The organism is Blastocatellia bacterium (assembly GCA_035275065.1).
In the GTDB taxonomy this organism is placed as follows: domain Bacteria; phylum Acidobacteriota; class Blastocatellia; order UBA7656; family UBA7656; genus DATENM01.
The window spans coordinates 57,242-114,912 of the sequence record DATENM010000061.1 but is presented as its reverse complement, the minus strand read 5'-3'; the positions used below and the strand labels follow the sequence as shown (position 1 = coordinate 114,912).

Below are 57,671 nucleotides of genomic sequence, written 5' to 3'. Positions count from 1 at the left end.
TTGTCCAGGCGCAGAAGGATTGGTCGCGCGGGGTCGGCGGTATCTCCAGCCCGACGGTCGAGACGTACTGCACGCGCTCGGCTTCGACCAGGCTGAGACAGGCCATAGGCGCATCGCATAGCTCTGCCGCCAGTTGCACGAGGTCTTTGAACTCGTCGGCAATGCGCAGCTTTCTGAGCAGGGCAAGGCGGCTCGCCTCACCCTTTGGCAGCGGCGCGCCCGGCAGGCCGTCTGATTGGTTCTTGCGTGCTTGCAAGGTTTTTGTCCGAACCCCCTCTCGACTTACGCTCTGCCATCGCCTCTCTACCCATCGCGAAAACCGCAAAATCGCCGATGCTGCGTGGAGGTCAAAAGGCGATGCAGAGATGTCTCGATGCCGTGCAAGAGCAAGGGGGGTGCCAGCCAACGGGACGTGCGAAATTTGTTTAGCGCGGCAGTTGTCTTACCCGAAGCGGGGAGGCTATTGGCAGCACCCCTGGCCGAATGACCGAATGGTGTGACGGCGAACTGTCAAATTACTGCACAAGCTAGGAAGGACGCGTGCCGTAGTTGATCGCCATGATGCCGCCGCCGAATTCGCGGAAGCCTGCGTCAACAAAGCCGGTCTCTTGCATCATCCGGCAGACGCCGCGCTGACCGGGGTAGAGCTTCAAGGTTTCGGGGATATAGCGATAGGTGTCGGCATCGCCATGCATGGCTAAGCCGACCAGCGAGCCGACAACCGAGAGATAGCGCAGGTAGGCGCGGCGATAAAGCCGGTTCGACGGGTGGCCGAAATCGAGCGACAGCAAACGCCCGCCCGGTTTCAACACCCGCTTGATCTCTAGGAGCGCGCCCGCCACGTCCGGCACGTTGCGCAGCGCGTAGCCGCCGGTCACGCAATCAAACGTTTGATCGGCAAACGGCAGGTGCATGATGTCGCCGCGATGAAAGCAGAGGTTGGCGACCTGCCGCTCGCGGCGCTTGCGCTCGGCAATCCGCAGCATCGCCTGGGTGATGTCGAGCCCGACTGCCCGGCCCGTGCTCAACTGCGCGGCGGTCATAAAGGTAATGTCGCCGGTGCCGCAGGCGATGTCGAGCGTCGCCTCGCCGCCTTTAAGCTTGAGCATGCGGATCATCTCGCGCTTCCAGCCGCGATCCATGCCATAAGACATGAAGGCGGTGAAGAAGTCATAGCGCGCGGCAATCGTTTCAAACAGGCGATTGACGTAGCGCTGCTTCTTCTCCTTCGAGGCGATATGCTCTTTTAGATCGAGTTTCTCTGTCGGCTTCATCGTTAACGGATGAACTCTAACGCAAAACCCAGGGCTTGGGTAGCCGGCTGCGGTGAACTGAATCTAGCCGTCCAGGTCAACCTGAGCGCCTAAGATGGGCCGTCGCGCCTGAGGCTCAGCGCCGGCTTATTGACTTAGTAGTATATTTTACTTTACACGTCGTAGTTGGGCTATAAAGCGCCTACCCGCGAAGCTGTCGGAGACATAACCCCAATTAAAATAAGGGCCAGCCGTTTCGCTGAGACCCGGTCAGGCTGCCGGTCAATTTGACTAACGCGATCTGTCAACTTGCCGACTAACAGGTGTCATCAGGGAATCCCCTGCGGATGATCTAAACAAGCGATAAGCGGCCTGTTTTCAAGGCGATGTGGGTTTACGCCGACAGTCGTCGAGAAACCCGAGCCTCTGGCACCAGGCTTGCTCATAGGCCAACCGGTTAGCCCCGGTTTTTAGGCTCAGTTTCAGGTAGTCGTGAGGAAGAGGACGCTTGTGATGATAAAGACATTAGCCCTTGCTGTCAGCTCAAATCTGCGCCGCGCCCGCTCGGTGGTAGCGCTGGGAATGATCCTGGCGTTATTGAGTCTGACGCTGCCACTGCCGCGCTCGCATGCGCAATCCCCATCCCCTATCTATAAGCTGTCAGTCGCCTTGCAACAGGCGCTCACCAGCAACGACTCGCTGGTCTGGTCAAACTCGTTGCGGCAGACGGTGCGCGCCCTGGTTCAGAGCAACGGCGCGGTGACCTCGGCGCTGCGTTCGGCCATCACCGCAGCCGGCGGCACGGTGGTGCGCCAGTTCACCTCGATTGATGGGCTGCTGGCCGAATTGCCGAAGAGCCAGTTGCTGAACATCGCGGGGCGCGCAGATGTCGAGCGCATCACGGCGGATCATCTGGCACAGCAGAGCGCCAGCCATCTGGAAGTCGCCACCGGCGCCGACCTCTTGCGCACCTACAAGCCTTTGACCGCCAGCTTCAGCGGCCTCGATGGCAGCGGCGTCGGCATCGCCATTCTCGATTCCGGCATCATGTCCAGCCACAATGAGTTTGGCGGCCTGCTGGGACTCTCGCGGGTGACGGCGACGACCGACATCGTTTCCAGCAACACCAATCTGGCGGTTTTTGAAGGTCTGCTGGGCATCCTCGGCGGCTTGCTGCCGATTCTCAGCCCGAACAAAGACGGCTATGGCCACGGCTCGCACGTCGCCGCCGCCGCCGCCGGGCGCAACCCCGGCAGCGGCAGCGCCCGCGGCTATGAAGGCATCGCGCCCGGCGCCAACCTGATCGATGTGCGCGTGCTGGACGGGCGCGGCCTGGGGCAGGCGAGCGACGTCATCGCCGGCATTGACTGGGTCATCGCCAACCGCGCGTCGAAGAACATCAAGGTGATGAACCTGAGCCTCGGCGCGTCGTCCACGGAATCTTATGTGACCGACCCGCTGTGCCGCGCCGTGCGGCGGGCGGTCGCCGCAGGCATCACCGTCGTTGCCGCCGCCGGCAATTATGGCCAGATCAACGGCATGGAAGCCTACGGCACGATTGCCGCGCCGGGCAATGACCCGACGGTCATCACCGTCGGCGCCGCCAACACGCATCAGACGGACGGGCGCGGCGACGAATCGGTCACCTATTTCAGCTCGCGCGGGCCGACGCGCAGCCACACCACGGACGCCGCGGGCGTCAATCATTACGACCACCTGCTCAAGCCCGACCTGCTCGCGCCCGGCAACCGCATCGTCGCGGCGGAGTCGAAAGGCTCGTGGCTGGTGAGCAACTATCCGCAGCTACACATCAGCGGGACGGGCACCGCGGCCTTCATGCAGTTGAGCGGTACTTCAATCGCCTCGCCGGTGGTCGCGGGAGCCGTTGCGTTGCTGCTGCAAAAGAACCCCGGCCTGACGCCGCCGCTCGTCAAGGCGATCCTGCAATACACCGCACAGCAGGTGGCCGATGCCAACCTCGTGCAGCAGGGCGCGGGCCTGTTGAACATCGAAGGCGCGACACGTCTGGCGGGCGTCTTACGCCAAGACATCGCGCAGGCAGTCGCTCAGGGGACAATCCATGTCGGCGACACGCTGCTGGCGCGCAATGCCGTTATGCCGACGCCGGTTTCCAGCATCGCCGGCCAGAGCGTTGCGTGGGGCAGGTACATCTTCGCCGGCGGCTCGCACCTGCTTGCCGGCCAGGAGTTGTTCAAACGCTATCAGGCTTTCTATAACCCGGCGCTTGTCTGGGTGCGCAGCAGTGTCACGGTCAACGAAGACCCGATTCTGAACGTCCAGTTGACCACCTCTGGAATAATTGACGCGGACCTCATCGCCGGCACGAGCGGCATCTTCATCACCGGCACCGCCATTGCCGCCGGCCTGACTGCCGGCCAGGGGATGACGCTGGCCGAAGGCATGACGCTGGCCGAGGGCTTCTTGCTGGCAAACGGCATGACACTGGCCGAAGGCTTCCTGCTGGCAAACGGCATGACACTGGCCGAAGGCTTTCTGCTGGCCAATGGCATGACGCTGGCCGAAGGCTTCTTGCTGGCAAACGGCATGACGTTAGCAGAGTCGAGCAATATCGGTGAGCCATAATTAAAGAAAGGGTGAGCGCAGGCAGATGCGAATGATCTGAGGCTCCCGACCTCTGCTGAAGCCTCATAGAAGTTTGAGGATATGCGATGGATTGATATGTCGGACTACAACCGCGGCGCGCGCGCTTACTGGTGGCTGACCACCTTAGGCGGCGCCGTTGCGGTGTCAGGCGCGGTCGTCAGCCTCGCGCGCATGGATCAAGTCAGAGGACTTGAAGTAGCCGCCTTGATGGTTGTGGTATATCTCGCTGGCCTGCGGCCGGTGCGCGTTCCTAGCACACAGGTCATCATCACGCCCGGCGACATCTTTATGTATCTCAGCGCGCTTTTCCTGGGCGCGCCCGCCGCCACACTGGTCGGCGTCACCGACGCTTTCAGCGCTTCCTACAGACTATCGCAGCGCTGGACGAGCCGCCTGGGCGGCCCGGCGTTGATGGCCATTGCGGTTTTTCTCTCCGCCAATTTTTTCGAGCGCGAGCTGGAGTGGCTGCGCCGCAACGATCTGTTCAGCCAGGCAGCGCTGCTCGGCGCGCTGCTGCTGTTTGCCCTGCTGCATTTCTTGTTGAACACCGCGCTGCTGGCGCTTCACCAATCGTTCAAGCGGCGCACCTCTCTGGTCAAGCTGTGGTGGGCGAACTATTCGTGGGCGATTGTCACCTACACCGCCAGCGCCTCGGCTGCCGGGATCATTTACCTGGGCATCAAGAATTATGGCATCACGTCGCTGCTCGCCGCCGGGCCGTTTGTGGCGGTGATCTTTGCCACCTGCCACTTCTACTTCAAGCAGGCCGACGAACGCGCCCGCGCCAGCGAGCGCATCAGCCGCATGCACCTGGCGACGGTCGAAGCCTTAGCGACAGCCATTGATGCGAAAGATCAGGTGACGCACGACCACGTCTATCGCGTGCAGGTCTACGCTACGGGCCTGGCGCGCCATTTCGGCCTGAGCGAGCTGGATATCGAGGCGCTCAAGGCAGGCGCGCTGCTGCACGATGTCGGCAAGATCGCCGTGCCCGATTACATCCTCAACAAGCCGGGCAAGCTGACCGCCGCCGAGTTCGAGAAGATGAAGATTCACACCGTCGTCGGCGCGCAGATTCTTGAGCGCGTCGGCTTCCCTTATCCGGTGGTGCCCATCGTCCGCCATCACCACGAGCGATGGGACGGCAAGGGCTATCCCGATGGCCTGAAGGACAAGCAGATTCCGATGACGGCGCGCATCCTCACGGTCGTAGATTGCTTCGACGCGGTGCGCGAAGACCGCCAGTATCGCAAGGCGATGACGCGCGACGAAGCCTGCGCTTTCCTGCGCCAGTACGCCGGCTCGCAATTCGATCCGCAGATGGTTGAAGCCTTCCTGAGCAATCTGCCGCAGTACGAGCAGGAGATTGCGGCGCACAAAGCGAGCCTCGCGCCGTTGCTGTCGCCGACGACGCAAGCGGGGCTGTCGGAAAGCGCGCTGCAAGCCGTACCGGCGGCGGGATTGGCGCAGGCCGTCAGCGAGCCGCCCGATTACGTCAAACAGATTCACGCCTCGCATGCGGAAGTCGCGGCGCTTTACGAGATGGCGCAGACCTTCAGCGCCAGCCTCGACGTGCGCGACGTGGTGACGCTCACGGTCAACCGCATCGAGCGCATCGTTCCGTTTACGACCTGCGCGATCTATCTGCGCGAGCCGGATGATTCGTGCGTGGCGGCTTATGTGTTTGGCCAGCACGCCGAGCGGATACGCGGCAGCCGTCTGGCCGCCGGCCACGGCATTGCCGGCTGGGTAGTAATCAATGGGCGAGCCATGAGCAACACCGATCCAATGCTCGACCTGCAAGAAACGCTGGGCGTCAGCGAAGCGGGCTATCGCACGGCAGCAGTCTATCCGCTGATGAGCGGCGACGAGGCCATCGGCGCGCTCGCCCTCTACAGCAGCACCCTGGATGGTTATAACGGCGACCACTTGCACTTGCTGGAATCGGTGGCGCGGCTGGCTTCGACGGCGTTGCAGCATGCGCAGCTCTACGAACAGACCAGGGTGAGCGCGCAGACCGACGCGCTGACGGGATTGCCGAACGGGCGGGCGTTGTATGCGCGCTTCGCGCAAGACCTGGCCGAAGCACAAGCGCAGGGCGGATTGCTAACCGTGCTTTCGTTCAATCTCGCGGGCATGCGCGCCGTCAATGACACGTTTGGTTATCAGGTCGGCGACCAGATGCTCGCCGAAGCGGCGCGGCGCTTGCGGCGGGTGATCGGCAAGTCGGGGATGCTGAGCCGCATCGCCGGCGACGAGTTTATCTGCTTGCTCAACGGCCACAACAGCGACGAGGCCGGCGAGCTCGGTTTGCGGGCGCGCGCCGAGATCGAGGCGCTCAAGCTCGAAGCGCGGCCCGGTTTGTTGGCGCAGGTCGGCTTGAATTTCGGCGTCGCCGAATGTGCCGCCGATGGCCGGACGATGGATGAATTGCTGCTCGCCGCCGCACTGGCCATGCGGCAAAACAAGATTGCCCGCCAGCCGCTCCCCGCGGAATCGCCCCTGCCCACGCCGGCAAGCGATTCGCCCGTCGGCTTCGTCAACGTGATTACTTCGTGAAAGGGGCTAGCCCCTTCCTCAAGCCAGCCGGTAGCCGCCCGAAACATTGAAAGTCTCGCCGGTGATGTTGCGGCCTTCGTTCGCGGCCAGAAACAGAGCGAGGGCCGCGATGTCGTCTTCTTCGACCATGCGTTTGAGCGCCGTCGGCTCGACGTACTGGCGCGTCATCTCTTCGACCGTGACATTCATTTGCGCGGCGCGATTGCGAATGACCGCTTCGATGCGCGGGCCATTGACCGGGCCGGGAGCGATGGCGTTGGCCGTGATGTTGTGCCGTCCCGCTTCTTCGGCGAGCGTCTGAGTCAGCCCGATCATTGCCCACTTCGAGGCGCAGTAAGGGCTGCGCAGCGCGTACGCCTGCAACCCGGCAATCGAAGTAATGTTGATGATGCGCCCGTCCTGCCGCGCAATCATGTGCGGCAGCGCGTGCTTGGCGCAGAGGAACGCGCCCGTCAGGTTGACGGCCAGCGTGCGCTCCCAGTCTTCGCGGCGGACCTCTGTGATAGGCGCGGTCGGCCCGGCGATGCCGGCGTTGTTGACCAGTATGTCTATGCGCCCGAATTCGGCGAGCGTCTGCGCCACGAGTTGCTCGACCGCCGCTTCGTCGGCAACGTCGGCGATTACGCTGATGGCGCGCGCGCCGCTCGCTTCGAGATCGCGCGCCGTCTTTTCGAGCGCTTCAGCCGACGTGCCGCTGACGACGACTCCGGCGCCCGCCGCCGCGAAACGTAAAGCGATGGCGCGCCCAATGCCATGCCCGCCGCCCGTGATGATTGCCACTTTGCCGTCAAGCTTCATGTTTGCCTCCTGTAGACGAGCTATTGCCTCGCAACGCCTCCCCTATGGCAATTTGGAACCGGCTAATCATAGCCCATTGCGTGCCGCCAGGTAAGCGCGCCACACGCGAGCCGCACACGGCCTGACGGCGGTCCGCGCCTGGCAAACGCTTTTAACTTGCTGCTTGAATGAATGGCGCGGCAAAGCGTCAACCGGCTACCCCAAAAAGGTAACGCGATTTGTCATCTCACCAGCGATTTTGTGTTACTCGCTCGGCACCGCTCACCGAGCCTGACCCGAAGATCATTAATAAGCGGTGTCGTAGACAGCTTTAACTCGTCTCTGTCGGCTGCCTACAGTCAACAAAACCCTCGGGAAACCAGCGAAAGCGAACGGGCATCAAAGTTGCCAGAGTGTATAGAGTCAGCGCAGCCGGTGCCGTTAGGCAACGCGGTGCAGCTGAAACGGAATGGACGGGAGCCGGGTTGGGTAGGCATCAGCGACAGACCAACACGGGGCAGTCGGAAGTACGGGGGCGCTGAAAGAGGGGTGTCAAATGACGAGCAGTATTCAGGCAAGAAAGTTGGTCGCGCTCAATCCAGAGATCAAGAGTGCGCGCGCTATGGAATTTGAAGCAGGCTTGCGCGCTCGGGTCATCGGCCAGGATCGCAGCATTCGCAGCATCACTTCGCTGTATCAGGTTTTCCACGCCGGGATGACCAACCCGACGCGCCCGCTCGGCTCAATGTTGTTTCTCGGGCCGACGGGTTCGGGCAAGACCCATGTCGTCGAAGCGGCGGCGGAAATCCTCTTCGGCACGCGCAACGCTGTGGTGAAGATCGATTGCGCGGAGTTTCAGCACTCGCATGAGATCGCCAAGCTGATCGGCTCGCCGCCGGGCTACCTCGGTCACCGCGAGACCGCGCCGATGCTGACGCAGGAGAACCTCGATAAGTATCACACCGAGGCCAACCCGTTCACTCTCGTTCTGTTCGACGAGATCGAGAAGGCGAGCGACGCGCTCTGGCAGTTGCTGCTGGGCGTGCTCGACAAAGCGACGTTGACCCTGGGCGACAACCGCAAGGTGGACTTCTCGCAGACGATGATCTTTCTGACGTCGAACCTCGGCGCTCAGGAGATGAGCGAGTTGATCACCGGCTCAATCGGCTTCGCGCCGGCGCGCGGCAAAGAGCTGGTCGAAAACGACCTCGACCAGAAGATCTACCGCACGGCGTCGGAAGCGGCGCGGCGCAAGTTTTCGCCGGAGTTCATGAACCGCATAGACAAGACGGTGGTCTTCCGCAGCCTCAAGCACGAAGAGCTGCGCAAGATTCTAGACCTTGAGCTGCACGCCGTACAGCAGCGCATCAACGAAGGCACCGGCGAGCGCTTCTACATCACGGCGACCGAGACGGCGAAAGAGTTCCTGTTGAGCGAAGGCATCGAGCTGCGCTACGGTGCGCGTCACCTGAAGCGCGCCGTCGAGCGCTTCATCGTCAACCCGCTGGCGAATTTGTCGGCCACCGGGCAGGTGCGGCTCGGCGACGTGGTGGTGGTCGATTTGAACGACGAGAGCGGCAAGCTGACCTTCTACCGCGACGAGGCGGAAACCTCGCGCGCCGCCGCGGCGGCAGAAAAGCTGCGCGCAGACATGGAGCAAACGCCCATCGCTGCGTGACGAACAGAAGCAAAGTGATGGTTCGGGCAAGGCCGGCATAGTGGACTGCCGGCCTTTTGCTTTGTCTCAACAGATTGCTTTATCTCACCCCACGGCGGCCAATCCGAACTTCGGCTGCCGGCGCACCAGTTCGACCAGTTGCGCCGTCTCGCGCGTGTTGCGTCGCGTCGTCAGCATGTAGTCGGCCTCGCGCCGCGCCAGCTCCAGAATCTTATAATCGCGCACCAGATTGCCGACGCGAAAAGCCGGCACCCCCGATTGCCGTGTGCCCATCACTTCGCCCGGCCCGCGCAGCTCCAAGTCTTTCTCGGCAACCTTAAAGCCGTCGCTGGTCTCTTCCATAATCTGCAAACGCTCGCGCGCTTCGGCGGTGCGCTTGTCGCCTGCGAGCAGGATGCAGTACGCCTGTTCGTCGCCGCGGCCGACGCGCCCGCGCAACTGATGGAGCTGTGACAGGCCAAAGCGCTCGGCATGCTCGATGATCATCACCGACGCGTTCGGCACATCCACGCCGACTTCGATCACCGTTGTCGCGACCAGGAGGTGAATCGCGCCGCGGCGGAAGTCATTCATCACCGCGTCCTTCTCTTCCTGCTTCATGCGCCCGTGGATCAGGCCGACGCGGAAGTTGGGGAAGACCGCCGTCTGTAGATGCTCGGCCATCTGCGAGGCGTTCAGCAGGTCGAGCTTCTCACTCTCTTCGACCAGCGGATAAACGATGTAGACCTGCTGGCCCTGGCGGATGATGGTGTCGAGGAAGTGATAAATTTTTGTGCGCGCCGATTCGCCGCGAACCTTGGTGATGATCGATTTTCTGCCCGGCGGCATCTCGTCAATGATCGATAGGTCGAGGTCGCCATAGACCGTCATCGCTAGCGACCTTGGGATCGGCGTTGCCGTCATCACCAGCACGTCGGGATTGTAGCCGCGATTGATCAGCTCGGCGCGTTGCAGCACGCCGAAGCGGTGCTGCTCGTCAATGACCACCAGTCCGAGCTTATGAAAGTTGACGCCTTCCTGAATCAGAGCGTGGGTGCCGATGACCAGATCGACTTCGCCGGCTTCGATGGCGGTGTGGAGCTCGCGCTTTCTCGCCGTCGCGAGCGAGCCGGTCAACAGCTCGACGCGATACGGCACACTGGCGAGTATGCGCCTGGCATTGCGCGCGTGTTGCTCGGCAAGGATTTCCGTCGGCACCATCAGCGCCGATTGATAGCCGTTCTCGATGGCGACGATGGCCGCTTGAATCGCGACGATGGTCTTGCCCGAGCCGACATCGCCCTGCACCAGCCGGTTCATCGGTTTCTGGCTCGCCATGTCGTCAACGATCTCGCGCAGCACACGCTTCTGCGCGCCGGTTGGCTTGAACGGCAGAATGGCGCGCACGGCGTCGCGCACGCGGTCGTTGACTTCGATGACGGTGCCCTTGGGCGAGGCTTCGCGGCCCTGTCGGCGGAGGCCCATTGCCAGGCCGAGCCAGAAGAACTCTTCAAAGATCAAGCGCTCATGCGCCGGCGACGCGAAGCGGTTATATAGATCGAGCGGCGCGTCGTCGGCGGGGAAGTGTATCTGGCGAATGGCATCGGCGCGCGGAATCAAATGGTCGCGGCTGATGATCTCCTGCGGCAGCGTCTCTTCGATCTCCGAGAAATCCAGCCGCTCGATGACGTGATAGAGGATCGAGCGCAGTTGCTTGGCGCGGATGTCGCCGAGCTTGCGATAGACCGGCACGCGGCGACCCGTGTGAATCGTCTCCGCGTCGTCGTCTTCGCTGACGAATTCGTAATCGGGATTCTCGACTTCAAAGAAGCCGCGGCGGCTGCGCTTCCACTGGCCGTAGAGCAGGACGCGGCGGCCTTTCGGAAACGAGTTTTGCAGGTAAGCCTGATTCCACCAGTAAGCCCGCACCTGCCCGGTCTCGTCTACCGCGGAGAACTCGAAGATGCGCAGCTTACCGCCTTTCACCGGGTAGGTGCCGGCGACCCGCACTTCGACTTCGATGGTCGCGTACATGCCGTGTTCAAGGTCGCGCACATGCTTGAGGTCCGAGCGGTCTTCGTAGCGCATCGGCAGGTAATGCAGCAAGTCTTCGATGGTCACGTGCAGCGGGTTGCCGGTATCGCTCGCCGCGGCGATGCCGACAGCAATCTTCTGCGCCGTCTTGATCGCCAGGCGCGGAATCTCGTGTAGATGAAGTTCGTAGAGCGGCGTTCGCAGCTTGAGCAAAGGGTGATCCTCACGCAACCATCGGGGCTCGTAAAAATACTAGGGTAGCCATTCCGCAGCGGTCAATCCATTCGAGCAAGGTGGATTGTATTCAGCCACCATCATACAGCCTAACTTTTGTAGCGCGCGGGCTCGGCGTATGAAAGACAAACGATCAAGCGGCGCTCTGACTGGCATCGGGATTGCAGACTCATTGTTCGTAGGGACGCCGCAAGTGAGCGGGCGATAGCAAGGCGATCAACTACTTCAACGAGGTGAACGGCGATGTTGATATGGTTATTGGTTATTCTGGCAGTGATCTGGTTATTCAGTTGGAGCGGGCCGCGTTACTATCCGGCGTACACGACGCGCTATAACCGCTATCCGCTGTGGGGCGGCGGCTCGCATATCTTGCTGGTGGTTCTGGGGATTCTCTTACTGCTTTATCTGCTCGGCGTCGTCAGGTTCTAAGCCCGACGCCGCGCGTAGAGTTCATGGATGTGCTTTGTCGCATGAATCACATAGCCGGTTAGCGGACTATGGCGACATGCGATGTCACAGGTGAGATGGTTCGAACATCAAGCTGGCGCAGCGGCAGGTCGATTCCAAATGGGTGCCCTCGAATTTGGAATCAGACAAGCCACTGCGCCAGCTCACCGCTGATTTCGTTAGCGGCGAAATCACTACCCGCCTGCCTGATATGTCCAGACACGCTCGCTCGCCGTACCGTGATCGTTATAGCCGCCGGTGATGAGCACTCGCCCATCTTGTAGCAAGGTCGCCGCGGCAAAGAAGTGTGCCGTATCGAACTGGCCGCCGACAGCGCGAAACGTCCGGGCCGCCGGATCATACACTTCCGCATGCTCGGCGCCGCCGGCAATCAAGACTCTGCCATCTTTCAGCGTGGCAATGGCGCTGACGATCTTGTAGCGCGGCTCCTGCATGTGGCCCGCGGCTTTGAATGTGCCGCTCTCCGCGTCGTACAACTCGGCGCTGTCATACTGGCCGCGCCGATCACGCTGATCCGAGCCGCCGACGATCAGCACACGACCGTCCGACAATAACGCCGCGGCGTGTTTATGTCGGGGGATCGTCAGGTTGCCGGTCGCTGTAAAAACACCACGCGCCGGGTCGTAGACTTCGGCGCTCGCATAAACCGTCATCGCCTCGCGGCGGTCTTTATGGCCGCCGGTGACGAGTACTTTGCCATCCTTGAGCAAGGTGGCAGTGTGGCCTTCGCGCGCCGTCGTCAGATGGCCGGTGGGTGTGAAGCGGCCGGTCGCCGGGTCATAAATCTCGGCGCTGGCTAGGAAGGAATACCCCGTGCTGACGCCGCCGATGAGCAGCACCTTGCCATTGTTGAGGCGCACGGCCACTTGCTCGCTGCGCGGCATGGTCAGTCGCCCGGTCGGCGTGAACTGGCGCGTCTGCGGGTCGTAAAGTTCGGCGCTCTGAAGGTAGTCGCCATTGTAGCCGCCGGCAATCAAGACTTTGCCGTTTGCGAGCAGCGTCGCCGTGTGGCCGACGCGCGTCGTGCTCATGCTCGGGGCGGCAGTGAAGCGGCTGGCTGCCGGCGAATAGATTTCACAATTGGCGAAGTATTTATCGTTGCCGTTCATGCCGCCGGCGATCAGCACATCACCGCTCGGCAACAGCGTTGCGGTGTGGCCTGAGCGCGCCTCGCTCATGCCGGCGGCGAGCGTGATCGCTCCGTCAGCCATGGCAGGATTGTGCAAATGACCGGCGCTCGTGCAAGCGAGCAAGCCAATCAGCAAAGGAAGCAATAGACTGCGTTTTACCCTGTTCGTCATGTGGCTCGTCTCCTCTTAAAGTTATTCATCTCTTAGACGCCGCTCGTCTGATTTTTCTTCCCTCAACCCGTTTGTGCGGCGATGGGCGAATCGGCTCTGTGCTGATAAAATCGTCGCCATGATAAAGACGGCTTTCATTGCGCTCGCCCTCCTGTTGGTCGTGTCACACTTCAGCGTCAACGCGGCGGCCCAGACGCCGCGCACCATGCGTGTGGATTACTATCACACCGGCAATGCGACGCAGGAACTCTTCAGCCTTGATCGCGTCGTCGTCGAGCCGCTCGCCTGGCCCGGCGACCCGCAGAAGACGATTGATGAGACCAACCTCGGCAGGTACATCTTTGAAGTCCGCGACCGCGCGACCAACCGTTTGCTCTACTCGCGCGGCTTCGCCTCGGTCTACGGCGAGTGGGAGACGACCGACGAAGCCAAGGCGATGAATCGCACCTTTCACGAATCGCTGCGCTTCCCGTCGCCTGCGTCATCGGTGCAGGTGGTATTGAAGAAGCGTGACGCCGCGAACGCCTTCCGCGAAGTCTGGTCGCTGGTCGTTGACCCGAAAGACATGTTCATTGACCCGGCAACGGCGCCGGCGCCGGCGCCGCTGATCGAGATTGAAAAGAACGGCGACCCGGCGACTAAAGTTGATTTCTTGATTCTAGGCGACGGTTACACGGCGGCGGAGCGCGGCAAGTTCGAGAAGGATGTGCGGCGATTGCTTGCCATTCTGTTTGCGACTTCACCGTACAAAGAGCATCGCAAAGATTTCAACGTCTGGGCGCTCTGCCCGCCGGCTCCGGAGTCGGGCATCTCGCGGCCCTCGACCGGCATTCATCGCGCCTCGCCGCTGGGCACGAGCTATGACGCGTTCGGCTCCGAGCGCTACGTGTTGACCTTTGACAACCGCGAACTGCGCACCGTGGCGCAGTTCGCGCCTTACGAGTTCATCGAGATCATCACCAACACGCGGACCTATGGCGGCGGTGGCATCTTTAACCTCTATAGCACGGTGGCCGCCGACAGCGAGCAAGCGCCCTACATCTTCGTTCACGAGTTCGGCCATCACTTCGCAGGGTTGGCCGACGAGTATTACACCTCGCCCGTGGCTTACACGACGCCCGACGTGAAAGTCGAGCCGTGGGAGCCGAACGTCACGGCGCTGCTCGACCCGGCGAGCCTGAAATGGAAAGACCTGGTCGAGCCGGGGACGCCGATCCCAACGCCGTGGAAGAAAGAAGAGTACGAGCAGCATTCGCGCGAATACGGCAAGCGGCGGGCACAGATTCGCGCCGAGAATCGCCCGGAAGCCGAGATGGAAGCCCTCTTCCGCGAGAACCGCGTCTTTGAAGTGAAGCTCTTCGGGTCGGAAAAATATGCCGGCAAGGTCGGCGCTTTCGAGGGCGCGATGTACGAGGCGAAAGGCTATTATCGGCCCGAAGTCGATTGCATCATGTTCACGCGCAGCCAGGCGTTCTGCGCCGTCTGCCGCCGCGCCATCGAGCGCGTCATCAGTCTGTACGCGCGCTAGCGGCGCATGGAAGGCCCGCGACCCGGACTCACTCTTTATTCTCACGGATCGCTTATTGTGGTGACTGTCACCTTGCTTTGAGGTGTCGAATGGTATATGCATATCCGGGTTTGGCGTTGAACTATGCCATCTGATTTAGAATCCTTCATCGAAAGGTAGATTCCTATGACACAGACTCCCGCCCGCCTCTATTCGCTGCCGCAAGCCCCGGAAAGCACGAAGCATTTCGACACCAAGCCGACACCGCTCAACACCGGCGCGCCGCCCTTTCCGGTAAACGAGAAGGTGCGCCAGGCAATTATCAAAGCGGTCGAAGCAAGCAAAGAACAACTCTCTTACCCGCCGACGCGCGGCATCGAAGACCTGCGAAAGAAGGTCGCCAGGGAGTATGGCTACTCGGAAGAAGGCATCATTATTACTTACGGCGCTTCGCAGGCGTTATACAACATCCTTGATACCATCATCGGCGACGAGGAGGTATTGATCCCCGCGCCGTTCTGGTTCGCCTTCCCCAACATCGTCGCGCAGGGTCGAGGCCGCCTCAAGATCATCGAGACAAGTGCCGAAGACGATTTTAAGCTGACGCCGCGACGGCTGGCGCAAAGCATTAGCTGGAAGAGCCGTGTGCTGATCCTGACCAACCCGAATAATCCGACCGGGACGGTCTACACGCGCGAAGAGATGGACGCGCTGGTCAAAGTGCTGATGGACCATCCGCGTCTGCTGGTCGTCTCTGACGAAGTTTACAACCTCGTTTTGATGGATGAGAAAACCTGTCCGAGCATTAGCAGTTGGCCCAAAATGCGCGACCGGGTGTTGTTGGTCAACAGCCTGTCGAAGAACTACGCGATGTCGGGCTTGCGGGTCGGGTTCGTCGCGGCGCATCCCATGTGGGCCGACATTTATCTCCAGAAGCAGAACTATGCCACGTCGGGCGTCAACGAGTTTTTGCAACGCGGGGCGTTAGCCGCGCTCGAAGCCAAGGACGAGATCATCTCGCCAATCGTCGAGGCCCTGAAGGCGCGGCGGGCGAAGGCGATTGAGCTATTGGACACGGTCCCGCACACCTCGTACATCACGCCGCAGGCGGCCTATTTCTTCTTCTGGAACATCGAGCATTACATCGGCTGCCGAACCGAGGGCGGCAGATTGATCCGCAGCGATGTGGACCTGGTGGATTACCTGTTGCAGGACGCCAACGTCCTCGTCGTCGCCGGCAGCCTGTGCGGCACGCCCGGGCACCTGCGCATCACCTACGCCATCGCGGAAAAGCAGTTCGAGGATGCGATTCACCAGATCAAGGAGAGCCTGCAAAAACTCAGTTGCTGATGAGGGTCGAGATCAGGGCGAGCCCATACGCCTTGAGCAGAAAGCTCACGATGTTTTCGCGCCTCGCGATGTCGCTCTGCACCCGCCTTCGTTGCGCCGGCCAACCTGTTGAAAGGTGACGGCGGGCGGCTGGCAAAACTGAAATCCAGGGAATAAGCTATTCCGGCAACCTCAGGGCGGTGCCTTTGCCTTGTAGCGCAATCGGTGAGATTGCGAGGACTCGCGCAAGCTAACAGCTTGCGCTACCTGGCAACCCAATCGAAAACGGCTCTAGGAGGAGCAAGCATGCGGGCCGCAAAGTTCATTCTGTGCATCATTGGTCTTCTTAGCATCAGCGCCAGAGCGCAGACCGTCTCTTCACAGACGCCGGCATCGGGCAAGCGTATCGTCATTGCCGCAAGCACGGTGCTTGATGGCCGGGGCGGCGTGCTGCGCGACACGCGCATTGTCATCGAAGGCGCGAAGATCGTCGCCATTGACCCGAAGGCCGGCCCCGTAGATTACGACTTGCGTGGCCTGACGGTGTTGCCCGGCTGGATTGACGCGCACGCGCATATCACCTGGAGCTTCGGCAAAGACGGCAAGAATGTCGGCATGGCCGAAACCACTCAAGAGGCGGCGTATCGCTCGGCGTCGAACGCCTGGCTGACGCTGATGGCAGGCTTCACGACCATACAAAGTCCCGGCTCGCCCACAGACCTGCCGCTGCGCGAAGCCATCGCCAGGGGAATGCTGCCCGGCCCGCGCCTGCTCACGGCTGTCGAACCGCTCATCGGGCGCGGCGAGCAGACAGGGACGCCGGATGAAATCCGCGCCTACGTCCGCAAACAGAAAGAAGCCGGCGCCGACTTGATTAAAATTTTTGCCGCCGGCGGCATGCTCCAGGGCTCTATGACCATGTCGCAGGAGCAACTGAATGCCGCCTGCGACGAAGCCCGCAAGCAGGGCCTGCGCACGCTCGTGCATGCTTACAGAGATGCCGTGCGCGGCGCGACGCTTGCCGGCTGCACGCAGGTCGAGCATGGGTTGGGGGCGACCGACGACGATTTGAAATTGATGGCCGCGCGGGGAACCTATTTCGACCCGCAGGCCGGGCTGCTGCTTGAAAACTATATTCTGAACAAGGAAAAATATGTCGGCAGCCCCTACTACCCCAAAACTCTGGAAGGCTTTGATGTCTTCGAGAAGATTCTGCCGATGAATCACGAGCTGATGCGGCGCGCGGCCAGAGTGCCGGGGCTGAAGATGGTCTTCGGCACAGACGCGGTGGCCGGCGCGCATGGGCGCAACGCCGAAGAGTTTATTGATCGCGTTCGTGACGGCGGCGTCGCTCCCATGGCGGCAATGGTCTCGGCCAACGCGCTCGCCGCCGAAGCGCTCGGCCTGAGCGATCAGATCGGCGCGATTGCCCCCGGCTTGCAGGCCGACATCATCGCGCTCGACGGCGACCCGTTGAAAGAGATCACGGCGGTGCGCCGCGTCGTCTTTGTCATGAAGGGCGGCGTGGTTTACAAGCACGTCGCGCGCGGCGCCATTCCGGCTTACGCCGGCGTGCAGCCTTGATCGATGATTGAGGGATTGCGATGACCAAGAAAGACATTCAATTGCTGCTCGCTTATAACCGCTGGGCCAACGCCCGGATGCTGGACGTCGCCTCGCGCCTGACGCTGCGGCAACTGGCGGAAGATTTATCGACCAGCCACCATTCGGTGCAAGCAACGCTGACCCACACACTGGCGGCGGAATGGGTATGGCTGATGCGCTGCCGGGGCGTCTCTCCGAAAGCTATGTTTGATCCGAACGATTTCGCCGAGCTTGCCGCGCTGCGAAGCCGTTGGGCCGAGGTCGAGCAGGATCAGCAGAACTTGATTGACGAGCAGACCGACGAGAGCTTGCAGCGCGTCATCGCCTATACCAACACCCGTGGCGAGCAATGGGCGTACCCGCTGGGGCAGATCATGCAGCACGTCGTCAATCACTCGTCGTATCATCGCGGCCAGGTCACGGCGATGGTCAGACAGCTCGGAGCCGAAGCGGTGACGACCGACTATCTGGTTTACATCGATAAGCTCGCTAAAGAGGCTTGAGGGCCACCGCTTTGCGCACACAAGGAGAGGACGCCATGAAAAAGCTTCTCGCCCGCCCAAGTTATTTGCTGTTGATCACTTTCCTCTGCGTCATCACGGCGCGCGCCCAGGAGCAAGCGTCGGCGCTTTCGCTCTACTCCCCGGTCGAGCGCCAACTGACGGGGGCACAGCGCCAGCTTTACACGCTCGGCCTGAAGCACGGCCAGATCGCCGAGGTCGTCGTCGAACAGCGCGGCCTTGACGTGGTGGTGGCGGTCAGCGCGCCGGATGGCCACCGGCTCTTCGAGGTGGACACGCCGACCGGGGCGCAAGGCGACGAGAAGGTCGTGATCGCCGCCGAGCAGGCGGGCAACTATCGCATCGAAGTTCGCGCGCTCGATCCGCAGTCCCTGCCGGGCAAGTATCGCATCAACTTCGCCCGCTACTTGAGCGACGCGGAGTACCAGACCGAGCGGCTGGCGGCGCTGGGCCGGCTGTGGGGCGTGGTCAAATACTTTCACCCCTTCCTGGCCTACAAGGAGGTTGACTGGGACGCCGCGCTAATCAAGGCCATCCCGCGGGTCAAAGCCGCGCGCTCGCCGAACGACTATCGCCAGGCCATCGGCGATTTGCTTCAGGTCTTGAATGACCCCGCTACTGTGGTCGAACCGCCGGCGGTCGAACAAGCCGTCGCCGCGCCTGTCGGCGAGAAGAAAGCGCCGACCTACTTCCGCGTGGTTGACGGGTTCGTCATCATTCGGGCCACCGACTGGGCCGCCGCCTTCGTCAGCGGCAATCGCGCGGCGTTTGCCAATCAGCCGCAGATGATGCAAGAGGTCGCCAAAGCAAAAGGCGTCCTGCTCGACTGCCGGTACAGCGGCATCTCAGAATCCGAGCTGCCGCCATTTTATCTCGGCTTCTATCTCGACAGTACGATCCCTGCACTCGTCCAGGGCACGGTCACGCTCGGCACGAATCGTTATCGAATGCACAGCGGCTACCCACCGCAACGCGGCAACACTTCGGGCGGCTATACTTCGTCGCTGATCACGGCGGTGCCGGGTGCGATCAGCGGCCAGGCGCAAAGCAAGAAACCGCTGGCCGTCATCATTGACGAAAAGACGCCCGACCTGATCTCGCTCTTGAGCGGCCTGCAAGCCGCCGGTGCCCGCATCGTCCAGGTCGGCAAGGCCAATGGCTCGCCCGGCGTCGGTGTTTATCCGATGATGCTGCCTGACGGCGTCCGCGTGAAAGTCCGCACCACCGAATTTGTGCATCCGGGCGGCGGCGCGACTTTTCAGGCCGACGCGCAAGTCCCGAATGACGCCGGTGATGAGAAGGTGATCGCCGCGGCGATGGCGGCGCTCGACACGTCGGGCGGCGAGCAGCCGGCAGCCGCAGCCGTGTCCGCCCCTCTCGTCGTGCGCAGCGTCAAGGACGCGCCGTACGCCGATATGAGCTTCCCCGCCGAAGAATATCGCCTGCTCGCGCTCTTCCGCTTCTGGAACGTGATTAATTACTTTGCCCCGTACAAGAACCTGACCGACAAGCCGTGGGCCACGGTGTTGACTGACTTCATCCCGCGCTTTCTCGAAAACAAATCGGCGCTCGAATATCAAACGACGGTCGCCGAGATGGTGGCGCGGCTTCAGGACACGCATGGGTTCGTGCAAGGGCTGACGGCGCTCAACCAGCAACTGGGACTGTTCGCGCCGCCGCTCGGCTTGAGCGCGGTCGGCGGCAGATTGGCCGTCACAGAACTGCTTGATGAAGGCGCGGCGCAGGCCGCTGGACTCAAGGTCGGCGATGTCATCCTCGCCATTGACGGTGAGCCGACCGAGCAGCGCATCGCTTACCTGACAAAGCTCAAGTCTCTATCGACGCCGCAGGCGGCTTACACTTACATTTACCCGTTGGCGCTGCGCGGGGCCAAAGACAGCAAGGCTCGCTTGCGCGTCGAGGGCGCCGATGGCCAGGCTCGCGAAGTCGAGCTGACCCGTACGCTGCCGATGGAAAGAGTCGCCTTTTCCCAGCGCAAGACGCCGATCTACCAAATGCTGCCGAGCGGCTACGGTTACATCGATCTGGCGCGGCTGCCGCTTGTCGAGGCGCACAAAGCGATGGACGCGATGATGAGCGCGCCGGCCATCATCTTTGATATGCGCGGCTACCCGAATGGCACGGCCTGGGAGATCGCGCCGCGTTTGACTGAAAAGCAAGGGGTCACCGCCGCCATCTTCCGCCGCCCGTTGCAGTCGGCGACGAACTTCGGAGACGAAGACCTTCAGGGGAGCACGCCGGATTACGCCTTCGAGCAGAAGTTGCCGCCGGCCAAGGGCGCGATCTACAAAGGCAAGGTCGTGATGCTGATTAACCACGACGCCATCAGCCAGGCCGAGCATACCTGTCTCTTCTTCGAGTCGGCGACCAGCGTCACCTTCATCGGCAGCCCGACCGTCGGCGCGAACGGCGACGTGACCAACCTGGTGCTGCCGGGCGGGATTTACGTCAGCTTTTCAGGCCACAGCGTCAGCCATGCCGACGGGCGGCAGTTGCAGCGCGTCGGCGTGCAGCCGCACATCAAGGCCGAGCCGACGCTCAAGGGAATCCGCGAAGGCCGGGACGATGTGCTTGAAGCCGCGGTGAAATTCCTGGATGCTTCGGCGAAGCACTAGTTGGGCTGTGAGCTGTGTGGGCCGCGAGACTTAATAGAGCATCTCGCAAATCTCGTCCAGCGACATGGTGACCGTCTGATTAGCTTGCCCCGCAAAAGTCACCGTCTGAGCATTCTCATCCGTGGTGATCTGGTAGATATAGCGCGCGCCGGGTTTTTCCACCTGATTGACCACTTCCCATTGCACGTTGTACATGACCATGCCAAAGCTAACGCGATTATCGATATAGCTCATCGGCCAAAGCGTGAAGCCGCCGATGGCCAGCACAGGGCAGGCGGGCGCGGGTTGCAGGACGTCTGGGCCGGCAAGCGATGCGACCTTCATGCCGTCGGGGACCGGCCCCGACGGGCCGGGCAGAGCGATAACGTCGAGCATATCCATTGAGCAAGCCATTTTCTTTCTCCTTTTATTGTTTCCTATCGTCCGAAGGGGTTGATATCACGCCGCGCATCATAGCATAACTTTTTGGAATCGCTATTTTTTTTCGCCGGGCGCGGCTGAAATGGCGCGCGGGCCGCTTCCTTAGCTTGTCGGCCGGCTCTCCGTGCATTGTATTGCAACTGGCGCGCGGAACTTTCCTTGCAACTTTTCGACATTGCGCCTTTCTGCTTTTCGCTCGTCGGTCCGCCATTGTATATTCAGAGTCGCCCGAAAGGACCTTGCATCGCGCCGCCTTCAGGCCATTGCCACTCGTATGCTAAGATTTGAAACGTAAGGAGTAGACGCAGTTGATGAGAATTCGTCACCTCCCCTTCTTCATGCTGATCTTCACGCTCGTGGTGTCGTCCGTGCCTGTGAGGGCCGACGGGCCGCACGACATCATCACCATGACGACCGACCCCAAAGAGATTCGCCAGTGGGAAGTCACTGGCCCGTGGGGCGGCGACGTGCGCACGCTGGTGGCTGCGCCCGATGACAGCAACCTGTTATATCTGGGCACCAGCGACGGGCAAATCTTTCGCTCGACCGATGGCGCGCGCACCTGGCGGCGGTTGAAGCCCGGCGTCGGCGAGCGCGGCCTGTCGGTTGACAGCATCGCCATCGATCCGCGCGACAACCGCATTATCTATGTCGGCGCATGGGCGGTGGCGCGCGATGTTGATGGCGGCGTCTTTAAGAGCGAAGACGGCGGCGAGCACTGGAAGCTGCTCGACGGCACCAAGCGGATGTCTGTGCGCTCGCTGGCCATTGCGCCATCGGATTCGAATATCGTCATGGCCGGCAGCGCCAACGACGACCCCAAGCTCAACGGCACCTGGCGCTCGACCGACGCCGGCCACACCTGGCAGCGCATCTCGCCCGAAGGCGACAAAGAGATTCACAACATCGAATCGATTGCCATCCACCCGCGCAACCCGAACGAAATTTATGTCGGCACCTGGCACCTGCCCTGGAAGACGACCGACGGCGGCGTGACCTGGAAGCAGACCGGTTACAAGGGCAACGGCGTCATTGACGATTCGGACATCTTCGGCATCTCGGTTGACCCGACGCACCCCGAGCTGGTTTATCTGAATGCGTGCAGCGGCATCTACCGCTCGAACTCGGCGGGCGCGCACTGGGTTAAGATTCCCGGCATCCCGTTCACCGCGCGCCGCACCTATTACCTGCTGCCGCACCCGACCAATCCGAACATCGTCTTCGCCGGCACCAGCGAAGGGTTGTGGCGCACCAAAGACGGCGGCAAGCGCTGGATGCTGGTGACCTCGAAGAGCCATGTCATTCGCTCGGTCATCGTCACCCCGGACAAGCCGCAGCGCGTCTTGATCGCCACAGACGATTACGGCGTGCTGACGTCAGACAATCTGGGCGACGATTTCGCGCAAGCCAACACAGGCTTCATCCACCGCCACATCCTGGCCATACAGCCTGACGCGCAGGAACGCGGGCGGTTGCTGGCGAGCGTCTTTCACGATGGCTCTGCCGGCAGCGTTTTTGTTTCCGGCGACGGCGGCGAATCGTGGCAGTCGTCATCACGCGGACTGGGCACACGCGACGTCTTCGCCTTTTATCAAATGCCTGACGATCCGAGCGTGATCTACGCCGGCACCAACACCGGCGTCTTTCGCTCCAATGACCGCGGCGCGAGCTGGGCCTTCGTCGGCAAAGCCCAGGTGAAGGTCGAAAAGCCCGTGAAGAAGCCTGTGCGCGGCAAGCGCGGCCGCCGCGCCGGCGTCGTTGATCCGCAACCGCTGCCGGCTTCGCGCGGCCTCGGCCAGTACCAGGCGGTGCCTGTCGCGATGGTCGTTGCGCAGAAGTCGCGCGGCGCGAAAAAATCGTCACAGCGCCGCGCCCCGAAGAAAGAGAAAAAGCCGGTCGAGCCGGTCGAGCCTCTCGGCCCGTCGATGTTCGAGCTGACGCGCGAAGTTGACGACCTGACGAGCTTCGTTGACGGCGAAGGCCGGCGCGGCTTGCTGGCGGCGACGATGGATGGGCTCTATCGCACCTTCGACGAATCGAAGGGCTGGGAGAAAGTCTACCTCGGCAGCTATGACCCGAACGGGCGCGTCTACTCTGTGTCGACGCATAAAGATACGCCGCGGCGCATCCTGGTCGGCACGAAAGAGGGGCTCTACATTTCTGAAGACGGCGGCGGATCGTGGACGCACACCGACCGCGGCCCGAACGACATGTCTGTGAAAGCCATCGCCCAGGCGCCCAACGATCCGCAGACGATCCTGCTCGGCACCAATCAGAACCTCTTCCGCTCGACCAATGGCGGGCGCACCTGGGTGCGGCGCGGCGGCGGACTGCCGGCAGGCGATTTCACTTCGGTGGTCTTCAACCCGGCGAATCCCGACGAGGTGATGGTTGCCGAATACTCAAAGGGCGGCGTCTATCGCTCGACCGATAAGGGCTACTCGTGGGAGCGCCTCGATGCCGCTGCCGGCGCCGAGCTGCCGACGACGCGCATCTGGACATTATCGTTCGACCCGTTCGACCGTGATCGCATCTACGCCGGCAGTTTTTCGAGCGGCGTCTACGTGCTGACATTTCAAAGAGGAGCCGCAAGCAGTAGTCGGTAGGCAGGAGGCAGGAGGCAGGAGGCAGTCGAATCGGATACGTCACGCTGAAGGTTGAATCCGAATTGACTGCCTCCTGCTTCCTGCCTCCTGCTTCCTGCCTCCTGCCTACTGAAAATGAAGATACACGAATATCAGGGCAAGCAACTGTTGGCGAAGTATGGCGTGACGGTGCCGCGCGGCGAAGTGGTTGACGCCGCCGAGCAGGCGCGCGCCGTCGTCGAGCGTCTCGGATTGCCGGTCGTCGTCAAGGCGCAGATTCATGCCGGCGGACGCGGCAAGGGCGGCGGTGTGAAACTGGCGCGCACCGCTGAAGAGGCCGAGGCGTTGACCCGCCAGATACTCGGCATGAACCTGGTGACGCACCAGACCGGCCCCGAAGGCCGCACCGTGCGCCGCGTCTTGATCGAAGAGGGATTGAAGATCAAGCAGGAGTTTTATCTCGGCATCGTTCTGGACCGCGCCATTTCGCGGCTGGTTTTTATGGCGTCGTCGGCAGGCGGCATGGAGATCGAAGAGGTCGCCGCACGCGAGCCGGAGAAGATTTTGAAGGAAGCCATTGATCCGGCGGTCGGCTTGCAGGCGTTTCAGGCGCGCAAGCTCGCCTTTGGCATCGGCATCCCGAAAGAGTCGGTCAATAAGGCTGTGAAGTTCATGGTGGCGCTCTACCGCGCCGTCGTTGATCTCGACTGCTCGCTCGCCGAAATCAATCCCTTCTTGCTGACCGAAGACGGCGAGCTGTACGCGCTCGACGCCAAGCTCAACTTTGACGACAACGCTTTGTATCGCCACAAAGAGTACGCCGAGCTGCGCGATCTCAGCGAAGAAGAGCCGCTGGAAATCGAAGCGTCGAAGCATGATTTGAACTACATCAAGCTCGACGGCAACATCGGCTGTATGGTGAACGGCGCGGGCCTGGCCATGGCGACGATGGACATTATTAAACTGGCGGGCGGCGAGCCGGCGAACTTCCTTGACGTCGGCGGCGGCGCGTCGCAGGCGCGAGTCGAAAACGCCTTCCGAATCTTGTTGAGCGACGAGAACGTCAAGGCGGTGTTGATCAACATCTTTGGCGGCATCGTGCGCACAGACATGGTGGCGAGCGGCGTCATCGCCGCGGCCCGCAACATCGGCATCACCGTGCCGGTGGTCGTTCGCCTTGAAGGCACAAACGTCGAAGAGGGCCGCCGGCTGATCGATGAATCGGGCCTCGGATTTGTGACCGCTTCGGGGATGAAAGACGCGGCGGAAAAAGCCGTCGGGCTGGCGGCGCAGGCCGGATAGAATTAGAGCATATCCATGTGGCGCAAGCTGTTAGCTTGCGCTCGGACTTGCGCAAGCTAACAGCTTGCGCCACATCAAACCAATCAGCGGCGCTTCGGACCCGTCCGAAGCGCCGCTGGTTTTTTGCGCCGTCGCCGCTCGGTTAAGCGCCTCGGCGGTTGTGCTATGACGCGGGGGTCAGCCGGGCTTGAATCTCGATGTTGATGGGCCGCCCGCCGAGGCCGCTCGCCGGCACACGCACGCTCAACTGATAGCCGCCGCGCAGGCTGTATTCGCCCGGCTTGGTGATGTTGAGCGTCTGGTCGGCGTCGTCGAAGATGCGCACAGGCTTGTCGAACGACGGGCCTTGAAACGAGACTTCGGCGATGTCGAGGTCGGCGATGACCGAGGCCACGAGCTGCACCTTGCCAGTCTGCTCGATGCGGATGTTCATCCAGATCGATTCCTGGATGATGGCCTGACCGGTGGCCGCGGGGTCTTGCGGCAACGTGAGGGTGCCCTTGCTCGAAAACGTCAGCCCCAGGCATTCATAGTTATCTTTGTTGAAGCCGATATATTCCGAGGAAGTCTCCAGCCGCGCCGCGATTGTCGCGGCGCCCGTGCCGGCGCGTTGCTCCAGCACGCGGTTGAACTTTTTGTATTGGTTCTCGCTGGTGACGTTGTAATTCTCATCGCGCGAATCTCCCCGGGTGCCGCTCTTGACCGAGATCGAACCATTGCGGTTGTCGCCGCCGACACGGAATTTCATCGCCTTCTCCTCCTACTTGCGGCGCACCTGAGCGCCGCCTGTGAAGCTCATCGTGAAAGTGCCGTAAGGAACGGTGGCCTGTTTTTTCTCGTCTATCGCAACAGGAATCAACAGCGCCCTGGTCTGCGCCAGCAGCTCGCCGTTCTGATCTTCGAGGCGCACGTCGAGCGGGCCGGCGACATCCGCCGGCATCACCTCTTCGGGAACGAACTGCGCCACTACCATCTTGTCCATGTCGCGTGGCGTGTTCGACACGTAAAACTCATAGCCTTGATGTAGCTTCTTGCCGCTCGCTCCCTCGTATGGCGTGAAGCTCACGGCGCGCACTTCGAGCCGTCCCTTGCAGGTGAACGAGCGGCCGTCCTGCGCGGTGATCGTCGCGCGCGCCGGTTCTTTCGCGCCCGGCGCGCGGCGTATCCAGCGCGTGCCCGGCACGATCACGCGGCCCCAGCAACTCGCCAGCGCCGGCAGTTCTTCGAGCTTGCGCCCGCTGACCTGCGGCGGGTCCGCCTTCAGCTTGCCGCTCAGGGCGCGGGCGACGTAGAGGTCAACTGCCGCCAGCAGCACGCCGATTTCGTCGGGGATTTTCATCGAAGCCATCGGCGCATCGGGCAGCGGCAACAGGTTGATGGCCAGCGATTCGATGATGTCGCGGAAGCCCTGCACTTCCGTCTTGAGCATCGGGTAGAACGTATCGGCGAAGTAATCCGCCGCGCTCTTATGCGAAGCGTCGTCCAGGTGCAACGCCTGGTGGGCTTCCATCAACAGCCGGGCGCACTTCACTTGAATGATCAGGGCGCGGGTGAACTTCGCTTCGAGCAGACCGTAAATCTCAAACAGCCGCTCGCCGCTCCAGCCGAGGTCGGCTTCACGCAACGCCTGCTGCTTCCAAATCTCCAGGAAGCCACGCACGCGCTCGCGGCCCCCGCCGCCGACGTCATCGCCGAGCAAGGCGAGCCGGGCGTTGGCGATGTTGGCGACCACGGGGCTGGCGAGGATGGTGTTGGCCAGTTCCAGCGCGCGTTCCTTGCGCTTGTCCAGCGATGCTTTTGACGTGCCCAGCGTGTGCAGCAGCGCGTAGTAGGTGTCTGCCGAGTTCTCAATCTGTAACATCGTCTGCCAGAGCTCTTCTTCGCGGGCTTCATAGAACAGGGTCTGCACATGCCATTTGAATTCAGTCATCTCATTTTTCAGCTCGGTCAGGTCTTTGCGCAGGTCAGCGATCTTGTTATCCAGCTCCTTGAAGCGCATCTCGGCCCGATGCTCAAAATCCGGCTCGGGTCGCATGCCTTGCATGAGAAAGATCCCCAGCACCGCCTGCTTGGCATAGGCTTCCACGGTGATGCCCTGGATTTCGACGCCCAGCGCCTGTTCAATTCCGACTTCAAGCAGTTTGAAGGCGGCCTCCTTGCCGAGATAGACAACAATCGCCATTGGGTCCATAACCGTTGCTCCTTTCGCGCCACCTGCCACCCACCGCCGACGCTGCGGCGACAGTCCCGCGGCAGGTCCCGCACCGAGCGGGCCGTTGTTTTCGCTCTGTCTCGTTCGAACTGAAACTGAAGAGTGGGTTTGACCGCAACCCCGCGGCGCGAAGGTTATAGCATTTCGGCAAAGAGAAGTCTAGCAGGCGGTCGCCGGACGCTCAGGTTGCCGGATTGCGCCGGAGGCTCAAGCCAGTTTCATCGCATCGAGCTTCAGTAAGCTATGCAACAAAACATTAGCGCCGTTGGCGATGTCGTCGGGGCGTGAGAACTCGCGCGGCGAATGCGAGATGCCGCCGACGCTCGGAATGAAGATCATGCCGACGGGGCCGAGGTTGGCCATCTCTTGCGCGTCGTGGCCGGCGCCGCTCGGCAATTGCTTCGTCGTTAGGCCCAGCCCCTTCGCGGTGTCGTCAATCAGCTTGCGCAGGCGCGTGTCGGTGAGCGCCGGGATGATGGCATTGACTTCGTTGAAGCCGAACGTCGTGCCGGTGGCTTTAGCGATCTGCTCGGCTTCAGCGTGAATGCGGTCGAAGAGGGTTTGAATCTTGGCGGCGTCGAGGTCGCGCAGTTCCAGCCCGAGCGTCACCCGCCCCGGAATCACATTGTAAGCACCGGGTTGAGCTTGAATGCGGCCAACGGTGCCGACCTGGCGACCGGGCGTGCTGGTGACGATGCGATTGACCGCGTCAATGAACCGCGCGCCGGCCAGCAGGGCATCGCGCCGCTGGTTCATCGGCGTCGTGCCAGCGTGATTGGCGAAGCCTTCAACGGTCACGTCCCACTGGCGGATGCCGACGATGCCTTCGACGACGCCGATGTTAATCTTCTCGGCTTCGAGCAGGCCGCCTTGCTCGATATGCAATTCCAGGTAGGCCGCAATGTCGCCGCGCTTGCGCCGCGCCGCACTCAAGCGGTCGGGGTCGCCGCCGATGAATTTGAGCCCTTCGCGAATCGTCTTGCCGCTGCGGGTCGGAAGATTCAACTGCTTCTCTGTCAGCCCGCAACAGAGCGCGTGGCTGCCGATAGTGCCGCCTTCTTCGTTTTGGAAGATGATGACTTCGAGCGGGTGGCGCGTCGTGATGTTATTTTCGGCGAGCGTCTGCGCCACTTCAATCGCCGATAGCGAGCCGACATCGCCGTCATAGTTGCCGCCTTCGGGGACGGAATCGATGTGCGAGCCGATGACCAGCGGCTCGCCTTGCGCTTCGCTGCCCTTGCGCTGCCCGACGAGGTTGCCCGCCGCATCAATCGTCACGTCGAGCCGCGCCTCGCGCATGAGCCGCATCGCATAGTCGCGCCCCTGGCGGTCGGCGTCACTGTAGGCGACGCGGCTGACGCCGCCCTGCGGGTTCTTGCCGAACTCGGCGAGCGCCGCGAGGTGAGCGTTCAAGCGCGCCGCGTTGACGCGCAGCGCGGTCTGCGCGCTGACGCGCATCGTCGCCATCGCGGCGACTGCGCCGAGCATTGCGATATTGAATTCGCGCCGATTCATTTCCATTCTTGAGCACTCGACTATCTATTTTTCAAAGCGGGCGGACGCGGATGTGGCGGAAGCGTGCGCGGCTCGTCGCGCCCCAGGCGCCTTCGCCGCCATGAACCTGCAAGCCGACGTAGCCGCTCGCCGGATAACGCTCGCGCGTATCGGTGAAATCAAGCGTCTGCACATCGTTGAGCCAGGCGGTGATGTGCGCCGGCTGGCCCTGGATGCGGGCGCGCAAACGGTTCCAGCCTTCTTTGCGGTAAGCCTTCTGCCAATCTTTGTACTGCGACAGAAAGCCGCCTTCCGCCGGCGCGTAGAGGCTGCCGACGAAGCCGCCGTCGCGGTAATCGATGGTGACCTGATAACCCATGCCGTCCTCACGCGTGCGCAGGAAGAGGCCCGTATCCACAGGGTAATCGGCCTTGAATTCCAGCTCGATTTCAAAATCAGAGAACGCCGCCGTCGTGCCCAGCAGGCCGCCGCTGTGATCTGTGTCCTGGTTGGCGACCAGCGCGCCGTCTTCGACCGCCCAGACGCCGCCGCGCCCGCCATGCACGGCTTTCAATTGCCAGCCGCGCATGCTCTTGCCGTCAAATAAGCGTTGCCAGCCGGCAGCACTGGCCAGCGAAACAGAAACCGCGAGCGCGATGAGGATGAGCAGGGCTTTGATTCTCATGAGTCATCTCCGACCGGACAGAGTTCGCGAGCAGCGATTCTCGCATGCTTGCGCCGGCTACGGGAAGCGCGAAACGGCCTCGGCCCATGCTTGGCATCCCAGGCGGTTCTGTGTTTTGATTAGTGCGCAGCGCGGATCGGCCATCGCATCAACTAATTCAACTGGAGGGAACAAGCGTGATTGATCGCAGAGCATTCATCACACACATGGCGGGCGGCTTGCTGAGCGGCATGGTCGTTGCGCAGAACGGGATGGGTGGTTTTCTTAAGGGCGGGCTGGATAAGATCGGCTTGCAACTCTACACCGTGCGCCGCGAGTTGCAGAAAGACTTCGAGGGCACGCTCGGGCGCGTCGCCGGCATCGGGTATCGTGAGGTCGAGTTCGCCGGCTACTACGAGCGCACGCCGCAACAGGTCAAAGCGATCCTTGATAAGCTCAACCTGACGGCGCCGTCGGCGCACACACAGCTACAGGGGCTGCGCCAGAATCTCGACAAGCTGATCGAGGCGGCGCACGTCATCGGCCACCGCTACCTGGTGCTCGCCTATTTGTCCGCGGACGAACGCAAGACGCTCGACGATTATAAGGGCGTCATCGAAACCTTGAATAAGGCCGGCGAAACCTGTCGCCGCGCCGGCATCCAGCTGGCCTATCACAACCATGACTTCGAGTTCCCGCCCATCGGCGGCGTCGTGCCGTATGACCTGATGCTCAAAGAGACCAGCGCCGACCTCGTCAAGATGGAGCTTGATCTTTACTGGATCACCAAGGCCGGGCAGTCGGCGACCAAATACTTCGCGGCGCACAAGGGGCGCTTCGCGCTGGTGCATGTCAAAGACATGGACAACACGCCGAAGCGATTCTTTACCGAAGTCGGGCGCGGCGTCATCGATTTTAAACAGTTGTTGCCGCAGGCCAGGAAGGCCGGCGTCAAACACTTCTTCGTCGAGCAAGACGAAACCCCCGGCCCGCCTTTAGACAGCATCAAGATCAGCTACGATTACCTGCACGGCCTTTCTTTGTGAGCCGGCCAGTCTTTAGAAGTTGAGAGCTAAACGCCAGAGGCCAGTGACCGAGGTTTTCTCTTATAACCTCGGTCACTGGCCTCTTTGCTTACGCGATGCCGCGAGCCGGCTTAACGCGATGCCCGGCGGACAGGGGCACTGACGCGGATGGTGATCTCTGTGCCCGGCGTCAATTGCAGGTCGTTGCGACCCTGAACGAAGACCGAGCCAGCACCAGCGCCGCCGCCAACGACTGCGCCGACCACCGCGCCTTTGCCGCCACCGGCAACTGCGCCAATCAGCGCGCCGACGGCTGAGCCAATCGCCGACCGCGTCACCGTGCGGTTGGTCTGGCTGCTGTCGTCTTTGACCACGCCTTCGGTATCAACCCGCAGGGTGTCGCCGTTGACGGCGCGCACGCTGTCGAGCGTGCCATCAAAGCGGGCGCTGCGGCCATTGCGCATGCGGATCGAGTCGAAAGCCAGAGCCAGTTCGGCACGGCCCGTCACCCGTCCGCTGCGATTGACATCGCCGAGGTGGCCTTCGATGATGGCGTCGCGGTACTCCGGCGGCGAAACCACCGTCATCGTGAAGCGGTCGCCGGAGCGCGCCCGCGTGGTGTCGAGCGTTTCATTGAGCCGGGCGACGATCATCTGGTTGTCCGGCACAATATAGTCATTGGTTGAATTGTAGTTTCCGCCACGATCACGGTCATAGCGGTTGTCGCCATAGGCCGGCGAGCCGTTGTAGATGTCCCAACGCGCCGTCGGCGATTCCTGGTCATAGATGCTCTGCACGACGATGGGCTGGTTCAGCCGCTCGCTGTAGAGCCGGCGGGTGACGCGCATCTGCCGCCCGTTGTTGATCGGGTCAAAGGTGACGCTGAAATCGCTGGCGCGGTCACCCGTCGAGTTGATCGTCAAGGTGTCGCCGGTCAGCGACGCCGTGACGCGCGAGGTGCGGTTGCTGTTCGGATAAGTTTCGACATGCTCCTGACCATCGGCTTCAAACGTCAGTTGCGGAACCTTCGACGAAGCCAGCATGATCGTCCGCCCCTGCTTGTCTATGGCTAAGACATCGGGGCTATCAACCCGTCGCAGCAGCGCCTCGGACACGCGCTGGCGGTCACTGTACGGAAGATCGCGTACGGCGCGTTCGACTATCACACGCGCGTCGTCACTCTGAGTCGTATTTAATCGGAACGTTCCCGACAAGCGCGCGCTCACCACTGAATCGCGCGGATACCCGCTGCCGCGGGTGTCGTCACGGCTCCAATCCCAGGCGATGTTATAAGCCGTCGCCAGGCTATCGAGATCGGTGCGCAGCAGTTGCCAGTCGTTCTCGGCGGTCGAGCTTAACTGACGCCGCTGCATGAAGCGGTCTATGCGAGCGGCGCGATCTAGCACCGCCTGTACATCGGTATTGCTCGCCTGATTGCGGTTATAGCGGCTACGCAGCTCAAGGACAGCCTGTTGGAAATCGCTGACCATGCGGTCGAGCCTATCCTCTCTTTGCGTGTTCTCCACTTCACGCTGGTTCATCGCCTGTTGGGCGGTGTTCTTAAACCTTACAGTGCGCTGTTCAATGCGCGCCAGAATCTGTGAGGTCTGGCGGTCATCGCGGCGTGCCCAGCGCCCCCACTGCTGCGCCTGCGCTACGGTGGTCATGCCAAGCAGCGCCAGGACTATGGTCAAAACCATAGATTCTCTTATTCTGTGCATATCCGTTGCCCTCCTTGTTTATTGCCGTGTGCTGATTTCTTCGCCCTATTGTTCACTTCGTTATATGCACTAGCTATGCCAGTGCGGGCAGTCGGGATTTGCAAAGCCGGCGGCTTCTGCTATGAATAGATTTCGCAACCGAAAGCCGATTGAAGGAGCGATCATGGAAGAACCGAAAGCCACCTGGCACCGCTGGGACGACATGCCGAAAGAGCAGGTCAATGATTTGCTGGCGCGGCGTTTAATCACCGGCGAACGGATGATGCTGGCCCATGTTTATCTCGACAAAGGCAGCATCGTTCCGCGGCACGCGCATGAAAACGAGCAGATCACTTACATTCTCGAAGGCGCGCTGCGTTTCCATCTCGGCGCCGACGGCCAGGAAGAGGTCATCGTTCGCGCCGGCGAAGTCCTGGTCATTCCGGCCAATCTGCCGCACCAGGCCGAGGCGCTCGAAGACACGCTCGACGTTGACATCTTCAGCCCGCCGCGACAGGACTGGCTCGATAAGACGGATGATTACCTGAGGCGCACCTAAAGATGGAGCTTGGGCTGAAGGAAAAAGTCGCGCTGGTGGCGGCGGCGAGCCGCGGACTCGGTCGCGCCGTCGCAGAGGAGTTGGCCGCCGAAGGCGCCTCGCTCATCCTCTGCGCGCGCGGCGCTGAACAGCTCGATGAAGTATGCGCGGCGCTCCGGCCCGCCACCGCGGGCCGCGTCATCGGCGTGGCGGCTGACCTGTCGGTGACCGCAGACATTGAGCGCGTCGTCAGTCGCGGGCTTGAGCGCTTCGGACGCATAGACATTCTGGTGACGAATACCGGCGGGCCGCCCGCCGGGCCGTTTGAAAGCCTGAGCCGCGAGTCCTGGGAGGTGGCATTCCAGCTCTTGCTTGCGAGCGTGCTTGAGCTGACCCGGCTGGTGTTGCCGGGGATGAAGGCGCGGCGTTGGGGGCGTATCTTGAACGTCACATCGATTGCGGTCAAGCAGCCGGTCGCCAATCTCATGTTGTCGAACAGCTTGCGCGCCGCCGTAACGGGATTTGCGCGGACGCTTGCGAACGAAGTCGCGGCGGATGGGATCACGGTCAACAACATCCTGCCGGGATATACGCGCACCGAGCGTGTTGAGCAACTGGCCGAAGCGATGGCAGCCAGGGAAGGAATCGCGGCTGAAGTGATTAAAGCGCGCTGGGAGGCCGAGATTCCCCTCAGGCGATTGGGCGAGCCGCGCGAGTTTGCGGCGCTCGCGGCCTTCCTGGTTTCCGAGCGCGCCAGTTATATCACCGGCAGCTCGATTGCCGTAGACGGCGGCTGGATTCGCTCACTGCTCTGAAGCATGCTCGACATCGCTGTGTTTGACCTGTGGACGCGATGACAGGGAGGCACATGCGAAGACTCGGATTCAGCAAAGAAGTCCTCAAGCGTGTGGCGCGGCGCGTCTGGCGCGAAAGCGGCGAAGACGACGTGCTCGGCGCGTCGGCAGAGCTGGGCTACTACTTCCTGCTGGCGCTCTTTCCGATGCTGATCTTTCTGACCAGCCTGATCGGCTTCATTCCCGACCTGCAAGCAAGCATCTTTCATGAGCTGCGCCGCATAGCGCCGAGCGATGCCATGCGTGTCGTCAACGAAACGATGGAAGATGTGGTGAGCAAGCGCGGCGGCGGCTGGCTATCGTTCGGCGTACTCGGAACCTTGTGGGCGGCCTCGACCGGCACGGCGGCGCTGATCGACACGCTCAACCGCGCCTATGAAGTGAAAGAAACGCGCAGTTACTGGAAGGTGCGGCTGATTGCGCTGGGGCTGACCATCGGATTATCGCTAGTCATCATTGCCAGTTCGACGATCATCATGTTGAGCGACCGGCTGCCGGTGTGGATCAGCCAGCGGCTGGGAATTAGCGCTGGTTGGCTCGGTTGGTGGACGGCGATAGATTACCTGCTTGGCCTGTTTTTGTTAGCCCTGGCGGCGGGAACGATCTATCGCTTCGGGCCTGACCTGAAAGGCAAGTGCCGATGGATCACGCCCGGCTCGATCTTTGCGGCCCTTGCCGCGGCCCTCGCGTCGTGGCTGTTTTCGCTCTACCTGCGCTTTGCGCCGAGCTACAGCGCGACCTATGGGTCGCTCGGCGCGGTCGTGGTGCTGATGCTCTGGCTCTACCTGATCGGCCTGGTCATATTGATCGGCGGCGAGATCAACAACGAAATCGAAAAGCTTACCTGCGAGCCGAAACTGAATCAACGATGACGCCGCTCAAGCGGGGCTGCGCTGTGGCGCGGGCAGACGCGCGGGAGTTTCCGGGCGCGGCGCCTCCGCGGTTTCGACGACACCCGGCAAGGTGATTTCGACGACGAGGCCGCCGCCCTCAGCGTTCGCCGCGCGGATCGTGCCGCCGTGGATTTCGACGGCGCGCTGGCTGATCGACAGCCCAAGGCCAACGCCGCCCGATTGCCGGTCACGTGCGTCGCCGACGCGGTAGAAAGGCCGGAAGATTTTCGCCAGTGCCTCCGGCGGCACGCCCTGCCCGTAATCGCGGACGCGAATCAGCGCGCCTGCCGCGCCCTGGTTGTGCAGGCCGATCTCGACTTCCGTTCCTTCAGGCGTGTAGAGCACGGCATTGCGCACGACGTTCTCGATGGCGCTGCGCAGCAACTGTTCATCGCCCTGTAGAAAGCCGCTCTCTTCGCTCACGACGCGCACCGTCTTGCCTTGGGTCTTGGCCTCGAAGTCGGCGTCTGCCGCCACCTCTTCGACCAGCTCTTGCAGGTTGACCAGCGTCCGCGCCTGCGCCGTCGCCGCGCTCTCCATGCGGGCGAGCGCCAGCAGTTGATTGATCAGCGCGTTCAGACGCTGCGATTCGCGGTCCATGCGCTCCATCGCCCAGCTCGCCTCGCTGGGGTCGCCCTGGCGCGCCAGCTCAAGGGCGATGTTCAGGCGCGTCAGCGGCGAGCGCAGCTCATGCGAGATGTCATGCAGCAAGCGCTGCTGCGAAGTCATCAGGCTCTCGATGCGCTCGGCCATCACGTCGAAGTCGCGGCCCAGGTCAGTCAATTCGTCGCGCCGCCGCGTGCGGAGCCCGACGCGCGCCGTCAGGTCGCCGGCGGCGAGCTTGCGCGTCGCCTCGCGCAGCTTGACGATGGGCGAGCTGAGATAGCGCGCCAGCAGATAACAGACGAGCCCCGCGGTGAAGATATAGGTCAGCAATTGCGCCCACCAGACGCGTGGCAAGAAAGGGAAATGCGGCGGCCCTGGCGGGCGGTGGCCTTCGGCGACCACGACATACGGATTGCCGCTTCTTCCGTAAGCCGGGCGCACCATCCAATCACCGCCGCCGCGCCGCGGCGGGCGCGAGCGGCGGCTGTGCCGCAAGGCAAAAGTAAAAAGTACAAAGGTAAAAGGTCGGCAGGGGATTGAATAAATAGCTTGAGGCTACCTCTTAATCCGGCTCCGCCACTTTTACCTTTTGCCTTTTACCTTTTGCCTTTTATCTAAAGGGGGTGATGTGCAGACCGCGGACGAGTTGGCTGATAACGTAAGGTTGTACCTTCTCTATTCGTTTACCGCGACGTGGGCCAGTGGCCATGGTTGTGCAGGAAAGGGAGAGCCTGCGCGGCACCGCTGCGGCCCACGTTGCCATCTCTCGCAACTTTCGCGCTGATCACTGAAGTTTGTACTAGCGCCGCTTTTGCCACCATTGCTAAAATGAAGTTGCCGGTTGCAGCGTCCGAGAGCGTCTGCGCGGGCACTTGGCCAATCAGTGGTAAAATAAGCGAAAGTTTAGACTCAAGAAAGTCAGCAGCGGTTACGGCTTCCGTGTAGCGCACGCTGTTAGCTTGCGCGAGTCTCGGCGCAAGCTAACAGCGTGCGCTACACCCGAATGAAATCCGCTGGTCGCGGCCTGCCCGGCGGCAGGTCGCAAAAGAATCGCTATCCGAAGTTCAGGAGGTAGAGTGTTCATGTTGCGTTTCGTGCGTTGCAAATCGAAAGCGTTGCCCATGCTTCTGTCTGTCGCCTTGTTAACCTTCAGCCTGACTGGCGGGCCTGTGACGCGGGCCGCGGGCACCGGCTCGCCAGCCGCCGCGCCATCCATTCATCCGACTGAATTCAGCGGCGCCGGCAGCTTCTCGCTCACCGTTGCCGATGGCCGGCTCGCCTGTAGCAAAGCGACGCTCGCCGCCGCTCAACAGATGCGGCAGCGCGACCTGACGCAGCCCTTGCACGTCATCACGCCGCCGCGAAGCGCGCAGATTCATACCGAAGCAGTCACGGCGGAGGCCGCGAGCGGCTTGCGGATCACCTTGCGCGCCACCCAGCAGCTTGAGAATTATCCCGCCGCCAAAGCGGCCTTCATCGAGGCCGCCGCCGCCTGGGAAGCGGTCATCGATGCGCCGATCAGCGTCGTGATTGACGTAGACTTCGGCCCCACCTGGTTCGGCGAAAAGTACGACTCGGACACGCTTGGCGAAACCGACTCGCAGGTGCTGGGTGATTCGGCGATCTACTCAGACGTGCGCGCGGCGCTGCTTGCGAATACCTCTTCGAGCCTGCAAAGCTCGACCTACGACCTGTTGCCGCAAGCGAGCGTGCCGACAGACATCGGTAACACGACTTACATTCTGGCGACGTCGGCCAACTGGCGAGCGCTCGGCCTGATTGCGTCGGACGCCGACCCGGATGGCGAGAAGGCGACGCTCGGCAGCCCGCCGGCCATCGGCTTTAATTCCAAGTGGAGGTTTGATTTCGACCCGAGCAATGGCATCAATGGCAACCAGCTCGATTTCAACGCCGTCGCCACGCATGAGATTGGCCATGCGCTCGGGTTCATTTCAAATGTTGGAGACCGCGAGCTGGATCGCACGGACCCTGTGGCGGTTTCAATCTTCGACATCTTCCGCTTTCGTCCGGGCATGACCTTGAGCGCGTTTACGACGACGCCGCGGATTCTTTCTTCGGGCGGCAGTCAGAATTTCTACTTCGACGGTCAGGAGCTGGCGTTATCTACGGGGCGGCCCGACGGCACGGGCGGCGACGGCGAGCAGGCTTCGCACTGGAAGGACGATTCGCGGCTCGGCCTGCACATCGGCATCATGGACCCGACGCTCGGCGACGGCGAGCAGGAGAGCATCACCGACAACGACCTGATGGCGCTCAGTGCGATGGGCTACAGGATCAAGAGCGCACAGTCCAACCCGAGCGGCCCGACGATCAATGCGGTCAGCTTCACCGGCGCGAAATTGAAGATCAAAGGCAAAGGCTTCACCGGCGCGCTCCAGGTCGAGATCAATGGCGTAGTCATCGCGCCGCCGCTGGCGATCAGTAATTCGGGCAAGAAGCTGCAAATCAAAGGTGATGCCGTGACCCTGAACCTGCGCAGCGGCACGAACCAGATTCGCGTCCTCAACGACGGCATCGAATCCAACACCCTGGCCTTCTCGCTATAAATCAAAGCGGAAGGAGAGACACGGGGACGCGGGGACGCGGCGAGGGAGAAAGACGACGCGGGGACACGGGGACGCGGCGACGCGGTGAGGGAAAGACACAGAGGCTAACAGTTCGTCTTCCTTTCCCCGCGTCTCCGCGTCTCCGCGTCTCCGCGTCTCTCTTCGCCGCGTCGCGCACTCATTGCGCGGGTGGCGATGGCGGCAGCTTACGGCGGTGCGGCAGACGCTCGACGTGGCTGGCAGCGACCCAGGCGGTCAAGGTCTCGACATCGTTGCGCGAAACGGTGCGCAGAAGAATGTCGCGCTGTTTTAAGGCTTGCAGGCCGCGCGAAAGCGCCTCGTCCTGAGCGGCACGGCTCGCCACCTGTCGTTCCAGGCTATGATTGCGCGCCGCCGTCGCCTCTTCAAAAGCGGCGATGTCAGCATTCAGATCGTCGATGAAATCCGCCGGCAGGCCATAGCGCATAAAGTCGCTTTTCAGCGGCAGCGCGTCCGCCGCAAAGGCCCGCGCCGCCGTCAGCCAATCGTGATCGCCGCCGCGCGGCATGCGAAATTTGTCACCGAGGCCGGTGATCTCCAGGGCCAGGCCGTTGGCGATGCGGTTGATGACTTCGAGGTCTTCGCGCAAGGCAGCGCGGGCGGCGGCTTTGCTGCCGGTGCTCTGCCGCGCCTGGCCGGCGCTGGTCGCGTGCGTCGTCACATGGGCCGTCAATTCATCAACCGCCGTATTGATCTGCGCCAGCAGTTGCGCGGCAAACTGTCCGGCGGCAAAGAGCGCCGGGTGTCGCGCGCCAAAGTCGCGGACGCGCGTGAGCGTCGCCAGCTGGTTCCTTTCAATATCTTTCATCTGCAAATCCTCCTGAAATGAGAGTGAAATCGTGAGCGCCGCGCGCCGGCAACCATGCTGGCGCGGCGGTTGGTGGTGCGAGCCCGGCGGCTGGTGACGCAATCGCCGCTGGCCGCCTTGCGAAAGCCGCTTTCCCCGCCCGGCGCTGTCGCTTCCCCCGTGCCAGAGTCGCGTTCCCCCGTGCGAGCAAAGAGTTCCCCCGTGCCAGAGTCGGCTTGCCGGGTGTTGACGGCAGTTTCCCCTGTGCGGAAGAGGGGGTGGCGCGTGCCGGGCGCGGGTGAGGCATGGTGATGACCTCTGTAGAGGCGGCGAGCCGCCGCGTTGACGATGTCGTAGCGGGCGCGTCGCCCGCCGGCAATGATTTTGCGAATGGCCTGGCGGTGACCGCCGCGCTGAGCGTCGGTGGCGCCGGGGCCGTAGCGTGGATTCCCGATTGCTCGTTCGCTCTCCTATAAGGTAAAGACGAAAAAGTTAAGCAAATCTGGCAAATATTTTCAGCGGCAAGATGGATGACGGCAGGCAGGCGATTGACAAAGGCGGGATTGGGGAATAAAGTAGGCGCACCTGGAAGCGATATGGGCTAACCCCATGAAAGCGAAAAAAGGGGGGAGGTTAGCCGGAACAGGCTAACTGTTGAGATATTTGAAAATAGAATAATAAACCCACTTAAAAACAATTCGAGAGCCGGTAGAATTTGCGGCAAAAAATCGGGGTTAGCCGGAATGGGCACTTAAAGTCTTGAAAATGAAGGCCGCAAAATGGGGTCTCTTGGAATTGAAGACGCGATCATTAGCGGATTGAAACTCATAAAACTCCTTAGTTAGCAAATGGAACTTTGCAGCTTGGAATTGAAGACGCGATCATTAGCGGATTGAAACCCACCGCCTTTCGCGTCGTCAATCGCCGCCCTCTCCTTGGAATTGAAGACGCGATCATTAGCGGATTGAAACGACGCAGCCGGTCAAGATTGGCCGTTACCGGCGAGCACTTGGAATTGAAGACGCGATCATTAGCGGATTGAAACAACGATGGGCCGTGGAAATACTGTGGCCGCTGTTGGCTGCCTTGGAATTGAAGACGCGATCATTAGCGGATTGAAACTCTGTGCCGCTTGCCCTTCGGCTTCCTTAAGGTCTTCTTGGAATTGAAGACGCGATCATTAGCGGATTGAAACGGATCGGAGGCCCGCCACTCATGATCGCCTCCTTTCACTTGGAATTGAAGACGCGATCATTAGCGGATTGAAACCTGCCAAGGCTCGCTGTAGGGTCGTTACCCTTTCGGTTTTCTTGGAATTGAAGACGCGATCATTAGCGGATTGAAACGCGTACACGATGACGTCTGCTTCTTTGAGCCGGTTCTTGGAATTGAAGACGCGATCATTAGCGGATTGAAACATTTAAAACTTAGCAGAGTTGCTCTGCCTCACTTTTCTCTTGGAATTGAAGACGCGATCATTAGCGGATTGAAACATGCGAGTCGTCATCTCAGTCTGCACGCGCTGAATCTCATCTTGGAATTGAAGACGCGATCATTAGCGGATTGAAACCCAAAGGGGTCAGCCTCTACAGCGACTATAGCAACCTTGGAATTGAAGACGCCATCATTAGCGGATTGAAACCCCGCGAAGGTGAATGGGAGGGCAAGGTTCATCTTTCTTGGAATTGAAGACGCGATCATTAGCGGATTGAAACGTAAGTGACGGCGAAGTACGACCGCTGTTTACCTAGCTTGGAATTGAAGACGCGATCATTAGCGGATTGAAACGTAAGGTCAGCATTCGTCGTGGCAAGGTCAGCGGCGTCTTGGAATTGAAGACGCGATCATTAGCGGATTGAAACATGTTTTTGCCAGGCCATCAGGCCTAGTGACATAGTCTTGGAATTGAAGACGCGATCATTAGCGGATTGAAACAGTAAGACTTCGCAATACTCGTATTGCTCCCTTATCTTGGAATTGAAGACGCGATCATTAGCGGATTGAAACACCACTCAAGGTACAGCTTATCGAGCGTTTCAGTGTCTTTTCTTGGAATTGAAGACGCGATCATTAGCGGATTGAAACTTTAACGCCTTTGACCGTCCGACCGTGCGCTATATCCTTGGAATTGAAGACGCGATCATTAGCGGATTGAAACAGGCCGCGTCCCGGCGGTCCGTAGCTATAGCCTCGCTTGGAATTGAAGACGCGATCATTAGCGGATTGAAACATACTCTCCTCCTTTCTTTGCCACATGGCTAATCTCTTGGAATTGAAGACGCGATCATTAGCGGATTGAAACCCGATTACGGTGCCTTCCAGGCAGAGTAGAAGCCTGATCTTGGAATTGAAGACGCGATCATTAGCGGATTGAAACCCCATAATTTGAAGCTCGCAAGGCTTCTTAGGGGCGCCTTGGAATTGAAGACGCGATCATTAGCGGATTGAAACGCAAGCGGGCCTGTTAGCCCACTCAACTTTCGACTTCTTGGAATTGAAGACGCGATCATTAGCGGATTGAAACTCTTTGACGGGCAGCAATCTCCGGCAAGCGGACTGCACTTGGAATTGAAGACGCGATCATTAGCGGATTGAAACTTTTGTGGCATCCGACCTTGGTGGCTTCTTCGCCGCTCTTGGAATTGAAGACGCGATCATTAGCGGATTGAAACCCGCACTGGCACCCCTTCGGGTCAAACCGCTGACCCAGCGCTTGGAATTGAAGACGCGATCATTAGCGGATTGAAACATAAGCCGAGCGGCCACAACGACGACGGAGTTGTTCACTTGGAATTGAAGACGCGATCATCAGCGGATTGAAACGCGCCGTCGCCTGGTTTGTCATCACTCATACATTCTTGGAATTGAAGACGCGATTATTAGCGGATTGAAACCGTAGTTCTGCTGTTTCCGACACCCCGTTGTGGTCTTGGAATTGAAGACGCGACTATTAGCGGATTGAAACCTGCGTGATCTCCTCGTTGGGACAATTGTCTTTAACGGTCCTTGGAATTGAAGACGGGACTATTAGCGGATTGAAACCGCCCTCTGGACAGAAACGCAAACAGCTTCTGTTCCATCTTGGAATTGAAGACGCGACTATTAGCGGATTGAAACAATGTATACCGCATAAAACCTCCCGAATGTTGTGGGGCTTGGAATTGAAGACGCGACTATTAGCGGATTGAAACCCGCACTGGCACCCCTTCGGGTCAAACCGCTGACCCAGCGCTTGGAATTGAAGACGCGATTATTAGCGGATTGAAACCCGGGTGATTACAGAACCCTGCGAAAGAACGCCATCGAACGCTCGCGTTCAGCGGGGCTGTGAATGGCATTGAAAGAAAGTTTAAGAGCAGCGTGGCACGGTCTCCGCTGCAACGGCTGGTTAGACGCTGCTCGGCTTATCGTTATTAAATTCCCGCCTTAATAGTCTTGCCAGCATTAGACCTTCTCAATAATAATCTTGCTAGAGGTGACAATGAAACCGCTGAAGAAGGAAATCAAAATCGAACGGCCCAAACGGGAAACCGTTGATCGCCAGCAGGCATTGAAGCGAGTTAAAGCGTTCTCAAAACGTAAGGAGAAACTTATTGCCTCGATCAGAGAAGGTTCGCATTGAGATTTTCATCCCTGATTTGCCGGACCCTATTTATAGCCGCATTCTTGATGAGTTAGGCGATGAGCTCAGTTACGCGTTTGGCGGTTGTACAGTGACTCTAACCTCCGGGAAATATCGTTCGGCATCAGGAATAATATTGCCCGACAAAATAAATCTTCTTTTCACGGATACGCCTTTTCGTTGGGAAGAGGATCGCAACGTAATTGAGCAATACGGGCAAGAACTCCAAAATGTCGTGCAGCGAGCTTTGGAAAAAGAGGAAGCCATCCTTATAGCTGTATACCCTGTCTTTCATCTAGATTGACCTAAGTTGGGGACTCACAGGATTTCTTACAGGCATCTAACTTATACCGACTTGCGGATCAAAATGAGAGTGAGGCGTGAGGCCATCAGTCAGTACCGCCTGCGGTCGCGGGCGGGTCTGATGTCGCACCCGCCCGCTACCGCAGGCGGTACTGACCTCACGATGATTTTAGAATTGAAGACGCGATGATTAGCGGATTGAAACCTAACGACATACCCCGACACGCCATCGGTGTTCCATGAGGCTTTGAATTAAAGACGCGATTATTAGCGGATTGAAACTCCTTCCTGCCCGCCGCGAGATTCGCCGCGAAGAGCCTTTGAATTGAAGACGCGACTATTAGCGGATTGAAACCGCAGTCGGGCTGTCCGCCGTGAATTCATTCGTGGGCTTGGAATTGAAGACGCGATTGATAGCGGATTGAAACTTCTCCTTATCGGCATTTCTGCCTCCTTAGCGGCTGGACGTCTTTGAATTGAAGACGCGATTGATAGCGGATTGAAACGACCTTGTACCGAAGGATGAGCAGCAACAAGCGGCGCTTGCTTGGAATTGAAGACGCGATTAATAGCGGATTGAAACGCGACTGCTTGGGCGTAGATGTCTGCGGGCAAAAATACGCTCTTTGAATTGAAGACGCGATTGATAGCGGATTGAAACTGTAGGCGCTCAACTCGAACATCGAAACACTGCCATCTTGGAATTGAAGACGCGATGATTAGCGGATTGAAACTCATGCTACTGAGATGTTTCACTTCGCATGGTTCCCTTGGAATTTAAGACGCGATTGATAGCGGATTGAAATGACAGAGCCCGCCACAGGCTGACTGAATTACAATCACTTTGCTTGCAATAGACACCGCCGCAGTCGGGTAATTCGCAATATCTAACTTTGCAGGTGGCTTGACTCCCCTTAATCTCGGTGATAACATCCGCGCCGTTCGCTGGCTCCTCAACGAGCAGATCAATCGGGTATACCAAGGCTTCGGACGATCTTTCCTTTAGTTAATCAAGCATCAGGTTTCGCACCGGGCGGTGCGCTGCTGATCTTGAGAGGTAGCTATTACGTTAGTGTCAGCCCTTCGCTTAGCACGTTCTCTGGTGGTGAAACGGTTTTATGCGACCTGAGGATTTTGCCGCGCTTGATCTTTCGCGCTACGAATTGCGCCTGCGGGCCTTCGGGGCGGTCGGCCTCCCGCATTACCTCGGCTCGACCCTGCGCGGCGCGTTCGGGCGGGCGCTGAAGGATGCGGTTTGCGTGATGGCGCACCGCAATTGTGAACGCTGCCTGGTGGCTGATCGTTGTGGTTATCCCTATATCTTCGAAACCCCGCCGCCGTCGGACATCTCGCTGTTGCGCGGGCAGCAGCGCGCTCCACACCCGTTTATTCTCACGCCGCCCATCCCTCAATTCGTGCCCAGTCAGGCTTCGCATAAGGCCAAAGCGACACCGCAGCCCGGCAGCGCCATTCAACTCGCAGATGGCCGAGCGGTTCGCCTCGTTCAATCGTCCGGCCTCGCCACTTCAGAAGAGAGGCGGATGCTCAAGACCGGCGACGCTCTGACCTTTGAATTGCTGTTGATGGGCCGTGCCAGCGAATTTATGCCTTACGTCGTTTACGCGGTGAGTGAAATGGCTCGCCATGGATTGGGCGCCGAGCGAGGCCGTTTCGAGTTGAGCGATGTGGCGCTCATAGATGAACAGGGAGCCGCGCTTGAGGTCTACTCTGAAAAAACGCAACGCCTGACAGTGCCCGGCCAGGCGACAAAGTGTCTCAGTGATTTGATCAGCCGCCGGCTTGAGCAACTGGCGGCAGCGCCCTTCAGCGCCGACACGATTGGTTTGCGCTTTGTGACACCGGCGCGCATTCGCGTCGAGGGCGATCTGCAAGTCGGGCTGAGCTTCGACTTGCTGGTGCGCAATCTGCTGCGCCGCGTTTCATTGCTTGCCGTTGTACACGGGCGCGCCCCATTGGACGTGGATTATCGCGCTCTGCTTGACCTGGCGGGTGGTGTCAAAACGTCTTGCTCCGCCGTGCGCTGGTGGGATTGGGAGCGCTACTCAAACCGCCAAAAGACGAAGGTTAGTCTCGGTGGCTTCATCGGCGAGGTCTATTTTGAAGGCGAAGCCCTGAGGGATTTTCTGCCCCTGCTGGTGGCTGGTGAAATCTTGCATATCGGAACCGGAACGAGTTTTGGGCTGGGCAAGTATCGTATCGTGATGCCGCACGGCGAGCCCTCAAAGACGATGGCAGACAGTCTCACGTAACGCGTGGCGAACGGCACCAGCCGCACGACATACGGGTGAGTGTTAAAGATGACCTCAGACGAAAAGACCCTCTTGATGGCCGTGTTGCTGCAAGGTCTGGACGAGTGTCTTCAACCAGCCGAGCGCCGCGCCACGCCGGCTTCCGAGCCTGCTGTGCCGTCCGGTTTCTCCTTTGCCGCCTGGCAGGATGATTTCGCTCGCTGTGTTGATGCCCAATTGCTTCAGAATCTGATTCTCCATTACCGAAAAAGCGCTGTGCCATCCTCCACTGCGCCGGAAAGCGCGCATGTCCGGGCTTTGCTTGAACTGATGCGCGCCGCGGATCGCCTCGCCTCGCCGAAACGCTCTGGTGATACAGCCCATCCGTCATCTCGGACGCCGGGACTTGCACCGGTCTTCGACTGCATCGAACTCATCAATTCACATACGCCTGCCCCGCGCCACTACCCTGCAAAGCCGCTGAGAGCGACCGACACGACCGAACCGCCGCCGTTTTTTGATCTCGAAGCAGAGTCGGCAAAGCCAGCGGAAGTCGCCAATCATCAACAGGCATTCAGGCAGCGGCTGGATGAATTGCGCCATTATATTAACTGGGACAACTTCGATTGCGTTTACACACACTTGTTTAGTCTGGTGCAGACTTATGGGTGGTGCATTCCCGCGGGCGCGCAAACTAACGCGCCGGAAATTTCTTTATACGACCGGCTGCGCAGCACAACAGCGATTGCCGCGTGTCTGTATAAGTTTCATGCGGCTAACGATACGCTCGCCGAATCCGCGATAGCAGCGCCGAATCCGCCGCGTTGTGTCTTGTTAACCGGCGGCGTATCCGGCATTCAAGATTATATCTTTGGCATCTCGACAGTCGGCGCTGGCGGAGTCGCCAAACGGCTGCGCGCCCGTTCCTTTTATATCCAGCTTCTCAGCGAAGCGGCGAGCTTGCAGGTGATCCGTGAGTTTGACTTGCCACTGACGAATCTTTTGATGGCGTCGGGGGGCAAGTTTTACATCCTGCTGCCGATGCTGCCCGATACCGGCGACCGGTTGAAGCGCCTGCAACAGGCGTTTGATGAATCATTACTGAACGATTTTCATGGCGAGGTGGCTATCAACCTCGCCTGGCAAGGCATGGACGACGGCGGTTTTGCCGCCGGAGAATTCAGCCGCGTGCTGGCGCGGTTGCACGAGCAACTGCGCCGGCGCAAGGCGCAACGGCTGGCCGGTGCGCTGCAAAGCGAAGGGCTGTGGCGATCTGCTGACATCTTCGTGCGCCAACCTTTTGATGGCGAAAGCGTATGCGCATCCTGTGGTCGCTTTGCGGCGACGGAGCATAGCGAGGATGGTGAATCGTCGGGGCCGGATATCTGCGCGCAATGTTTCAAACAACTTCATCTGGGCCGGGAATTGACCCGTGCGCAGTTCATTTCTTTCTTTACAGGAAATGAAGGACGAATTCCGTGTCTGGGGCTTAGCGCAACAGTAGATAAGCGACCCCATCAAGGAGCGTTTCTGTTGGTGCGGCTGAATGATCCCGCTCTAAGCCGGGCCGGGCAGTTTCCAGTGATGTTTCGCTATTTGGCGAATTACATCCCGCGCCATGACGACGGAAATCCCAAGTCGTTCAGCGACATCGCCGGCGATGGGCTGCTTGGCATTCTCAAAGCCGATGTCGATTATCTTGGCCAGGTTTTCCAGGAAGGCTTGCGCCGCGACGGCACCGGTGAGGGGCTTGATACACTACCGCGCGTGGCGGCGCTCAGCCGTGAGTTGGACTGGTTCTTCTCCGGCTGGTTGGAATGGTTGTTGAGCACGAAATACACGGATTGTTACACGGTCTATTCGGGCGGTGATGATTTGCTGATCGTCGGCCCGCGTAAAACCACAATGAGCTTGGCCAGCGAAATATACGAAGCCTTCAAGTGCTACACCAGGCATCCTGAAATCAATCTCTCGGCGGGGATTGCGGTCGTCAAGCCAAGGTTGCCTCTGGCTCACACGGTCAAGCTGGCCGATGTGGCCTTAGATAAGGCGAAGCATATGGGGCGAAATCGCCTTTGCATTCTGGGCGAGGTTTTGGAATGGCAGGAGGTTGCCCCGCTAGTTGGAGAAGTTAAAGCTCTAGGAAGCTACAAGCCGAAATCGAGCTTTCTCTATCACCTTCTACGCTGTGGAGAGTTATGGCAAAGCTACGACCGAGACCGCCAGTTGCTTGGCTTACGTTATCATCCGATGCTCGCGTATCAGATTGCCCGCAACGTCAGCGCGAAGAACGAGTCTGGCCTCTATAAATGGGCGACGCAACTGCTTGAGATTCCGCCGGGGAATAGCACCCGCAGAGTCCTGAAGCATTTGCGGCTGATCACGCAGTGGGTTCTGTTAAACAGAAGGGAGAAAGAAGAATAGGTGAACGGATGGAAAAACGTGCATGTAAACAATGCGGAACGTCTTTTGTGCCGAAGGAGGCCCGACATACCCTTTGCAGTAATTGCGTGAGTAAAGCCAAAGGTGGAGGCAACGCGCCGCGAGGTCCACAGCCACAGCAAAGGGGGGAGTTGGCAAAGTTCAAAGTCTATCTGGAACAGCTGGACCAGACTGGCTACTTTGATGCAGATGGCAACTTGCGTGAAGAACTCGTCGTCAAGGACGCAGACCTGGTGGCATGTGTGCTGTCAAATGCCGGAGTGACGAGCGGCCAGCTGCGGCGCTTCTTCACCATGTCGCGCAACCTGGAACAGCAACTCGACAATACCAGGAACTTCAAGGCGCTGGTGCCCGGAATTGCCAAGCTGCAACCTTTCGCGGCCTCGGTGATCGGCAGAGAGCAAAGCCAGAACAAGCGTAAAGACCTGGAGGTGTTACTGGACTTTATTGATGTCAATGCGCAACGAGCGCGGGAAAGCGAACAAGCTTTTCGCAATGGATTCTTAGAGCACTTTGAAAGCGTGATCGCATACTTCACGCTGTATAAACCAAAGTAGAGGTGATTGACTATGGCCTGGAAACTGGTGAAATACGTTCCGATTACCGGCGTGCTGACCTGTAAAAGCGGTCTGCGCATCGGCGGCAGTAAGGATGACATTGGCATCGGTGAAATGGATAACCCAATCATTCGCCACCCGATAACCAAGCACCCTTACATTCCCGGCTCCTCACTAAAGGGCAAGCTGCGCACGTTGAGTGAGTACCGCCATAACAAGGTGGCTGCGGATGGCCAGCCGCATGGCTGTAAGGAGAAACATTGTCTTGTCTGTCGCGTCTTCGGGCCTCATAAGGTGACAGACCATCAACATGGGCCGACGCGCCTGATTGTGCGAGATGCAATGCTGGCCGCTGAATCACAGGACAGGCTGGCGGAGGCTCAAGCGCAGGGCGTCAACTTCGCTGAGGTGAAGTCAGAAAACTGGATCAATCGCAATACGGGCATCGCCGGGCACGGCGGCCTGCGAACGCAGGAGCGGGTTCCGGCTGATACGAAATTTGACTTTACCCTATCGGTGCGCATCTTTGAGGAGGATGACGAACAGGAGATCATCAATTTCATCCGGCAGGCTCTGGATTGGCTGCCGCAGGACACGCTCGGAAGTTCGGGCACGCGCGGTTATGGCTGGGTACAGTTGGACTACAAGACGGGCGATAAATAAGCAGCGATGCGAGTCTACCAGTCAACCCTTACCCTCCGCTCTTCGTCTGCCTCTCCGTGGCAGGCCGATACCTTGTTTGGGCATCTCTGCTGGTTTATCGCCCGCCGTGACGGAACAGAGACATTAGAGAAGTTTCTCAAACGATATATGGTCAGGCAGGGCGACGGCGACCCGCCCGTGCTGCTTTCCGACGGCTTTCCCACAGGATATTTGCCCCGCCCCATATGGGTTCGCGAAGCGCCTGCAAACGATTTGCCCAAGGATCAACGCGTGATGCGTCAACAGGAGATGAAACGACGGTACGAATCCTCGTGGCTGACGCTCGCGCAGTTCAACCAGTGGCGGCGCGGCGAAGACCTGGAGCCTTCAACATTGGCGGATCAGGCTCAAGCGTTGATCTACCCGCATACCACAACCAGGAATTGGGTGAATCGCCTGACCGACACGGCGGGCGACCCTTTCGATATGCGCGAGATCATTCTGCCACGCCTGACGATCTACTGGCGAATCGAGGATGAATCCCTCTCGCTTGTCGAAGACTTCCTGATCGATTTAATGGAGAGTGGTTATGGGAAACGAAAATCTATTGGTTATGGTCAGGTCGAGAGTTTTACTCTCCCCGAATTATTCTCTGGTTTTGCTGACGTGGTAAATGCAAATGGCTTTGTGACGCTTTCACGCTTTGTACCGGCCCCGGATGACCCTACGGATGGATTCTGGAATGCGGTGGTCAAATATGGGAAGGTAGGCGAGGCATTCGCGAGCGACAAGAATCCGTTTAAGAAGCCTTTGGTTCAGCTTGAATGCGGCTCATGCTTCCGCGATCCGGCGCCCCGCCAGTGGTATGGACAGCTTATCTCTGGATTATCCTGGCGAGATGAGGTTAAGCAGTATGCTTTCGCATTCCCTCTGCCCATCCGATTTCTAGGAGGAACATCGCCTGAGTAAGCCTATGAAGAATCTATTTCGCTCACTTCAGGATCAGCTAACGGCAAACTTAAAAGGAACACGATCCGCTGTCAATCATCCGGGAGCGAAAGGAGAAGCATCTGAAGCCAATTGGATGGCCATGTTAGAGGCACATCTGCCTAAACGGTATAGTCTCGATAAAGCATTTGTTGTCGATTCAACAGGTACGTGTAGTGAAGAAATTGATATTGTTATCTATGATAGGCAATATAATCCAGTTCTTTATAATCACAGTCGGCAGCTATTCATACCTGCCGAAAGTGTTTATGCCGTGCTCGAAGTGAAACAGAAGTTCAGCCGGTCAAACTTCAAGTACGCAAGTGCCAAGGCCGCTTCGGTAAGAAAACTCAAGCGAACAACAATTCCAATAGTCCATGCAGGTGGGGTACACGCGCCACGCCCACTGACTTCAATTATTGCGGGCATTCTGGCTTATGGAAGTGCTTGGACACCGCCAATGGGAGATAAATTTGAGGCAGTGCTTGAGAAACAAGGAAGAGATGAGAGACTGGATCTGGGATGTGCTATATCGCTTGGATCTTTTGATGTGGAGTACTTCGATAGTAGTGAGCTTAAGATCAATAGAGGCGACAGCTCTCTGGCGCTCGCCTCGTTCTTTCTAAATTTGCTCAAGCGTCTACAGAAAACCGGTACAGTGCCAGCGATAGATTATGACCAATACTTAAAGAATCTAAGCAGCAAGGCATAACAGCAACTTGGCGACTCCCGAAGAATAATGGCTTAGACAAGTCCACTGCCGCATTGGCAGGAATTCGCGTCCTCAACGACGGCATCGAATCCAACACCCTGGCCTTCTCGCTGTGACCGGCGATCAGTCGAGGCGGAAGCCCCAGAGCGTGTGGTGGCGCGTGTACAATCGCACCGAGTGGTCGTGCTCGCCGGAGATTAAGTGCGTGCCATCGGGCGAGAAGGCGATAGCGTAGACCGGCGCGGTGTGCAGGCCGATGCGCATGATCAGCTTGCGGCTGCCGACGTCCCACAGCGCGATCTGTTTGTCGTCACCCGCCGAGGCGACTTGACGGCCATCGGGCGAGAAAGCGACCGACTTAATGCGCGCCGCGTGCTGGCCGAGCACGGCTGTCGGGCGCAGGGGCTGCGTCGTCCAGAGCTGAACCGTGCCGCCGTCCTCGCCGGTCACCAGATGTTTGCCGTCCGGCGCAAAGCTCACGCTGATGAATTGTCGCGGGTTTAGATCGGCCTGCTCGATGACGCTCCAGGTCGTGGCGTCACATAAGAATTGATTGCCATACGAATGGGCCGCCGCCAGCCGTGTGCCGTCGGCTGAAAAGGCCAAGCCGTAGATCGAGCTGGCGTGCAACCAGTAGTCGAGGCCGGGAGCCAGCCGCCGCCCGCTGGCGCTCTCATACACGCCGTGCGAGGTGGCGACCGTGCGGCCATCGGGCGATAGGGCCAGACAGTAGCTGGGGTCTTTGCCCGCCGAATCTCCGAACCGCAGCCGCTCCTGTTGCTGTTCGAGGTCCCAGATGATAATCGTCCCATCGATGTCAGCCGATGCCAGTGTCTTGCCATCGGCTGCGAAGGCGATGCCGGTCACGCGCGTGCGATGCCCGGCCAACAGCATCTCTCTGTGACCGGTCGCCGCGTTCCAGATCATAATCACTCGGTCTTCGCCCGCCGACGCGAAGCGCCTCCCATCGCGCGCCCAGGCGACGGCGCGCACCGCGCCGTCGTGCTCGTTGAAGCCGACGGCGCGTCGCCGTTCGACGACATCCCATACGCGGATCGCGCCGTCGCCATGTGTAGTCACTAGCCAGCGCCCGTCGGGTGAAAACATCGCGCTCCAGATGATCGACGGGTAATCAATCGTCGTGATCTTTTGCCGCGTCAGCGCGTCCCACAGGATGATGTTCTCGGCGCCGGTCGCCACCAATCGCCCGTCAGGCGAATAGGCGACGGCGCGCCCGTTGTCTTGATGCGCCCGCTCGCGGCTGAGCGTGCGCCGCCGCTTGAAGTCGACAAAGATGACCTCACCATCGCTCCGCAGACTGACCATCCGCGTGCCGTCAGGCGAGAACGCCGCATTCTGACCACGCCAGTCGGGGTCGAACAGATTGCCGAGCGGCTGGCCGGTGCTCACGTTCCAGGTGTCCGGCAGCGGCGTCGTGGCATTGTCGTAAACCATCCGCCTGTCGGCCGTCGGGAAGAGCAGCAAGTGAACATCGCTGGCCCCCAGCGGAATCTGGGCAAATTGCTCCCAGCTCCCCACACGCCAGAGGAGCGTGGCGCGGTCCCGGAGCGCGGGGGATTTTTCGACAGTCACCAGCACCTGCCCGTCGGGCGAAAAAGTCACGGCGCTAACGGGGGCTTGATGCCCGCGTAGCACGGCCTCCTTTTGCAGCTTGATGGCGTCCCAGACGATCACCGTGCGGTCATAGCTGCCGGTCGCGAACCGCTTCCCATCCGGCGCGAAGGCGACCGTACTGACCCAGTCCGTGTGATCGCTGAAGGTCGCCAGCCGCTCGCGCCGCGCGAAGTCCCAGACGATGACCTGCTTGTCTTCACCGACTGAAACCAGCAAGCGCCCGTCGGGTGAAAAGACGGCGCGGCGCACTGCCGCCGTGTGCCCATCGCGTAAAACCTGCTCGTCCCAGACTTCGTTGCGCGAGGCCAGCGTCGCGACCCCCGCTAACAACATGACCGCCAGCAAAGCCAGCGCGCTAAACTTAGCCACTCTCCGGCTGGTGCGGTTTTCCAGCCGATGCTTCAACGACTCCAATTCAACCAACATCTCGCCCGCCGAAGCGTAGCGCTGGTCGCGGTCTTGGCGCAGCGCCCTGCGGATGATGCGTTCCAGCTCTTTCGGGACGTGCTCGAAGCGATAATGCGGCGCCGCCGCCGGCCCGCCGCGTGCCGCCTGTAAGGCTTCCGCCCGCGTCGCGCCGGTGAAGAGCCGCTCGCCGGTGACCATCTCGTAGAGCACAGCGCCCAGCGAGAAGATATCCGTGCGCCCGTCGAGCGGCTCGCCGCGCGCCTGCTCCGGCGACATATAACTCGCCGTGCCCATCACCGCGCCCGGCACCGTGAACGACGCGGCGATGGAGTGTGGGGACGAGGGGGCGATGGGGCGAAGCGGCGATGCGGCGATGGTCCCGCTATCTCCCTGTCTCCCCCTCTCCCCCTGTCGTCCCATCGCCGCATCACCCCATCGCCCGGTCTCCCCGCCGCCCTGTCCCAGCTTGGCGATGCCGAAGTCGAGCACTTTCACCAGGCCGTCGGCGCGTACCATGATGTTTTCGGGCTTGATGTCGCGGTGGATGATCCAGGCGGTGTGCGCCGCTTTGAGCGCGCTGGCGACTTGGATGGCAATATCAATCGCCTGGCCGACACTGAGGCGCAGGCGTTTATTCGTCGCCGGCTCCGTCAGCCGCTGGCGCAAGGTTTGGCCTTCGACGTATTCGCTGGCGATGAAATGCGACCCCTCGATGTGCAGAATCTCAAAGATGGTGATGATGTTCGGGTGATTGAGCTTTGAAGCCGTGAAGGCTTCTTGCTCGAAGCGCCGCACGCGGTCGGCGTCCGCCGTAAACTCGGCGGGCAACATTTTCAGCGCCACGGTGCGCGGCAGGTTTTCGTCCCGCGCCCTGTAGACTTCGCCCATGCCGCCCCTGCCGACCAGCGATTCGACGCGGTAATGGCTGACGTGCGCGCCGGTCAGCGAGACGGCGGCCCGCTCAGTGGCGAGGTAGGCGAAAGCCGGAGTCTCCATGAAGCTCCTGGCCCGTTCTTCTTTGCCGAGCAGGGTCTCGACTTCGCGGCGCAGCCGTGCGTCGCCGGCACAGGCGCTTTCCAAAAATGCCTGCCGCCGGCCCGGTTCCAGGTCGAGCGCCTCCTGCAACAGTTCTTCAATGCGCTGCCACTGTGTCTGGTCCATCACTCACCCCCGCGCCGCCGAGCTCGCGCAAGAGCCACAGCTTGGCCGTGCGCCATTCGCGTTTGACGATGTCGGTCGAAACGCCGAGCGCCACTGCCGTCTGCTCGATGCTCAAGCCGCCGAAGAAGCGCAACTCGACGACACGGCACTTGCGCGGCGCAAACGCGGCCAGGCGGTCGAGCGCCTCGTCGAGCGCCATCAACTCGACGTCGCGTTCGGGCGAAACCTTCAACGACTCGGCGAGCGGGATGCGCGCCAGGGTGCCGCCGCGCTTCTGGAAATGGCGCTTGCGGGCCTCATCGATGAGCACGCGCCGCATCAGTTGCGCGGCGATGGCGAAAAAATGCGCCCGGTCATGCCAGGGCACGCGGCGGGCATCGATCAGCCGCAGATAAGCCTCATGGACGAGCGTCGTCGTTTGCATCGTGTGGCCGGCACGCTCGCGACGCAAACAGCGCCGCGCCAGGCGGCGCAACTCGTCGTAGACCAGCGGCATCAACTGCTCCAGCGCCGCCGCATCGCCGTTTCTCCACTCCAGGAGCAACTGCGTCACATCTTCCGGGACCTGGGTGTTCATCGGGCTATCCTCCTTGCGTGTGCCGCCGAAGGGTTCATTTTTGCGGACGAGGCAGCCGGGCCGGGCTCTGCAATCAGGCGCGGTCGAGGCGTGGAAATTTTTTTCCCGACCCCCACCATTCCGGCTTCGCTTCGCGCATATAGATGATGAAACCCGACGGCTGATGGCGGGGTGATGAATTGTCAGACCGCTGAAGAGGTCGGCATGTTAGCACCTTCCATCAGCCGGAGGCAACGACAAACGGCCCGCGCATCAAGGAGGACCAAGGTGAAACGGAGCCTCATTCTCATATTCATTCTCATATCATTAATCAGCACGACCTGGTTGACGATTGAGACGACCGCGGCAGGAAGTCAAAACCCTTCCGGCGAAGCCATCCTCGCGGATGCGGCGCTGTTCAGTCAGGAAGCCCGCGATGGCTTCGAGCGGGAAAGGTCCTGGTCGCCGTCGAGTAAGGTTTATTACTCTGTGGCCGACGGGCAGGGGCCGACTATCGCGTCCATTCGGGCTCGCTACAGTCAGCCTGCTATGGCGCGCACAGAGGCAATTCCGGTCACTGTGCGGACGACCTACGCGCGCGGTGACGAAGTAGCGACGGAAGCGCCGCCGGTCATCTGGCAACGCCAGATGCTGGTCTTCTACTACGGAGATGTCGGGTTCGCCGTTGAAGACAGTGCCGATGAGAGCGTGGTGCGCTTTGTCACCAACCGGGTCGCCACGCCAAACGACGAGCCTGGAACTCCGCCGCCATTCGCGCCGACCGGCGCGCGCCTGGAATCGGCTCAAGCCGCGACCTGGGGCCAGAAGCCGAGCGGCACGTCACAGGAATTGCGGTCGGTCAATTTCGTCAGCGAAGCCGAAGGCTGGGCGGCAGGGGCCAACGCGACCCTCCTGCATACGACCAATGGCGGCGACACCTGGTCAGCCGTCGCCACCGGCGCGGACCCCACGAAAGGCTTTGGCACGGTCGGCTTCCTGAGCCAGAATGCCGGCTTTGTGGCAAGTCCCACACTGTTCGGGCGGACGCTGAATGGCGGCGCGAGCTGGACGGTTGCCCCGCTGCCGAAGAGCGTTCTGGTCGCGGTGAACGTTTCTCATAACGGTTTCTTCCCGCGCGTCCCGGAGCTGTTCTGGACTTGCGGCGACGGCGTCTTTTCGCCTTCGTCAACCACCACGGTCGGCGTCATCGCCATCTACAATGTAAGTCCTACGGGAGCCCTGTCGGAAGCAGCCAGCATCGTCTCGGCGGCGTCTTCTTCGCTGAAATATCTGGATATACACATTCTGGATTCATCGGGTGGATGGGTGGTCGGCGCGTCAGGTTTGATCGCGACGATCACGCTGAGCAGCCCCTTACCCATTCAGTTTCAAAGCAGCGGCACCACGCAGCAGTTGAACGCCGTGCAGATGCTCAGCTTCAGCAGCGGCTGGGCGGTCGGCAACGGCGGCACCATCTTGAAGTACACGGGCAACGGTCGCTGGGTGTCGCAGAGCAGCGGCACGACGGCGAACCTGCGTGACGTTTACTTCCTTGATTCAAACCGCGGCTGGGCGGTCGGCGATGGCGGCACGATTGTCGGCACCACCGATGGCGGCAGCACCTGGGTGGCCGACGTTAGCGGGGTGAGCGCCGACCTGCGCGGCGTCCACGCGGCCAGCGCCGGTGCCGTCTTCGCGGTCGGGGCGGGCGGCATGATCTTGAAGCGCGGCGAGGCGCTTGCGGGGCCGGACTTCTCGCTGTCGTTCGAGCCCGCGACGGTAACGGCGGAGCGCGGCACGACGGGGCGTAGTGTTTTGACGATCAATCGCACGGGAGGCTTTACCGGCAATATTGACATTGCAGCGGTGGACAGCGGCGGCATCGGCGTCAAAGTAAAGCCGCCTGAAGCCTCAACAACAGGGAATAGCGTCACCCTTAAATTCAAGGTCAAGGGCGGAGCCGCGGTCGGCGCTCACGAGCTGACGTTCGTAGGGAAAGACAGCGCGGGCCGCACACGTTCCGCCAAAGTCATGCTGGTCATTCAGTGACTACTTCAGATTACCCCTGAGGTTGCAAGGTCGCCCCGACCTTCAGGGCTTTTCAGCCGCAGGCCATTGAGCAATGGGCTTCTAGGGCTCGGCGTCGCGATTGCCGCGGCGTGAGCGTCGGTCTTTAAACTCGCTCGTCAGTTTTTGGAATTGCTCCCACTGGTCCGTGTTCAGCACGCCGCGCAATCGTGCGTCGGTCTGTTCGCGCACGGCGCGGAATCGCGGCTGCGATTCGCGGCGCATCTCGGTCAACTGGGCGCGCGCCTCATCAAAGATCGCTTTCACCTGATCGCGCTGCTCGGCGCTCAGATTCAACTGCTCCATCACGCGCTCGAACCTGCCGCGGCGATTCGTCGCGCCCGCGGACACACGGCGCGCGCGGTAAGCGTTCATCGCCAGCGCCCCGGCGACGAAGCCGATGACGAAGATCAGCAGAACCGCCAGGCGAATCTGCCACTTGTTCTTCACGCTAGTCTCCATCGCCACCCTCCGCGCCGTACATCGTCCCGAGCACCTGATCGTAAGCCGCCGCGTCATCGCTCGTATCGTCTACGCCCAGCACGACGTCATCGAGCGAATAGCTGTTCTGGCTGGTGATAGATTCCGGCGCTTGCGATGACAGGGGATAGTCGAAGACGGTCAGGCCGATCAAGATCACCATCACGGTGGCCATCATCAGCAACAGCGCCCCGGCGGCTCGCCACCATCGCAGCCATGCGGGCGCTTCCGTCGTCAGCCGCCGGTCTTTGATTGCCGCCATCACCCGCGATTTGAAGAAGGGCGAAACCGGCTGGCTCTCGGCGGCGCGCGCCGCGATCAACGATTCGGCCAGCCGCGCCGCTTGATAGGCGCGCCGGCAGTCAACGCAATCGGCGACGTGCGCTTCGATGGCGGCCCGCTCGTCGCCGTGCAGGCGGCTCGTGGGCTTTGCTTCAAGCCATTCGATGATGTGCTGGTCTCGCATAGATTCACCGAAGTGGCGCAAGGCGGTTAGCTTGCGCTAGTCCGTGCGCAAGCTAACCGCCTTGCGCCACATTTGCGCGCTCTACTTTCTGCGTTTCAATAGCGCCTCGACGGCTTCGCGCATTCGGCGGCGCGCGCGCGAGGCGCGGGTCTTGACATTGGCCTCGCTCCAGCCGGTCAGCGCCGCCACCTCTTTGACCGAAAGGTCGTCGCCGTCGAGCGACAGCAACACCATTTGATCGTCCGCCGACAGCTCGCGCAAAATTTTTTCGGCGAGGTCGGCGGCGACTCTCCCTCGTTCATCCGAGCGGTGACGCGCCGCCGATTGTTCGGCCATCCGGTTGTCGAGCCATTCGCCTTCGTCGTCGGTCAGGTCGGCGACGACGGCTTCAGGCCGCCGCCGCGAGCTGCGCAGCAGGTTCAAACATACATTCGTCGTCAGCCGCGCCAGCCAGCCTTCGAACGAGCCGCGCCCTTCATAGCTCGACATCTCGGTGTAAGCCTTCAGGAAAGCCTCTTGCGCGGCCTCTTCGACCATCTCTCGGCGGCGAAAAAAACGGCTGGCAATCTGGAAGACGCGCGGGCTGTGGCGGCGCACGATCTCTTCAAAGGCCGGCTCGCTGCCCTGGCGCGCCAGGCTCACCAGTTCCTGCTCCGCAGCCTGTTCGATCTCGATGGCTAGCCTCGCTCGTGTGCAAGCGTGTGAAAATGGCAGGCCCGCAAGCTGTCGGGCCTGCCCGTCAGGGTTACTGCTGGTTGGCCTTTTTGTTGGCGCGGCGCTCGGCCCAGCGCGTCTTCGCCTGCTCGCGCATCTGGTCGAGCCTGGCCTTCTGCTCCGCGGTCAGCACCGCCAAAGACTCCTGGCGGATGCGCGCGTGCTCGGCCATCAGTTTGGCTTCGAGCGGCGCGATCTCTGTGAGCTTCTGCGTGATGGCCGCTTCGTTGACCGCGCCGCCTTCGCTCGCGGCGCGCATCTCCTGGCGCTTCGCCTTGATCTGCTCGCGCAGCGGCGCGATGGCCTGGCGGTGGCTCTGATGAATCTGCTTGAGCTGCGCCTTCTGCGCGTCGGTCAGGTCGAGATGACGGAAGCCCATCATGCCAAACTCACCGCGCTCGCCGTGGCGGCCAAAGTGACCGTGACGCCCACCCCTGGTGCCTTCACCGGCGGTCTGCGCGACCGCCACACCGACCGT

General features: G+C 60.5%; 45 protein-coding genes and 1 CRISPR repeat array (2 of these 46 running past the window's edge). Of the genes, 26 read left to right on the top strand and 19 right to left on the bottom strand.

The annotated features are described in order from the left end of the window. Positions 1-256, bottom strand: partial view of an EAL domain-containing protein gene (locus tag VJ464_14235; GenBank protein HKQ06290.1) — the 5' end (the start) only. It extends 2,909 nt beyond the left edge of the window; only the first 256 of its 3,165 coding nucleotides appear in the window; its start codon is at positions 254-256; its stop codon lies beyond the left edge, outside the window. Between the two features lie 271 nt (positions 257-527). After that, complete coding sequence (locus tag VJ464_14230; GenBank protein HKQ06289.1) at positions 528-1,274, bottom strand: ubiquinone/menaquinone biosynthesis methyltransferase; 747 nt, start codon at positions 1,272-1,274, stop codon at positions 528-530. A gap of 492 nt (positions 1,275-1,766) precedes the next feature. On the opposite strand from VJ464_14230, the gene VJ464_14225 reads away from it, so the two are divergent. Together VJ464_14225 and VJ464_14220 are read left to right on the top strand one after the other, a co-directional pair. Then, the gene (locus tag VJ464_14225; protein HKQ06288.1) at positions 1,767-3,857 is read left to right on the top strand and encodes a S8 family peptidase; all 2,091 of its coding nucleotides are present in this window, start codon (positions 1,767-1,769) and stop codon (positions 3,855-3,857) included. A gap of 81 nt (positions 3,858-3,938) precedes the next feature. Further along, a complete protein-coding gene (locus VJ464_14220; GenBank protein ID HKQ06287.1) occupies positions 3,939-6,437 on the top strand; it encodes an HD domain-containing phosphohydrolase in 2,499 nt (832 codons plus the stop codon). Positions 6,438-6,455: 18 nt separating this feature from the next. Here the strand turns inward: VJ464_14220 and VJ464_14215 are convergent, their stop codons facing one another. Then, positions 6,456-7,235: an SDR family oxidoreductase gene (locus VJ464_14215; protein ID HKQ06286.1), complete on the bottom strand. Its 780-nt coding sequence runs from the start codon at positions 7,233-7,235 to the stop codon at positions 6,456-6,458. A 535-nt stretch (positions 7,236-7,770) separates the two neighbouring features. Here VJ464_14215 and VJ464_14210 point away from each other — a divergent pair. After that, positions 7,771-8,892 (top strand): AAA family ATPase, encoded by a 1,122-nt coding sequence (locus VJ464_14210; GenBank protein ID HKQ06285.1) that lies wholly within the window; start codon positions 7,771-7,773, stop codon positions 8,890-8,892. An 84-nt stretch (positions 8,893-8,976) separates the two neighbouring features. On the opposite strand, the gene recG is transcribed toward VJ464_14210, so the two are convergent. Beyond that, complete coding sequence (gene recG, locus VJ464_14205; protein ID HKQ06284.1) at positions 8,977-11,118, bottom strand: ATP-dependent DNA helicase RecG; 2,142 nt, start codon at positions 11,116-11,118, stop codon at positions 8,977-8,979. A gap of 264 nt (positions 11,119-11,382) precedes the next feature. Between recG and VJ464_14200 the strand changes: the two genes are divergently transcribed. Further along, a complete protein-coding gene (locus VJ464_14200) occupies positions 11,383-11,568 on the top strand; it encodes a hypothetical protein (GenBank protein HKQ06283.1) in 186 nt (61 codons plus the stop codon). A gap of 212 nt (positions 11,569-11,780) precedes the next feature. On the opposite strand, the gene VJ464_14195 is transcribed toward VJ464_14200, so the two are convergent. Further along, positions 11,781-12,908: a kelch repeat-containing protein gene (locus VJ464_14195; GenBank protein ID HKQ06282.1), complete on the bottom strand. Its 1,128-nt coding sequence runs from the start codon at positions 12,906-12,908 to the stop codon at positions 11,781-11,783. Positions 12,909-13,026: 118 nt separating this feature from the next. On the opposite strand from VJ464_14195, the gene VJ464_14190 reads away from it, so the two are divergent. From VJ464_14190 to VJ464_14170, 5 genes are all read left to right on the top strand, one after another. Next, positions 13,027-14,436 (top strand): IgA Peptidase M64, encoded by a 1,410-nt coding sequence (locus tag VJ464_14190; GenBank protein HKQ06281.1) that lies wholly within the window; start codon positions 13,027-13,029, stop codon positions 14,434-14,436. Between the two features lie 165 nt (positions 14,437-14,601). Beyond that, a complete protein-coding gene (locus VJ464_14185) occupies positions 14,602-15,765 on the top strand; it encodes an aminotransferase class I/II-fold pyridoxal phosphate-dependent enzyme (protein ID HKQ06280.1) in 1,164 nt (387 codons plus the stop codon). A gap of 285 nt (positions 15,766-16,050) precedes the next feature. Beyond that, positions 16,051-17,328, top strand: a complete 1,278-nt coding sequence (locus VJ464_14180; GenBank protein HKQ06279.1) for an amidohydrolase family protein — start codon at positions 16,051-16,053, stop codon at positions 17,326-17,328. Between the two features lie 20 nt (positions 17,329-17,348). Then, a complete protein-coding gene (locus VJ464_14175) occupies positions 17,349-17,852 on the top strand; it encodes a DinB family protein (GenBank protein HKQ06278.1) in 504 nt (167 codons plus the stop codon). Positions 17,853-17,887: 35 nt separating this feature from the next. Next, on the top strand, positions 17,888-20,506 hold the full coding sequence (locus VJ464_14170; GenBank protein ID HKQ06277.1) for a S41 family peptidase: 2,619 nt from the start codon (positions 17,888-17,890) through the stop codon (positions 20,504-20,506). 30 nt (positions 20,507-20,536) lie between these two features. Here VJ464_14170 and VJ464_14165 read toward each other — a convergent pair whose 3' ends face one another. Continuing rightward, the gene (locus VJ464_14165; protein ID HKQ06276.1) at positions 20,537-20,899 is read right to left on the bottom strand and encodes a hypothetical protein; all 363 of its coding nucleotides are present in this window, start codon (positions 20,897-20,899) and stop codon (positions 20,537-20,539) included. Between the two features lie 338 nt (positions 20,900-21,237). Here VJ464_14165 and VJ464_14160 point away from each other — a divergent pair, with 338 nt between their 5' ends. Together VJ464_14160 and sucC are read left to right on the top strand one after the other, a co-directional pair. Further along, complete coding sequence (locus VJ464_14160) at positions 21,238-23,532, top strand: hypothetical protein (protein ID HKQ06275.1); 2,295 nt, start codon at positions 21,238-21,240, stop codon at positions 23,530-23,532. A gap of 114 nt (positions 23,533-23,646) precedes the next feature. Next, positions 23,647-24,813: an ADP-forming succinate--CoA ligase subunit beta gene (gene sucC / locus VJ464_14155; protein HKQ06274.1), complete on the top strand. Its 1,167-nt coding sequence runs from the start codon at positions 23,647-23,649 to the stop codon at positions 24,811-24,813. Positions 24,814-24,976: 163 nt separating this feature from the next. On the opposite strand, the gene VJ464_14150 is transcribed toward sucC, so the two are convergent. The 4 genes from VJ464_14150 to VJ464_14135 form a co-directional block, all read right to left on the bottom strand. Beyond that, complete coding sequence (locus tag VJ464_14150) at positions 24,977-25,561, bottom strand: hypothetical protein (GenBank protein HKQ06273.1); 585 nt, start codon at positions 25,559-25,561, stop codon at positions 24,977-24,979. Positions 25,562-25,573: 12 nt separating this feature from the next. Then, the gene (locus tag VJ464_14145; protein HKQ06272.1) at positions 25,574-27,004 is read right to left on the bottom strand and encodes a hypothetical protein; all 1,431 of its coding nucleotides are present in this window, start codon (positions 27,002-27,004) and stop codon (positions 25,574-25,576) included. Positions 27,005-27,232: 228 nt separating this feature from the next. Next, positions 27,233-28,546 carry a Zn-dependent hydrolase gene (locus VJ464_14140; protein HKQ06271.1) on the bottom strand — a complete coding sequence of 438 codons (1,314 nt, stop codon included), beginning with the start codon at positions 28,544-28,546 and terminating at the stop codon, positions 27,233-27,235. A 25-nt stretch (positions 28,547-28,571) separates the two neighbouring features. Next, on the bottom strand, positions 28,572-29,204 hold the full coding sequence (locus VJ464_14135; protein HKQ06270.1) for a DUF1080 domain-containing protein: 633 nt from the start codon (positions 29,202-29,204) through the stop codon (positions 28,572-28,574). A 176-nt stretch (positions 29,205-29,380) separates the two neighbouring features. Between VJ464_14135 and VJ464_14130 the strand changes: the two genes are divergently transcribed. Continuing rightward, a complete protein-coding gene (locus tag VJ464_14130; protein HKQ06269.1) occupies positions 29,381-30,229 on the top strand; it encodes a sugar phosphate isomerase/epimerase in 849 nt (282 codons plus the stop codon). Between the two features lie 110 nt (positions 30,230-30,339). On the opposite strand, the gene VJ464_14125 is transcribed toward VJ464_14130, so the two are convergent. Then, the gene (locus VJ464_14125) at positions 30,340-31,908 is read right to left on the bottom strand and encodes a hypothetical protein (GenBank protein HKQ06268.1); all 1,569 of its coding nucleotides are present in this window, start codon (positions 31,906-31,908) and stop codon (positions 30,340-30,342) included. 184 nt (positions 31,909-32,092) lie between these two features. On the opposite strand from VJ464_14125, the gene VJ464_14120 reads away from it, so the two are divergent. Genes VJ464_14120 through VJ464_14110 form a run of 3 tightly spaced genes read left to right on the top strand, consistent with a single transcriptional unit; the run spans position 32,093 to position 34,172 of the window. Beyond that, positions 32,093-32,467 carry a cupin domain-containing protein gene (locus tag VJ464_14120; GenBank protein HKQ06267.1) on the top strand — a complete coding sequence of 125 codons (375 nt, stop codon included), beginning with the start codon at positions 32,093-32,095 and terminating at the stop codon, positions 32,465-32,467. Between the two features lie 2 nt (positions 32,468-32,469). Next, on the top strand, positions 32,470-33,261 hold the full coding sequence (locus tag VJ464_14115; protein ID HKQ06266.1) for an SDR family oxidoreductase: 792 nt from the start codon (positions 32,470-32,472) through the stop codon (positions 33,259-33,261). Positions 33,262-33,314: 53 nt separating this feature from the next. Beyond that, complete coding sequence (locus VJ464_14110) at positions 33,315-34,172, top strand: YihY/virulence factor BrkB family protein (protein HKQ06265.1); 858 nt, start codon at positions 33,315-33,317, stop codon at positions 34,170-34,172. 6 nt (positions 34,173-34,178) lie between these two features. Here the strand turns inward: VJ464_14110 and VJ464_14105 are convergent, their stop codons facing one another. Then, a complete protein-coding gene (locus VJ464_14105) occupies positions 34,179-35,243 on the bottom strand; it encodes an ATP-binding protein (protein ID HKQ06264.1) in 1,065 nt (354 codons plus the stop codon). A 638-nt stretch (positions 35,244-35,881) separates the two neighbouring features. Here VJ464_14105 and VJ464_14100 point away from each other — a divergent pair. Next, positions 35,882-37,366 carry an NF038122 family metalloprotease gene (locus VJ464_14100; GenBank protein ID HKQ06263.1) on the top strand — a complete coding sequence of 495 codons (1,485 nt, stop codon included), beginning with the start codon at positions 35,882-35,884 and terminating at the stop codon, positions 37,364-37,366. A 178-nt stretch (positions 37,367-37,544) separates the two neighbouring features. Here VJ464_14100 and VJ464_14095 read toward each other — a convergent pair whose 3' ends face one another. Then, positions 37,545-38,213: a hypothetical protein gene (locus VJ464_14095; protein HKQ06262.1), complete on the bottom strand. Its 669-nt coding sequence runs from the start codon at positions 38,211-38,213 to the stop codon at positions 37,545-37,547. Between the two features lie 290 nt (positions 38,214-38,503). On the opposite strand from VJ464_14095, the gene VJ464_14090 reads away from it, so the two are divergent. The 9 genes from VJ464_14090 (at position 38,504) to VJ464_14050 (ending at position 49,706) form a co-directional block, all read left to right on the top strand. Beyond that, entirely contained in the window at positions 38,504-38,668 is a 165-nt protein-coding gene (locus VJ464_14090) for a hypothetical protein (GenBank protein HKQ06261.1), read from the top strand. A 312-nt stretch (positions 38,669-38,980) separates the two neighbouring features. After that, a CRISPR array of direct repeats spans positions 38,981-41,460; the repeat unit is 37 nt; unit sequence CTTGGAATTGAAGACGCGATCATTAGCGGATTGAAAC. 213 nt (positions 41,461-41,673) lie between these two features. Beyond that, positions 41,674-41,814 (top strand): hypothetical protein, encoded by a 141-nt coding sequence (locus VJ464_14085; GenBank protein ID HKQ06260.1) that lies wholly within the window; start codon positions 41,674-41,676, stop codon positions 41,812-41,814. After that, complete coding sequence (locus VJ464_14080) at positions 41,786-42,118, top strand: hypothetical protein (protein ID HKQ06259.1); 333 nt, start codon at positions 41,786-41,788, stop codon at positions 42,116-42,118. Before VJ464_14085 ends, VJ464_14080 begins: the two co-directional genes overlap by 29 nt. Positions 42,119-43,235: 1,117 nt before the next feature. Then, positions 43,236-44,387 carry a CRISPR system precrRNA processing endoribonuclease RAMP protein Cas6 gene (cas6, locus tag VJ464_14075; protein ID HKQ06258.1) on the top strand — a complete coding sequence of 384 codons (1,152 nt, stop codon included), beginning with the start codon at positions 43,236-43,238 and terminating at the stop codon, positions 44,385-44,387. Between the two features lie 48 nt (positions 44,388-44,435). Continuing rightward, complete coding sequence (gene cas10 / locus VJ464_14070) at positions 44,436-46,790, top strand: type III-A CRISPR-associated protein Cas10/Csm1 (protein ID HKQ06257.1); 2,355 nt, start codon at positions 44,436-44,438, stop codon at positions 46,788-46,790. An 8-nt stretch (positions 46,791-46,798) separates the two neighbouring features. Then, on the top strand, positions 46,799-47,365 hold the full coding sequence (gene csm2 / locus VJ464_14065) for a type III-A CRISPR-associated protein Csm2 (GenBank protein HKQ06256.1): 567 nt from the start codon (positions 46,799-46,801) through the stop codon (positions 47,363-47,365). Positions 47,366-47,377: 12 nt separating this feature from the next. Beyond that, positions 47,378-48,028, top strand: coding sequence for a type III-A CRISPR-associated RAMP protein Csm3 (csm3, locus tag VJ464_14060; protein ID HKQ06255.1), 651 nt, complete (start codon positions 47,378-47,380; stop codon positions 48,026-48,028). A 72-nt stretch (positions 48,029-48,100) separates the two neighbouring features. Next, on the top strand, positions 48,101-48,976 hold the full coding sequence (locus tag VJ464_14055) for a hypothetical protein (protein ID HKQ06254.1): 876 nt from the start codon (positions 48,101-48,103) through the stop codon (positions 48,974-48,976). Positions 48,977-48,980: 4 nt separating this feature from the next. Next, entirely contained in the window at positions 48,981-49,706 is a 726-nt protein-coding gene (locus VJ464_14050) for a DUF6602 domain-containing protein (GenBank protein HKQ06253.1), read from the top strand. Between the two features lie 123 nt (positions 49,707-49,829). On the opposite strand, the gene VJ464_14045 is transcribed toward VJ464_14050, so the two are convergent. Together VJ464_14045 and VJ464_14040 are read right to left on the bottom strand one after the other, a co-directional pair. Beyond that, the gene (locus VJ464_14045) at positions 49,830-52,910 is read right to left on the bottom strand and encodes a protein kinase (protein HKQ06252.1); all 3,081 of its coding nucleotides are present in this window, start codon (positions 52,908-52,910) and stop codon (positions 49,830-49,832) included. Then, complete coding sequence (locus VJ464_14040; GenBank protein HKQ06251.1) at positions 52,882-53,487, bottom strand: sigma-70 family RNA polymerase sigma factor; 606 nt, start codon at positions 53,485-53,487, stop codon at positions 52,882-52,884. The genes VJ464_14045 and VJ464_14040 overlap by 29 nt, the downstream gene beginning before the upstream one ends. A 267-nt stretch (positions 53,488-53,754) precedes the next feature. Between VJ464_14040 and VJ464_14035 the strand changes: the two genes are divergently transcribed. Next, complete coding sequence (locus tag VJ464_14035; GenBank protein ID HKQ06250.1) at positions 53,755-55,515, top strand: YCF48-related protein; 1,761 nt, start codon at positions 53,755-53,757, stop codon at positions 55,513-55,515. A gap of 81 nt (positions 55,516-55,596) precedes the next feature. Here the strand turns inward: VJ464_14035 and VJ464_14030 are convergent, their stop codons facing one another. From VJ464_14030 to VJ464_14015, 4 genes are all read right to left on the bottom strand, one after another. Further along, positions 55,597-55,995, bottom strand: coding sequence for a periplasmic heavy metal sensor (locus VJ464_14030; protein ID HKQ06249.1), 399 nt, complete (start codon positions 55,993-55,995; stop codon positions 55,597-55,599). Next, entirely contained in the window at positions 55,985-56,479 is a 495-nt protein-coding gene (locus tag VJ464_14025; GenBank protein ID HKQ06248.1) for a hypothetical protein, read from the bottom strand. The genes VJ464_14030 and VJ464_14025 overlap by 11 nt, the downstream gene beginning before the upstream one ends. A gap of 81 nt (positions 56,480-56,560) precedes the next feature. Further along, positions 56,561-57,121: an RNA polymerase sigma factor gene (locus VJ464_14020; protein HKQ06247.1), complete on the bottom strand. Its 561-nt coding sequence runs from the start codon at positions 57,119-57,121 to the stop codon at positions 56,561-56,563. A gap of 103 nt (positions 57,122-57,224) precedes the next feature. Further along, on the bottom strand, positions 57,225-57,671 hold the 3' portion of the coding sequence (locus VJ464_14015; protein ID HKQ06246.1) for a Spy/CpxP family protein refolding chaperone. Its footprint extends 33 nt past the window's final position; only the last 447 of its 480 coding nucleotides appear in the window; its start codon lies beyond the right edge, outside the window; it ends in the stop codon at positions 57,225-57,227.

What these genes read in the sequence shown, in the direction of transcription:
- VJ464_14230 (HKQ06289.1), bottom strand. Translation starts at nt 1,274, where the DNA reads ATGAAGCCGACAGAGAAACTCGATCTAAAAGAGCATATCGCCTCGAAG.
- VJ464_14225 (HKQ06288.1), top strand. Translation starts at nt 1,767, where the DNA reads ATGATAAAGACATTAGCCCTTGCTGTCAGCTCAAATCTGCGCCGCGCC.
- VJ464_14220 (HKQ06287.1), top strand. Translation starts at nt 3,939, where the DNA reads ATGCGATGGATTGATATGTCGGACTACAACCGCGGCGCGCGCGCTTAC.
- VJ464_14215 (HKQ06286.1), bottom strand. Translation starts at nt 7,235, where the DNA reads ATGAAGCTTGACGGCAAAGTGGCAATCATCACGGGCGGCGGGCATGGC.
- VJ464_14210 (HKQ06285.1), top strand. Translation starts at nt 7,771, where the DNA reads ATGACGAGCAGTATTCAGGCAAGAAAGTTGGTCGCGCTCAATCCAGAG.
- VJ464_14200 (HKQ06283.1), top strand. Translation starts at nt 11,383, where the DNA reads ATGTTGATATGGTTATTGGTTATTCTGGCAGTGATCTGGTTATTCAGT.
- VJ464_14195 (HKQ06282.1), bottom strand. Translation starts at nt 12,908, where the DNA reads ATGACGAACAGGGTAAAACGCAGTCTATTGCTTCCTTTGCTGATTGGC.
- VJ464_14190 (HKQ06281.1), top strand. Translation starts at nt 13,027, where the DNA reads ATGATAAAGACGGCTTTCATTGCGCTCGCCCTCCTGTTGGTCGTGTCA.
- VJ464_14185 (HKQ06280.1), top strand. Translation starts at nt 14,602, where the DNA reads ATGACACAGACTCCCGCCCGCCTCTATTCGCTGCCGCAAGCCCCGGAA.
- VJ464_14180 (HKQ06279.1), top strand. Translation starts at nt 16,051, where the DNA reads ATGCGGGCCGCAAAGTTCATTCTGTGCATCATTGGTCTTCTTAGCATC.
- VJ464_14175 (HKQ06278.1), top strand. Translation starts at nt 17,349, where the DNA reads ATGACCAAGAAAGACATTCAATTGCTGCTCGCTTATAACCGCTGGGCC.
- VJ464_14170 (HKQ06277.1), top strand. Translation starts at nt 17,888, where the DNA reads ATGAAAAAGCTTCTCGCCCGCCCAAGTTATTTGCTGTTGATCACTTTC.
- VJ464_14165 (HKQ06276.1), bottom strand. Translation starts at nt 20,899, where the DNA reads ATGGCTTGCTCAATGGATATGCTCGACGTTATCGCTCTGCCCGGCCCG.
- VJ464_14160 (HKQ06275.1), top strand. Translation starts at nt 21,238, where the DNA reads ATGAGAATTCGTCACCTCCCCTTCTTCATGCTGATCTTCACGCTCGTG.
- sucC (HKQ06274.1), top strand. Translation starts at nt 23,647, where the DNA reads ATGAAGATACACGAATATCAGGGCAAGCAACTGTTGGCGAAGTATGGC.
- VJ464_14150 (HKQ06273.1), bottom strand. Translation starts at nt 25,561, where the DNA reads ATGAAATTCCGTGTCGGCGGCGACAACCGCAATGGTTCGATCTCGGTC.
- VJ464_14145 (HKQ06272.1), bottom strand. Translation starts at nt 27,004, where the DNA reads ATGGACCCAATGGCGATTGTTGTCTATCTCGGCAAGGAGGCCGCCTTC.
- VJ464_14140 (HKQ06271.1), bottom strand. Translation starts at nt 28,546, where the DNA reads ATGGAAATGAATCGGCGCGAATTCAATATCGCAATGCTCGGCGCAGTC.
- VJ464_14135 (HKQ06270.1), bottom strand. Translation starts at nt 29,204, where the DNA reads ATGAGAATCAAAGCCCTGCTCATCCTCATCGCGCTCGCGGTTTCTGTT.
- VJ464_14125 (HKQ06268.1), bottom strand. Translation starts at nt 31,908, where the DNA reads ATGGTTTTGACCATAGTCCTGGCGCTGCTTGGCATGACCACCGTAGCG.
- VJ464_14120 (HKQ06267.1), top strand. Translation starts at nt 32,093, where the DNA reads ATGGAAGAACCGAAAGCCACCTGGCACCGCTGGGACGACATGCCGAAA.
- VJ464_14115 (HKQ06266.1), top strand. Translation starts at nt 32,470, where the DNA reads ATGGAGCTTGGGCTGAAGGAAAAAGTCGCGCTGGTGGCGGCGGCGAGC.
- VJ464_14110 (HKQ06265.1), top strand. Translation starts at nt 33,315, where the DNA reads ATGCGAAGACTCGGATTCAGCAAAGAAGTCCTCAAGCGTGTGGCGCGG.
- VJ464_14105 (HKQ06264.1), bottom strand. Translation starts at nt 35,243, where the DNA reads ATGGTGCGCCCGGCTTACGGAAGAAGCGGCAATCCGTATGTCGTGGTC.
- VJ464_14100 (HKQ06263.1), top strand. Translation starts at nt 35,882, where the DNA reads ATGTTGCGTTTCGTGCGTTGCAAATCGAAAGCGTTGCCCATGCTTCTG.
- VJ464_14095 (HKQ06262.1), bottom strand. Translation starts at nt 38,213, where the DNA reads ATGAAAGATATTGAAAGGAACCAGCTGGCGACGCTCACGCGCGTCCGC.
- VJ464_14090 (HKQ06261.1), top strand. Translation starts at nt 38,504, where the DNA reads ATGACCTCTGTAGAGGCGGCGAGCCGCCGCGTTGACGATGTCGTAGCG.
- VJ464_14085 (HKQ06260.1), top strand. Translation starts at nt 41,674, where the DNA reads ATGAAACCGCTGAAGAAGGAAATCAAAATCGAACGGCCCAAACGGGAA.
- cas6 (HKQ06258.1), top strand. Translation starts at nt 43,236, where the DNA reads ATGCGACCTGAGGATTTTGCCGCGCTTGATCTTTCGCGCTACGAATTG.
- cas10 (HKQ06257.1), top strand. Translation starts at nt 44,436, where the DNA reads ATGACCTCAGACGAAAAGACCCTCTTGATGGCCGTGTTGCTGCAAGGT.
- csm2 (HKQ06256.1), top strand. Translation starts at nt 46,799, where the DNA reads ATGGAAAAACGTGCATGTAAACAATGCGGAACGTCTTTTGTGCCGAAG.
- csm3 (HKQ06255.1), top strand. Translation starts at nt 47,378, where the DNA reads ATGGCCTGGAAACTGGTGAAATACGTTCCGATTACCGGCGTGCTGACC.
- VJ464_14050 (HKQ06253.1), top strand. Translation starts at nt 48,981, where the DNA reads ATGAAGAATCTATTTCGCTCACTTCAGGATCAGCTAACGGCAAACTTA.
- VJ464_14045 (HKQ06252.1), bottom strand. Translation starts at nt 52,910, where the DNA reads ATGGACCAGACACAGTGGCAGCGCATTGAAGAACTGTTGCAGGAGGCG.
- VJ464_14040 (HKQ06251.1), bottom strand. Translation starts at nt 53,487, where the DNA reads ATGAACACCCAGGTCCCGGAAGATGTGACGCAGTTGCTCCTGGAGTGG.
- VJ464_14030 (HKQ06249.1), bottom strand. Translation starts at nt 55,995, where the DNA reads ATGGAGACTAGCGTGAAGAACAAGTGGCAGATTCGCCTGGCGGTTCTG.
- VJ464_14025 (HKQ06248.1), bottom strand. Translation starts at nt 56,479, where the DNA reads ATGCGAGACCAGCACATCATCGAATGGCTTGAAGCAAAGCCCACGAGC.